The organism is Bacillus cereus group sp. BfR-BA-01349, from assembly GCF_022663795.1.
Classification (GTDB): Bacteria; Bacillota; Bacilli; order Bacillales; family Bacillaceae_G; genus Bacillus_A; species Bacillus_A cereus.
Genome location: NZ_JAKUGE010000004.1, coordinates 57,672 through 115,342 on the forward strand (window position 1 = coordinate 57,672; position 57,671 = coordinate 115,342).

The following is a 57,671-nucleotide window of genomic DNA, read 5'->3' on the forward strand; positions in this document are numbered from 1 at the left end:
ACCCTGAAGTAAGTTGGAAAGAATATGAAACGACAGCGTATATTACTGACTTTTTAAAAGAAGAAGGAATTTCATATAGAACATTTGATGATTGTCCAGGTGTAATTGCTGAGATTGGAGGCGGGAATCCAGTTATTGCGATTCGTGCTGATATGGATGCACTTTGGCAAGAAGTAAATGGAGAATTTAAAGCGAACCATTCATGTGGCCATGATGCTCATATGACCATTGTAATGGGACTTATTTTACAATTGAAAAATATGAGATGGAAAAGTGGTACGGTTAGATTTATTTTTCAGCCGGCAGAAGAGAAGGGGAATGGTGCTTTAAAGATGGTGGAGAAAGGTGCTGTAGATGATGCTGATTTCTTATTTGGCGTCCATCTAAGACCAATTGAAGAACTATCTTTGAAACAAGCAGCTCCATCTATTCGTCATGGAGCAGCAGGATTTTTAGAGGGTATGATTCATGGGGAGGATGCACACGGGGCAAGACCACACCAAGGTGTGAATGCAATTGATGTCATTTCCATGATTAATATCGGTTTGAAAAATATTTGGCTGCCACCGCAAAGTTCTTATTCAGTAAAAATGACGAGATGCCAAGCTGGTGGTGATAATTTAAATATTATTCCGGGAAATGGTCATTTCAGTTTAGATGTAAGAGCAGAGAGTAATATACTATTAGAAGAATTAAAGAAAAAGATTGAGCATGTAATAGAATCAGCTGCATCGATGGGGTCGAAAACTTCATACGAATGGATGGATCTTGCACCAGGAGCAGAGGTTTCCGAAGAAGCAGAGCGCTTTATGCGTAAAGGTATTCTCGAAGTGTATGGGGAAGAGAGATGCACAGGGCCTCTCTATACGACAGGAAGCGATGATTTCCATTACTATACAGTGAAAAGACCACATTTAAAAGCTGTCATGCTTGGACTAGGAGCAGACCTACAACCTGGATTACACCATCCGTATATGAGGTTTGATCATAGTTGTATTATGGATGGGGTAGAAATATTGAAACAAACTGTATTGAAAGTGTTAGAAGACAGGGGCTAAAGAGCTCCTGTTTTTTTGTCGTGAATTGTCGGTAAATCGATATATTTGAAAAATCGTTGATATATTTGAAGTTACGATAGATATACTAAGAAAATCGTTAATATAATTGCACATATCTATTAATTTGATGAAAAATGAGCCTCCAGTACATGGTGTATAATAATAAGTACCATTTTTTAATAGGAGAAAACGAATGAACGAACAATATTACGATGCAGTTTTACATATAAAAACAGTCGGTGAGCAAAAAGGATTTAACAAATCTATGCATTATCACCGTTATGAACCGACGCCGTATAGCGGATTAGATGAGTTACTGAATCAATATGAAATAAAAAGTAGTGACCGAATTGTAGACTTTGGGTGCGGAAAAGGGCGATTAAACTTTTATATGCATCATAAATGTGGGGCTTCAGCAGTTGGAATTGAAATGAATGAAGAGTTTTATAAAGAAGCGATCGATAATCGAGATCGTTATGCCCGAAAGGCACGAAACAGTAAGGGGAAAATTCAATTCCAATGTTGTTTAGCGCAGGAATATGAGATTGATCCACATGATAATAGGTTTTATTTCTTTAATCCGTTTTCTGTGCAAGTGTTTATGAATGTAGTAAATAACATTTTGTTTTCAGTAGAAAACACGGGGAGAGAAGTGGATATTATTTTATATTATCCTTCTGAGGACTATATTTTCTTCTTAGAAAATCAGACTGCGTTTGAGCTGAAGAAAGAAGTTAGATTGCCAGGTGCTTATGAGAAGAATGGGAATGAGAGGTTTTTAGTTTATACATTAGGGTAATAAAAACAGGTGCCAAGGCACCTGTTTTTATTAGTTACGGATTAAGTAATCAAATGCACCTAAAGCTGCGTTTGCACCTGAACCCATAGAGATGATGATTTGTTTGTACGGATTATTTGTACAGTCACCTGCAGCAAACACTCCTGGTACGTTTGTAGCGCCGTGCTTGTCTGTTACGATTTCACCGCGAACGCGTTCAACTGTTTCGCCTAACCAGTCTGTGTTTGGCACAAGACCGATTTGTACGAATACACCTTGTAATTCAACGTGATGAACTTCTTCAGTTTCACGATCGATGTAAGAAATACCATTTACTTTATCAGTACCAGTGATTTCTTTCGTTTGAACGTTTTTCAGAACAGTTACGTTTGGTAAGCTGTTAAGACGCTCTTGCAATACAGCATCAGCTTTTAATTCTGGCATGAATTCAAGAACAGTTACGTGCTTAACGATACCTGCTAAGTCGATAGCTGCTTCAATACCAGAGTTACCTCCGCCGATAACTGCTACGTCTTTTCCAGTGAATAATGGACCGTCACAGTGTGGGCAATATGCTACACCTTTATTTTTGAACTCAGCTTCACCTGGTACGCCAACATTACGCCAGCGAGCACCTGTAGAAACGATTACGCTCTTACTTTTCAGAATAGCGCCGTTTTCAAGTTCCACTTCAATAAGTTCTTTTTTCTCTAAACGTTTCGCACGTTGTAGATTCATTACATCGATGTCGTATTCTTTTACGTGTTCTTCAAGGCTTGCTACTAGCTTAGGACCTTCAGTCTTTTTTACGCTGATGAAGTTCTCAATGCCCATAGTATCCATTACTTGACCACCGAAGCGCTCAGCAACGATACCAGTGCGGATGCTTTTACGTGCTGCGTAAATTGCTGCACTTGCACCAGCAGGGCCGCCACCAACAACAAGAACATCGTATGGATCTTTATCAGAAAGCTCTGATGCATCTGGACCGTTACCCATTTTAGCTAAAATTTCTTCAAGTGTCATACGACCGCTTCCGAAAGATTCGCCGTTTAGGTAAACAGTTGGTACTGCCATGATGTCTTTGCTTTCTACTTCCTCTTTGAATGCAGCGCCATCAATCATAGTATGTGTAATACCAGGGTTAAGAACGCTCATTACGTTAAGAGCTTGTACAACATCAGGACAGTTATGACAACTTAGGCTGATATAAGATTCAAAATGATATTCGCCTTGAATGTTTTTAATTTGATCGATTAATTTTTGTTCAACTTTTGGAGCGCGTCCACTTACTTGTAGTAAAGCTAACACTAATGATGTAAATTCGTGTCCTAATGGAATACCAGCGAATACGACACCAGTGTCTTCACCAGGGCGGTTTACGCTAAAGCTTGGTGTTCTCTCTAATTCAACTTTTTCTACTGTAATCTTAGATGACATAGTAGCTAATTCGTCTACTAGAGCTAACATATCTTTAGATACGTTATCGTCTCCTGCGCTTACCTTAAGTAAAATATCGTTCTCCATTAATTGAAGGTATTGGGATAGTTGTGTTTTTATATCTGCATCTAGTATCATTTTGATCGAACTCCTTAGATTTTGCCTACAAGGTCAAGGCTTGGTTTAAGTGTTGCAGAACCCTCTTGCCATTTAGCTGGGCAAACTTCACCTGGGTTGTTACGTACGTATTGAGCAGCTTTAATTTTGTTAACAAGAATGCTTGCGTCACGGCCGATACCGTCAGCATTGATTTCCATAGATTGGATAACGCCGTCTGGATCGATGATGAATGTACCACGAGCAGCAAGACCTTCTTCTTCCATTAAAACGTTGAAGTTTGTAGTGATTGTGCGAGTTGGGTCACCAATCATGATGTACTCGATTTTGCCGATAGTTTCTGAGCTATCATGCCATGCTTTGTGAGTGAAGTGAGTGTCTGTAGATACAGAGTATACTTCAACGCCTAAGTCTTTTAGAGTTGCGTATTGGTTTTGTAAGTCTTCAAGTTCAGTTGGGCAAACGAATGTGAAGTCAGCTGGGTAGAAACAAACTACACTCCATTTTCCTTTTAAACTTTCGTCAGTAACTTGGATAAATTCTCCATTATGGTAAGCATTAGCTTTAAACGGTTTTACTTCTGTGCCGATTAATAACATGTTAAAATTCCTCCTAAATGTTGGTTTTGAGCATCAAAAAATAGTGTGCTCATAAAATATATTTTTTAATTAACTATAATAATTCTAATTCGATATTAATTATCATATAGAAGTGGTTATTTTGTCAAGAGAATAAACCAACTTTATACCAATTTAATTAATATTTATTCTCAATTAAGGCTAACAGGGAATGGAAAGGTAACTTTAAGTCTATAAATTTTCAATGATTGTTTGAAAGAGTAGTGTGTATGTTAGAAATATGGTGTAAGTGTAAATTCTTAGGAAGGAAATATTTCTTAGAAGTTATGTATTTGAAAAGGAACTGCTTATTTCTATTTTACAAAGAATTGTGCGATAAATAAAATAAAATGAATCGAAATCTTTTTGAACAATTTTTGTCATCTCAAATATATAATTAGGAAGTATATATTTGAGATGATAGTTAGAAACATTGACTCAAAGTGCTAACAAGATATAATAAAACCTAGATATACCTTTCAAAAAGAAGAATACATATTTATAGGATGAAAAAATTCAACCTATTATTTTTTATAGCTTTTGGAAAACGCTTACAATTGGTGTGGAGGGGAAACCATGTCTAAGTTCACAAAGTATTTTTTAATGGAAGCTAGCGATGTGATTGCATATGTGAAAGAGAAATTATCTAAGTTTGAACATGCAAAGGGGCTAAAGTGTAAAGAAATAGGTGATGGCAATTTAAATTATGTGTTCCGCGTTTGGGATGAAAAAGAGAACATGTCTGTCATCGTAAAGCAAGCTGGGGATACAGCTCGCATTTCAGATGAGTTTAAGTTATCGACGAATCGTATTCGTATAGAATCAGATGTTTTGCAATTAGAGCATGAGTTAGCACCTGGACTTGTTCCTAAGGTGTATTTATTTGATAGTGTGATGAACTGTTGCGTAATGGAAGATTTATCGAATCACACAATATTACGTACAGCACTTATAAATCATCAAATATTTCCGCAGCTTGCTGACGACTTAACTACTTTTATGGTAAATACACTTTTATTAACATCTGATGTTGTAATGAATCATAAAGAGAAGAAGGAACTTGTGCAGAATTATATAAATCCTGAATTATGTGAGATTACAGAGGACCTCGTATATTCAGAACCATTTACAAATCATAATAAGCGTAATGAGTTATTTCCTTTAAATGAGGGATGGATTAGGGAGCATATTTATAGTGATAAAGAGCTTCGTATGGAAGTAGCGAAACGTAAATTTTCTTTTATGACGAATGCACAGGCATTGCTTCATGGTGATTTACATACTGGTTCTGTTTTTGTAAGAGATGATTCTACAAAGGTTATTGATCCTGAGTTTGCTTTTTATGGACCTATGGGATATGACGTCGGGAATGTAATGGCGAATTTAATGTTTGCTTGGGTGAATGCAGATGCAACGATGCTACCTGGAGCTGAGAAAGATACGTATATGGATTGGTTACAAACTACGATGGTAGAGGTAATTGATTTATTTAAGAAGAAGTTTTTAGATGCTTGGGATATTTATGTGACCGAGATTATGGCGAAGGAAGAAGGCTTTAACGAAGCCTATTTACAATCTGTATTAGAGGATACAGCTGCAGTGACAGGTCTTGAATTAATCCGCCGTATTGTTGGATTAGCGAAAGTAAAAGATATTACTTGTATTGAGAATGAGGAAGCACGTGCTAGAGCGGAGCGAATTTGTCTTCAAGTAGCGAAGAGTTTTATTTTACGAGCGAATCAATATAGAACGGGTACAAGTTTTGTAGCAACGTTAAAAGAACAGTCAATGCACTACGCGGAGTAAGGGGAGAATATGATGGAAGAGCAATTAATACCAATTCAGTGGAAAGATGATGCTTTAGTTTTGTTAGATCAAACGTTATTACCGAATGAAATTGTTTATGAATCTTTTAAAACAGCTGAAAGTGTGTGGGATGCCATTCAAGTAATGAAAGTACGAGGTGCACCAGCGATTGGTGTTTCAGCAGCTTATGGAGTGTATTTAGGGATAAAGGAATTTGCTGAAGGTACGGAAGAAGGATTTATGGATGAAGTAAGAAAGGTATGTACATACTTGGCGACATCAAGACCGACTGCCGTAAATTTATTTTGGGCACTTGAAAGAATGGAAAGTGTAGCGACAGATAATATTCATTTATCAATCTCACAGCTGAAAAATAGATTACTAGAAGAGGCAAAAGAGATTCATAGAGAAGATGAAGAAATTAACCGTCAAATTGGAGAACATGCATTAACATTATTCCATGATGGAATGGGAGTATTAACACATTGTAATGCTGGTGCGTTAGCGACGACTAAGTATGGTACTGCGACGGCTCCAATGTACTTAGCGAAAGAAAAAGGATGGGACTTAAAAATCTTTTCGGATGAAACACGTCCAAGATTACAAGGGTCAACGTTAACGGCATTAGAACTACAGCGAGCGGGAATTGATGTTACTGTCATTACGGATAATATGGCGGCTATGGTCATGTCACAAGGGAAGATTGACGCTGTAATTGTTGGATGCGACCGTGTGGCAGCGAACGGTGATATAGCAAATAAAATTGGAACATTAGGCGTATCTATTTTAGCGAAATACTACAACATTCCGTTTTATGTAGCGGCACCAACGCCGACAATTGATTTAAAGACATCGACAGGAAAAGAAATTCCGATTGAAGAAAGAGATGCTTCTGAAGTGATTAATCGTTTCGGACAATATTCAGCTCCGAAAGAAAGTAAAGTATATAATCCAGCATTTGATGTTACTCCACATGAAAATGTAACAGCGATTATTACAGAAAAAGGGATTGTAAAGGCACCGTTTACGGAGAATTTAAAAAAGCTATTTCAATAAGTAGATAAATGTAAAAGTCAGTCATCATAAGCTTCATACTTAGGGGGATGTATATGTTATTACCAAAAGAAAGAGAAGAAATTGTAGCGTATGGAAAGAAAATGATTTCTAGTGGTTTAACAAAGGGAACGGGCGGTAATATTAGTATCTTTAATCGTGAACAAGGTCTTGTTGCGATTAGCCCAAGTGGTTTAGAGTATTATGAAACAAAGCCTGAAGATGTAGTTATATTAAACCTAGATGGTGAAGTAATAGAAGGAGAGAAAAAACCATCAAGTGAATTAGATATGCACCTTATTTACTATAGGAAGCGTGAAGATATAAATGCGCTTGTGCATACACATTCTCCTTACGCGAAGACGATTGCATCATTAGGATGGGAGCTTCCGGCTGTGTCATATTTAATTGCTTTTGCAGGTCCGAATGTCCGCTGTGCGCCGTATGAAACATTTGGTACGAAGCAATTAGCGGATGCTGCTTTTGAAGGCATGATTGATCGTCGTGCTGTGCTACTTGCAAATCACGGTTTAATTGCTGGTGCAAATAATATAAAAATGGCATTTACTGTTGCAGAAGAGATTGAGTTTTGTGCTCAAATTTATTATCAAACGAAAAGCATTGGGGAACCAAAGCTATTGCCAGAAGATGAGATGGAGAATTTGGCGAAGAAGTTTGAAGGGTATGGTCAGCAGTAGAATGAAACAAAAACACCCTCAAGAAATCTTGAGGGTGTTTTTTACGCTTTTTTAAGCAACAAATACATAAAGTAAGGAGCCCCAATTAAAGCAACGACAATACCTGCTGGAATGCCATTAGGATCAACGATATTTCTTTCCAATTGTATCTGCTAATAATAATAGCCATCCGCCGATTAAAACGGCGATAGGCATGAAAATTTGATGTCTCGGACCTACTAAAGATTTTGCGATATGAGGAGCCATTAGTCCGATAAAGCTAATTCCTCCTGTTACAGAAACAGCTGCAGCAGCAAGCGCAACGGCTGCAACTAATAAGTATCTGCGTTCTTTTTCAATTTCAATTCCAATGCCGATTGCGACGGGCTCGTTTAATGCTAAAATGTTTAATCGATTTGCTTTATAGAAAACGAACGGAATAAATACGATTAACCATGGGAGCATTGCTAAAACGAATATCCAGTCATCTCCCCAAATATTTCCGGCAATCCATTTTGAAATAAAGTCTACTTTCATACGATCCGCGGATGAAATAAGGACAATCATCGTTCCAGATAGTGCAAATGCAAAACCGATACCGGTTAATGTTAATCGCACCGGCTGAAGTCCAGTTGATTTACTATATGAAAATACGTAAATTAGAACAGCTGTCAGAAATGCTCCGATAAATCCAACGACAGGTAGTAAGTAAAGAAATGAACCTACATCTATTGGAAAGTATAAAAAGAAAATAGCGACAGCAACACCGGCCCCAGAGTTGATTCCAAGAATACCAGGTTCAGCTAAATCATTTCGGGTAATCCCTTGCAGAATAGCACCTGATAAAGCGAGAGCCATACCAGCTAATAATGTAATGACAATTCTAGGTAGTCTTAAAGAGTATAAAACGAACTCCTCTTTAAACGTCCCTTGTCCCATTAATGTTGGGAGTAGTCGATCATAAGATAAAGATGCTGAACCAAGTCCCATTCCAACTACAATGGTTGTGATGATTACTATAAGTAAAGCGAGTATAATGAGACGCTGTTTTCTTAGAATAGATTGCATCATGAGAATGTTTTTCCTCCTTTACGTACAATGAATAGGAAGAATGGTAACCCTACAATCGCGACAATTGCCGCAACTGGTGTTTCGTATGGAGCGTTAATAGTACGTCCGATTGTATCTGCAAGTAGCATAAAGGAAGCTCCAGCAATTGCTGACATCGGTATAACAAATCGGTAATCTGGACCGACAATTGGGCGTACCATGTGAGGTACCATTAAGCCGATAAATGCCATATTTCCGACAAGCGCTACAGATGCACCTGCAAGTAAGATAATAATGATAAATAAAATAGTTTTAATAACAATAATTTTTTGACCTAGTCCAATAGCCACTTCCTCACTGAAACTAAGAACTGTCAATTTTTTTGCTAGTAAGATAGCGATAAAGATACTAATTGAAATGACTGGAATAATAATTTTTAATTGGTTCCAAGTTGTTCCAATTACGCCACCAGCAGTCCAAAGTGATACATCTTGTGAAATTTTAAAGTAAATGCCGATTCCTTCTGAAATTGCGAGTAGAAATGCTGAAACTGCAGCACCCGCTAATACAATTCGAAGAGGAGAAAGGCCGCCTTTTTTCACCATACCAATTCCAAATACCATAATTGCGCCAATTGCAGCACCGATAAAGCAAGCTAATGTTAAGTAAAGATAGCTGATGGAAGGGTTGAAAGCAAGTGTCAGTGCAAGCGCAGCATTTGCTCCACCAGATAGCCCTAATAATCCAGGATCCGCAAGTGGATTTCGTGTTAATCCTTGCATAATTGCTCCAGAAACGGCTAATCCAGCTCCTACAAAAATAGCAGCAACTTCACGTGGTAAACGTATTTCTCGAATAATAGATATTTTGTCTCCTTTAGCGGAGGAAGTGAGTGCTGACCATACATCTTTTATCGAAGTATCTGCAGCACCTAATACCATTGCAACCATAAAAATAAGAAAGAATGCAATTAAGCTTAAAATTAGTTTGTATGTAAAAGCTATAGAACGTGGATTGTCATGATCTTTTGTCATTCGTTTCACATCTTTTCTGTTCATAGAATAAAGGAAGAGGAATTCTTAAATTAAGAATTCCTCATGTTTGTATTATTTACCAAGAAAGCTCTTCTTGAAGAAGTCTAGTTGGAAGTCTAATGTAAGTGGATCATTGAAATAGAATTCCATCATGTTTGCTTCATATACGCGATTATTTTTTACTGCTGGGATGTTTTTATATGATTCTGTCTCTTGGAATGAGTTATCAGTATCTTTGTTTTTACTTACGATTAAGTAATCACCAGCAAACTCAGGTAATACCTCAGTAGATAATGCGTAGTAACCTTCTTTTAACGCTTTTTCTTTTACTTTTTCAGGCATTTTTAATTTCATTTCTTGGTACAGAATTTCTGTTCCACGGCCCCAGTTTTCGCCGTATACATAAAGCTGTTTGTTGAAGTTTTCTACAACAGAAACTGTTGCATCTTCACCGATTTTTGCTTTAATTTCTTTACCAGCGTCTTGTGCACGTTTCTTGAAGTCATCAACCCAAGTTTTTGCTTCTTTTTCTTTGTTTAATAACTTACCGATTTCTAAATGCTGTGTTAAGTAATCAACTTTTCCGTAAGTGTATGTTACAGTAGGAGCGATTTTCTTTAACTTATCAACATTTTTAATATTTGATAAACCAATGATTAAATCTGGGTTTAGTTCAGCGATTTTTTCAACATTTTCATCTGATACTTCAGCAACATCTTTCAATTTGCTATCAAAACGTGGGTTTTGTTTAGACCATGAATCTACCCCAACAAGATTTACTCCTAATGACATTACGTTACCAGCGAATGATGATAAAACTACAACGCGTTTTGGATTTGCAGGCACTTCTACTTTACCATTTTCAGATTGGTATGTAATTGTTTCTGATTTACTACCTTTTGTATCGTTCTTTTTGTCTGTAGAGCCATTGCTACAAGCACTCATAACAAGAACGAAAAGAACTGTTAGTGAAATAAATAACTTTTTCATCGTCTTTCTCCTTTAACATAGATGATATGTGTATACAATAATTTGTTTAACTGTAATCTTTTTGAAAGAGTAGTGGTAATGCAAAATGTTTATTAAAAATCTTGAATGTGAGATTCTACAATATAGTATTAACCATATTAATAAAAGAAGATGTAATCTCAAATTTGCTAATTATTAACAAATTGATAATGATTAGCACTATTGATTCATTAAATAATATAATTTTATCTAGTTGTATTGTCAATAGTAATTTTAATTGTAAATTTTGCAGAAACAGGTTATATTTTATTGAGAATGATAATCAATGATTAGTAGCTGAGGAGTGAAGGTTAATGAATAGAGAAGAATTGTTTGATGTAACCGTGATAGGCGGGGGACCTGCAGGGCTTTATTCAGCTTTTTATAGTGGACTCAGAGAGATGAAAACAAAAATAATAGAATTTCAACCACAGTTAGGTGGAAAAATACATGTGTATCCGGAAAAAATGATTTGGGATGTAGGAGGACTATTGCCAGTTACAGGTGATAAGTTAATTGAACAACTTGTACAGCAAGGGTTAACATTTAAGCCAGAAGTTGTATTAGATACAAAAGTGGAATCAATTATTCGTAATCAAGATGGTACTTTTACATTAAAAACAAGTACTGGGGAAGAACACTTTTCAAAAACAGTTATCGTCGCAACAGGAAGTGGTATATTGAAACCGCAAAAGTTATCTATTGAAGGTGCTGAGCGATTTGAAGTATCGAATTTAAATTATACAGTTAAATCTTTAAAGCGTTTCAAAGGTAAAACAGTTATTATTTCCGGTGGAGGCAATTCTGCTGTTGATTGGGCAAATGAATTGGAACCAATTGCGAAAAAAGTGTATGTAACGTATAGAAAAGAAGAATTATCTGGTCATGAAGCACAAGTAAAACAACTTATGAACAGCTCAGCGGAGTGTTTCTTTAATACATCGATTACAAAATTAATTGCTGGTGATAATCATGAAGCAATCGAATATGTAGAATTAACAAATCATGAAACAGGTGAGGTTTCTCATTTACCTATTGATGAAGTTATTATTAATCATGGATATGAACGCGACATTACATTATTAGAAAATAGTGAGTTAGACGTTGCAATTATAGATAATTATTATATTGCAGGTAATGCAAATAGTGAGTCTTCAGTAGATGGATTATATGCTGCTGGAGATATTTTAAAGCACGAAGGGAAACTACACTTAATTGCAGGTGCATTCCAAGATGCGGGAAATGCTGTGAATAAAGCAAAACAATTTATCCAACCAGATGCAAGTGAGTACGGAATGGTTTCTTCTCATAATGAAGTATTTAAGAAGAGAAATCGCGAACTGATTAAGCAGATGATGAAATAATAAGGAACAAGTACACCCCCACGTATTTCTCTATTCAAATGGATGAGAGATGTACGTGGGGGTTTTCCTGTTTACTATATTTTCTATCATTATAATGACACCGGTTTCATCAGTTCATATGATATGAACATTTTATTGGTAAAGCATCCTAGAAAACAATTTAGCTATGTTTTGCTTACGCAGAACATGGCTAAATTACGCTGTCCCTTTAGCGCGTTCATTAGGAAATGGCATATTTAGTATAGAAGCAATATACTGTTTTCCATGCATTCGAGCTAATGATTCTAATATTTGGCGAACACGTTTTGTAAGATGACCTTGTTTTTTGATGGCTTCACAATATGCGTCATAGAAGGCATATTTAGCCCAAAGGAAATCATCTTGTTGGAATAAGAAATGATTTTTGTACCATTCACCAATTGTATGATAACAATTGTTTTCATGTATTGCTGTGCTTTGAGAAAGAAAACGATCAGATAAAGATACATTCAAATGAGAAATTGTGTTTTCTGTTTCAACTTGTAGTGTTTTTTCTAACATTGTAATGATGTGACGAGTAGCCATATGTTAACTCTCCTTTGTGTAAATGGGTAATACCATTCTATATTTAAAAAATTCTTACTATATAATACTATACAATATATGGAATGCATCTACCTGCTTTTTGAACTGCATTTACAAAATCTTTTTTATTTGTTTACAAAAATAAAGTAAGATACAGTATAGATGAAAAAATAATAAAGGAATGAACGCATTGTATATAACAGTAGAAGAGACTGCGGAGTATTTGAATTTACCAAAATCGTATATTGAAGAGTTAATTCAGCAAAAGAAAATTCGTGCGCTATTCGATGGAGAGCAATATTTAGTAAATAAAGAACAATTTAATACACATTTAGAGCAAATGGAGAAATATAAGCAATTAGTGGAAGAAATATTGAACGAACCAATTCCAGAAGATATGGATGTTAAAGACGAAGATTAAACTATGGAAAATCCCTTATGAAGATATGCAGAAATGTATATTCATAAGGGATTTTTTGTTTGAAGATATCAAAAACATAAGGAGTTCTTAGCCTTTCCTCAAATTTTGATAGGTAGTAGTCTACCATGTTAAAAGCATATTTTTTTCTAGCTAGGACAAACATAGAGAACGTAACCTGTACAGATACATATACTATCAGTGCAAAAGCTTATAAATTAATGGAAGGGGTTTTCTCGTGAGTTTATTTCATTGTGATTTTCTGAAAGACTTAATTGGATCTTTTGTGAGAGTAAACAGGGGTGGTCCAGAATCTCAAAAAGGGACAATAGTCGCTGTATGTTCGGATTACTTTGTATTAAAGAATGAAAAAGGAGAGCTCTATTACTATCAGATTCGTCATCTGAAAAGTATTACAAAAAATGCGAAAGATTGTAAAGCAGATGATTGCAGATGGTTGGAATGTGAATGTGAAGATGACTTTGAAAAGTTACTTCAAAGCTTCAAATATTGCTGGGTGAAAATTAATCGTGGTGGCCCAGAGAAAGTTGAAGGTATTTTACAAGATGTTTCTTGTGAATTTGTGACAATAATTGTAAAAGAAGAAGTTATATTAGTTGCAGTATCTCATATTAAGAGTGTAACAGTACCTTGTAGAGAGAGCGAAGAAAGCGAAAGTGAAAGCGAAAGTGAAAGTAATAATTCAGGTCGAGCTCGCGCACAAAGACAGTCAAGAAGAGGAAGATAATAAGAAAGGAGGATATAAATTTGGAAAGTATATTATGCTGTGAACAAATTAAAGGCTTAGTCGGTGAGACTGTAAAAGTAAATCTTCGTGGACCAGAGAGTCGAGTGGGGGTACTTGTATCGTTAGGAAGAGATTACCTTACATTACAACTTCCTCTTGGTGAATTAGTATATTACCAATTGAAACATGTGAAAAGTCTAGTTAAGAAAGTGAAAGAAAGTAAATGTGGCGACGGCTATGTTTCATGTTTCTGCTCTGATGATGATACTTTTGTCGATGTATTATGTGACTTGAAGTATAAGTGGGTAAAGATTAATCGTGGCGGCCCAGAGTGTGTAGAAGGCTTATTAAGTGAAGTGCATGAAGAATGTATTACGCTAGTAAACGGTGATGAAGTTATTTATATCATTAATTATCATATTAAGAGTGTGAGTCAAGTAGTGAAATGTAAAAAGAATGAAGATGAATAATGTTTAATAAATAAGAGGGGCATTATGAGGGAAAGAGAAGAACAATTTCTTATTTCGATAGTATGAAAAGGAATTACTTACTATTAAGACAGAACATTGCCCTGATTATTTTTTTGAAACGAAAGATAGGAAAGCTGAAATTCATAGGAAGGAGGATATAGATGAATGAGTTAAACAAAAGTATTGGGGAAAATATATATGTTAAATTAATCGGTGAAAAAAGGTTTAAAGGTATATTAATAGACGTAGGAAATGACATTATTGTTCTTTACAATGGACAAGACTATGTATATATATCTTTATATCATGTACAATACTATAAATTTTTAAGACCACATGACGAAGACATACTAAAACCAGATGTTGATTCTGTAATTAAGAGGGAATCCCCTTCAATTTCTTTGAGAAAAGTATTAAGTACTTCTAAAGGGATTTTTACAGAAGTTTATGTAGCAGGAAATGCTCCAATACATGGTTATGTTACAAGTGTGATGAACGACTATATTGTTTTTTATAGTCCGGTTTATAAAACGGTATATATATCTTTAAAGCATTTAAAATGGTTAATTCCGTATAAAGAAAACCAAGTACCGTATGCCCTCAATAAAAATGAACTCCCCGTAAATCCGTTAAATATTACATTAGCTAGAACATTTGAAGAGCAGCTTATTAAAATGACTGGGAAAATTATGGTGTTTGATTTAGGTGAGGAGTCCAATAAAATTGGAAAAATGGCGAAAATTGATGAAGGGCATATTGAAATATCAAAAGCACGTGATGCAAAAATGTATGTGAATATTCAACATGTAAAATCCGTCCATTGTCCGTAGATTAGTTGGAAGGGCTGACTTTTTCTTTTATATGCAGAAGAAAAGGTCGAGCCTATTTGTTTTAGTTTAATTTGAAGATGAGGGGAAAAATGAATTGAATATAAACATAGTATAGTGTGATTTTTTAAAAGGTAACTTTGCACTAACTTATAAAAATTGTGTACGAGCTATCTTTTTATGTATTCAATTTATTTTTTGAGGAGGAGTTGCTCAACTAATTTATTAAAGGGGTTTTGTTTGTGGAGCAGTTTCCGAATTCGTTATCAATTACATTGCTTGGTAGTGCTGGTGGAGCAGCAAAAGCAGTTTTAGCAATTTTAAATCAAGCGATAGCAAATGAAAAAGATCCAATTTATGAAGTATTAAAGAATGCCAAATTTCATTTAGTGGATATAAAACAAAAAGATAGGACTTATTATGATGAGTTGTTTTCGAATTTGAAAGGTCAATTATATTTATATGAGATAAACCTTCAAAATGTAGTGGAATTTAAACAACATTTAAAAGAAAAAAGTACGAGTGTTGTGATTGATGTTTCAGGGGCAGATACAATTAGAGTATTAAGCTGCTGTAATGAATTAGGAATTTGTTATATTAATTCAGCCTTGGAAAATGAAGCAGTAGATCAGGACGACAGCTTAATCGGCTTTCAGCTTACGGAAAGATATACAAGGTTTGAGAAGGAGAAAGAGAAATTTACAAATACAAAAGCGATTATAGGTTCAGGTATGAATCCAGGTGTTGTTCAATGGATGGTTGTTGAGCTTATGAAGGAACGACCAAATGAAAGGCCAAGAGCATGTTATATTGTAGAACATGACACGTCGTTTTTGCATGATACAGCACTTATAAAGCCACATACACTTTATGCTTCATGGGCAGTAGAGCGATTTTTAGATGAAGCAATCTGGAGTTATCCGATGTATATGAGTCATCATCGTCCTCTTTACTTTTATGAAGATGTATATGCTTCAGAGTATAAAGTGAAGTTAGGAGAAAAAGAATTCTATGGTTGTTTAATGCCACATGAGGAAGTATTAATTTTAGGGAAAAACTTCAATATGGAAGTTGGTTTTCTTTACCGAATTAATGAGTATACAACAAATATAATTAGACAGAACTTAGATCAAGTAGAAGATTTATGGAACTGGAATCGTAAAGTGTTTAATCCAGCGGAAGAAGAGGTTGCTGGAGAGGACTTGGTCGGTGTGTTACTCGTTTATGAAAATAGTGAGACATATATGTATAATGTAATGAATAGTAGCCAAGTTTTTCGTAAATATAAAACGAATGCAACGTATTTTCAGGTAGGGTGCGGGATTTATGCGGGCTTGTCTAGTTTACTTTTAGATCAATTTGAACAAGGCGCTTATTACGTCGAGGAGTTGTTATTAAATACAGAAAGTAAGTACGGTGAGTATTTAAATTTATATATGAAGGATTTTGTAATAGGGCATAATAATTTTACTGATGGATTGTTACATGATAGGGTAAGTTGGATATAAGTTGTTACTAAAAGGAAGGAGAGATCTCCTTCCTTTTAGTATTATAAGGTTAAATATTGCCCTGAAAGCAATTTCATACTTATACTTTAAGGAGATAACAATGAAAGTTTTTTGTATCGATCAAGGGGAGTTTTTATATGAACAAATACAAGAGCTTGATTTATGAAGAAAGAAGAGCCTTAAAGGTATTTATATTATTATTTTATATTATATTCTTTTTATATGACGCTATATATTATTTTGTATATCCTGCTATGAATATTAGTGGAACAGCGGTAGGGTGGCCAGAAGGTAGTCTTGGGATAGGTGTGCCTATATTTGTAATAGCATTATTTCCTATTTCTATATATCTTCAAAAAAGAGGGTATGTATATTCTGTAAAATATTTATTTTTATTTGGATACATGTTTATCAATCTTGTTAATAATTTAATGATTTATTTGCGAACGGATAGACCTTTTGAACATGGTAGTATGGTAGAAATGTTGTTAATTTTATTTGCCCCAGTTTTCGTGAATAGAAAATACTTTTATTTAGTTTCCTTTAGTGTAATTGGAAAGTACGTATTTTTCACATTGCTATTACAAGATTTAAAAGTGATAATTCCACTTGTTTTATGTGTATTTTATTTCATTATTTCACATTCTTTATTAAAACGATTTCAATCTTATGTAAGAACAGTGGTTGAAATGATGAACAATATGAAAGAGACGGAAAATTCAGCTGTGATTGGGACTATGTCTACAACAATTGCCCATGAAATTCGAAATCCACTAACAGCGTTAAAAGGGTTTACGCAAATGCAAAAAGAAAGAAATCCAACTGATACGATGAGCTACGACATTATGCTACAAGAAATTGAAAGGGTTAATGGATTTGTTAGTGAATTGATGTTGTTAGGGAAACCAAAGCCAACAAATTATGAAAGGTGTAATATACGAGACACCCTTCTATATGTTGTGCATCTAATGGAAAGTTATGCAACGCAATATAGAGTTAAATGTAATTTACAAGTAGATGGAAATTTACCGGCTATAAACGGTGATGATAAGCAATTAAAACAAGTGTTATTAAATATCATTAAAAATGGAATAGAATCAATGCCAGAGGGTGGAGAAATTCATATCCGTGCATATCAAAAAACGCAAGGACATTTGTGTATTTCTGTTGAAGACCAAGGATGCGGTATAGAGAATGAGAAGTTAGAAAAAATCGGCAAGGCGTTTTACACAACAAAGGAGAATGGTACAGGACTTGGATTAATGATTACATATAAAATTATTAAGGAACATCAAGGGAGTATCACGATCCAAAGTAGTCTAGGAGTAGGAACGAAAGTAGAAATTTTTCTGCCGACCGTTTAATGTATTTGAGAAAAGATTTTTCAGAAAAGTGTTCTTGTTGTGTAAATATAAACATTTTATAAAATGTTTCAAGAAGGGTTTTTTTTATAAAATACTTCGTTTATAATGGAGGAAAATATCGACATGAGATTGATTGCTCATGTAACGGTTCAGTAGTGTTATGAAAAGATAAGAAGGGGTGCACGCGCATCCTTTTTTCTATGCAGATATTATGAAAGAGGTGGTATGATGGAATTAACATTAAATTCGACTGTATGTTTACACACGATTCAATTTCGAAAAGAGCAAAAGAATTATACTGTAAAAGACACAATTACAGGAGAAAAATATGAAATGCCGCCACTTTGGATTGATGCATTGGCAATGATGCGTGACGGTTTTTTATTGGGGGAAATTGAGGAGAAATTAAAAGAAGAGTATCCATCCGAAGAAGTGAATATGTTAGCATTCACGAAGCAACTGTTAGAACTAGAACTTGTTGAAATGGTAGATGGGGAAGAAATAGCTTGTACAAAGAAGAAAGAGAAGGATTATTTAGCTTGGTTACGTCCTCATGTTGAGCAATTCTTTCTTAATTTAAATAAAAAAAATAGAAGCAAAGGTCAATGATGATCTTTGCTTTTTTGTATAGTTTGTTTAAAAAATTACAGCAAATGCCCTTGCAAAAGCACCGTCGCTATCTTTAATTTTTAAAGGTGCTGCTGAGAAGAAGAAACGTTTCGTGTGAATGGCATCTAAGTTTGTTAAGTTTTCGATTAAATAAATATTATTCCCAAGTAGTATGTGATGAATTGGTGATGTTTCTGTCGTTACCTCATCAGGAGAAATAAAATCTAAACCGACAGATTTTACTTTTAATTGTACTAGTTCCTCGGCTAATTCTTCAGAAAGATAAAAAGCTTCTTTCTCATACGCCTCCGTGTTCCATTTAGTAGATAGATTGGAATGGAAAATAACAATATCTCCTTCTTTTATATCAGCATCGTGCAGTACTTCTTTAGGTAGTTTTCGTTCTTGTACGTGAGTTACATCAATAATAACAGCTTCACCTACAAATTGATCCAGCGGTAATTGATCGATGGTCGTTGCGCCTGAAATAAAATGCGCAGGAGCATCACAATGCGTGCCAACATGAACGACAGAATGAAAATCTGTAACTTGATAGCCTGATTCTTCAACACTTGTAACAGCTTCTAGTTGTATTTTAGGTGTTCCAGGAAATTGAGACATATTATTTTCAAATGTTTGTGATAAATCAATTACTTTCATTTTACATACCTCCAATATATGTTTTTCAAATAATAAAAAGCTCATCCTTCAGTATCAAGAAAGATGAGCTTTACATGCTAGTTGAGTTTTATCTTCCAAAATGCAATGCATTTTGCAGGAATTAGCACCTATTCAGTTCGTATAAACTGAGGTTGCTGGGCTTCAAAGGGCCGGTCCCTCTGCCTCTCTTGATAAAGAAGTATTCAGTTTTAAAATCTTAATTTTCTGATAGTTAAATTGTAATTCATTTCCTTTTTGTGTGCAATAGAAAATAGGTATTCACCCAAATAAAGCCGCTCGCATATTGTAGCTTATGTAAATAGAATGCTGCGAAGGAGTGAGTGCAGTGACAGGAAATGTATTGAATTATTATGCTGGTGGTAATACAGCTAGGGGATTTCACAATTTATACGAAGAGAATTTAAAAGGATTAGACAGGTTATTTATCTTAAAGGGTGGCCCGGGAACGGGAAAATCTTCTTTAATAAAGGCAATAGGTCGTGAATGGGTTGGAAAAGGATATGATATTGAATTTTTACATTGTTCTTCTGACAATAAATCGGTTGATGGTGTAATTATCCCACAATTAAAAGTAGGAATTGTTGATGGGACATCACCGCATGTTATTGAGCCAAAAATGCCAGGAGTTGTTGAAGAGTATATAAATTTAGGAATTGCTTGGGACTCAGATAAACTAAGAAAGCAGAAGTTAGAAATTGAAAGATTTGTTTCAGAAGCAAGCAAAGCTTTTCAGTCTGCTTACGCACGTTTTAAAGAGGCATTGGTTATACATGATGAGTGGGAGAAGATATATATTGATAATATAGATTTTAATAAAGCAAATGAACTAACCGATCAGCTAATCCAGAAATTATTTGCAGATAAAAGCGGGAGACAATCGCTTGTAAAACATCGTTTTTTAGGAGCTGCAACACCGAAAGGAGCAGTTGACTTTGTTCCTAATTTAACAGAAGGGTTACCACATCGTTATTTTATAAAAGGGCGCCCAGGCTCTGGAAAATCAACGATGCTCAAAAAGTTAGCTAAGGCAGCTGAAGAAAAAGGATTTGAAGTTGAAGTATATCATTGCGGATTTGACCCGCATAGTCTTGATATGGTTATCGTAAGAGAATTAGGCTTTGCAATTTTTGATAGCACCGCACCGCATGAATATTTTCCAAGTCGTGAGGGTGATGAAATTATTGATATGTATGCCCTTATTGTTACGCCAGGGACTGATGAGAAATATGCGAAGGAAATTCGTGATGTTTCCATTCAGTATAAAGCAAAAATGAATGAGGCAATGTCTTTCTTAGCGAAAGCAAAATCGGTTCGTGATAAATTAGAACGAATTTATATTGCTGCTATGGATTTTTCAATAGTAGATGCATATAAAGAGGAGATTCAAAAAGAGTTTGAACGAATTGCTGCTACTGTAATTGAAAAGCAACAATAGAAGTTTTATTAGGCTGTCAGTAATTTCTGACAGTTTTTTTAGTATGTAGTAAAATTAATAGTGTATTGTCGAATTTCCAAGGAAATAATCAAAAAATGGAGATGTTATGAAATGAGAGAGAAAATCGAGTTGGAGTTAGAAAGAATTGAAAAAGAGAATGATGTGAAAATTTTATTTGCGGTGGAATCAGGGAGTCGTGCTTGGGGGTTTCCATCGAAAGATAGCGATTATGATGTTAGGTTTGTTTATATACATCCGGTAGAATGGTATTTATCAATTCATGACAAACGAGATGTAATTGAATATCCAATTAGTGATGATTTAGATATAAGTGGTTGGGATATTAAAAAGGCGTTGCAACTATTCGCGAAGTCGAACCCAGCTTTACTTGAGTGGATTCGATCACCAATTTTTTATTCGAAAAACTCTAATTTTCCAGAACTACTTCAACAGATGAGTGAGAAGAATTTTGATCCAAAAGCAACGATATATCATTATTTACATATGGCGTCGAAAAATTATCGTGAATTTTTGCAAGGTGAGAATGTAAAGCTGAAAAAGTACTTTTATGTATTACGTCCTATTTTAGCTTGTAAGTGGCTAGAAGAGAAAGCAACTTTACCACCTGTAGAATTTGATCGATTGATTACAGAATTACCATTAGAACGTAGTGTATTAGATGAGATTGAAAAGTTGTTAATAAAGAAAAAAGCAGGTACTGAATTAGATGTTGGATTGAAAATTAAGGTGCTAAATCAATTTTTAGAAGAACAAATTCATTACTATGGGCAATATGTAAAAGGAATTGAAAAGGGATCAGGGATCGATATTGAAATTTTAAATACACTATTTCGAGACATGCTGTTTGGAGCATATGAAAAAGAGCACAAGTAAGTTTGTGCTCTTTTTATTTTGTAGGAATGAAGAAAACAGATATAGCTGCGATAAGACCTGCAAAGGAGAATAAGTAAAAATTCCATGCTAAGTCATATTGCATTGTCATAATAATACCGATGAGAATAGGGCCAGCAATTGCACCAACTCGGCCAAGTCCCAGTCCCCAGCCTAAGGAGGTAGCTCGGATATGTGATGGGAAGTATTGTGTTACATATGCATTTAATATTTGAGTAATACCGACCGATCCAATACCAGCAAGGCCAATTAAAAGATAAATGATTGTAACAGATGGCTTGATTGTTAATAGTCCGATACATATGGCTGCCATAAGATAAGAGATGCTAATAACAATTTTTGCGCCTATACGATCAGCAATTGCTCCAGCGAATACCGCACCAACAGCTGCGGTAATATTTAGCATAAGTAGAAAAGACAGACTAGATCCAAGAGGATATCCCGCCTGGCGCATCATCTGTGGTAACCAAGTATTTAAACCGTATATTAAAAACATTCCCATTATATAAGTGATCCAAAAAAGTAGCGTTGCTTTTATGTATTCTTTTGAGAATAAAGTAAAAAATCCAGTTTTCTTTCGTATAGTAGATGGAGCTTGATGAGTTTTATTTTTTACATGAAATTCAATTTGAAAACGATTAAGAATTTGGTTCACTTCTTCTTGGCGATTACGTGATAATAAAAATTGAATGGACTCAGGTAAATAGCGAATAATGAAAGGAATGAGGAGTAGTGGAATCATTCCGATACCAAACATAATTCTCCATCCGAAATCTTCTAACATAAACATAGACAAAATAGCACCTAATACGATACCTAAAGGATAGCCAGTAAACATAAGAGCATAAATAAAAGATTGCCTTTTTTTTGGTGAATATTCAACAGTAAGTGCTGAAGCCGTTGGGATAACACCGCCTAATCCGATTCCTCCTATAAATCGAGATAATCCAAATAACTCAGGAGAAGAAGCGATAGCCGCTAAACCCATTGTGATAGAAAAAAGTGCTAAACAGCATATAAGCGTCCATTTACGCCCAATTAGATCTGTAATCGCTCCAACTAGAATAGCCCCAATAAACATCCCAAATAAAGCATAGCTTGCAATTGTACCAGCGTGCGCTGGTGATAGCGCCCAGCTTTTGTCTTCTAGGAGCTTTGGTAGAACGGCACCGTAAATACCTAAATCATATCCATCAGCTAAAATGGCTAGCCAACAAATAAAAACAACAAGTTTTGTAATAGAGCTTGAAAAGATAGTTTCTGTAGATTCTAGATGAGGTGGAGCTGAAGGTTGCATAATATTCACCCCTTTTAATTTGTAGATGAATATATTATTTTATTTAATGTTAATATTTCCCTCCCTGTGTCGAAAATTATCTGAAAAGATTTTATAACAAATAAAGAAGTTCAACAGTAATTCTGTTGAACTTCTTTATTTGTTTACTCATTATCAACTCGTTTTAACGGTTGATCTGCTGGGCCTTCAAGAACGTCTCCCTCAATTGAAAAACGAGAACCATGGCAAGGGCAATCCCAAGTACAATCACCATTATTCCATTCAACTTCACAGCCGAGATGTGTACAAGTTGTATCGACGATATGTAATTTTCCTTCTTTGTCCTTATAAGCACCTGCTCGTTTACCGTTAACATGTACGACAGATCCTTCACCAACTTCGAGATCTTCTGGCTTACGTAATGCGGTTTCAATCTTTCCTTCAATTAAATGTTTCGCAACATCAATGTTTTGGGAGAGGAACGTTTTTATATCTGGATTTGCATGGAAGCGTGATGGTGCATACAGTTCTTTATAGGGACTGTGGACTTTTAGGATGGAGTTCTTCAGTAGGTGAGCGGCAGCAGTTCCAGTTGTCATGCCCCATTTGCGATATCCAGTTGCAACAAATATATTTGGATTTCTTTCGTTAATATGTCCGATATAAGGAAGCTTATCTAGAGTGATTAAATCTTGTGCTGACCATCTATAAGGAACTTCGTCTATTCCAAAAGTTGCTTCAGCAAAAGAATAAAGTGCTTCATAATGAAGCATCGTATTTATTCCTTGTCCTGTTTTATGACTCTCTCCGCCAATCAAAATTAATTTTTCTCCATTGTTTGTTATATAGCGTAAGGAGCGCTTTGGATCATCAATACTTAAATACATGCCACCTGGATAATCCGTTTTTGCTTTTATTGCAAGAGCGTAGGAGCGTTCTGCGTACATTCGCGTAAAGAAAAAGCTATTCGCATCATAAAAAGGAAAATGTGAACAAGAGACGACATATTCACAAGTGATATGATGGCCCTCTTTTGTAATTATTTGTGGATGATCTCCCTTTTCCACATCCATAGCTGTTGTTTGTTCGTAGAGCTTTCCGCCCATCTCCACAAACTTTTCTAAAAGTGTTTTTAAATAAAGAAGGGGATGGAATTGTGCTTGATTTTTCATTATAAGCGCAGATTGTACTGGAATAGGAATCGATAGAGATTGAACATAGTCACAAGGTATATTTAATTTTTGATAAGCTTCATATTCTTTCGATAAATTTCTTAATCCGTTATCGGTAGTTGTATATAAATATGAATCTTCATTTGAGAAATTACAGTCGATTTTATATGTTTGAACAGTTTCATTTATGAATTGTAGAGCCTGATTATTTGATTCATAGTAAAGCCCGGCCTTTTCTACACCGAAATGGTTTATTAATTCATCATAAATAAGATCATGTTGTGCTGTTACTTTCGCTGTTGTATGCCCAGTCGTTCCGTTTAAAATACGACCAGAATCAATTAAAACAACATCGATGCCTTCTTTTGCAAGTAAATAGGCAGTAGTAATACCTGTAATACCAGCACCGATAATAGCAACTTTCGTCTTTATATTTTCGGATAAACGAGGGAAAGTAGGAAGCTGAGTAGATTCAATCCAATAAGATAGCGGCAGTTGTGGAAATGTATCACTTGTCATTGCGGAAACCTCCTGATTTTAGAACAATTTTCCTTTTAATATTTCCATATTATATGAAATTTATGTGTGTTGTTTTAGAAGTAGTCTATTTTTATTAAAAGAGGTTATAAATTATTTTAATATAATTAATTAGGTGGGGCATTATGAAGTAGTAGGATTTATATAAAACTAAATTCAAGTGATTCTGTTTGTTGATTACATAGGGAGTTATTGAATGAGATAGAGTCTATGGCGTTTAAGAAAATGTCTATATAGAGTGGGTAAATCCTTATGGAATATATACATTTTCTTTAGTGAAATAAAGTATGATTATAAAAATATAACCACCTTTTATTACTAGGTCATAAAAGGTGTTGACAATATAGAAATTCTATTGTTATGATTCATCATGTGGAAAGGTTGATAGAGAGTAAAAAGAGAAATGTTTTTCATTGATAATAAAAGCGAAAAATAAGTGACGATAGAGTGAGTATATTTTCCTTATAATAGATGCTTTTTGGATCATCTAGTAAAATCAATCTGGAAGCAAGAATTGATATATGTAAGTTGCGCAAGGCGCGGCATAAGAAAGGAGCAAAAGGATGAAGGAGCTTCATACGTTTGGGTGGTATGCAGCACGTGTATCACCACATTTGCCGAAAAAAGCATTTAAACCAGTGCCTACTCGTTTATTTGGTGGACTGGCTTATTTGCTTGTGGCATTGGCGGGGTTAATATCGATTGGTGTATTTGAATTGAATGTGTGGGCGAATCTAGGAATTGCGATTGTTCTTGGATTATGTTTTGCTTCACTTGGATTTTTAGGGCATGAAATTTTACATGGAACTGTTGTAAGAAAGGCATGGCTTCGTGATTTCTTAGGCGCGATTGCATTTATGCCATTATCAACAGGGCCAAAGCTTTGGAGAAAGTGGCATAATGCAACGCATCATGTTCATACACAGCATGAAGAGAATGATCCGGATGCATGGCCGACACTTGAGAAACTTAAGAAGAGTAAGTTTTTGAGTTGGGTATATCGTATGCCTTTACATGTACGTTCATTCTTTAGTTTTCTGTCACTAACAATTCAATTTACATTGCATTCGACTCGAATGTTCTTTCATTTTATAAAAGAGTTCAAGTCATCCAATCAAAAATCTGTATGGCTTCAACTTCTTTTGCCTTGGACAGTTTGGATTAGTTTATTGTTTATTATGGGACCTGGAAAATGGTTATTTGCATATGTCATTCCGTTGTTAATTGCTAACTTTATTGTAATGGCATATATCGCAACAAATCACCGCTTAAATCCAATTGTTCCAGTAAATGATCCGTTAGCAAACTGTTTGTCAGTAACAGTGCCGCGCTGGGTAGACGTTTTACATTTCAATTTCTCATATCATACAGAACATCATCTGTTTCCTGCTATGAGTTCTAAATACTATCCGTTAGTAAAAGAGAAGATTAAAGAAATGTGGCCGGAACGCTATCATGAGATGCCGATGACAAAAGCTTTGGCAGCGCTATGGAATACACCACGTGTGTATTATCAAGGAAGTGAATTAGTGGATCCGCATAGAGAGCATTTCTATGGTTCTTTAGGAAATGGACTAGATCCTCATAATATTTCATATCGTGAGGAACATATAGAGGAAGAACAGAGTATTAAAAAAGTAAATCAGTAAAAATTAATATATTTTTGCAATGAAAAAGCAAGCCATCTCAGGCTTGCTTTTTCTTATAAAGAAACTTCTTTTTTGTTCTTTTTATGGAATTGGACGGAGTTAGTTTCTTTTCGTTGTAGTCGTTTTTCTAAAAGATTAACAAAATAAGTAAATAGAAGAACAAGTACGAGATAGTATACACCAACGATTATGTAAGTATCTAATTGTTGGAAGTTACCTGCTGCAATTGATAAACCTGATCCCCATAATTCGGACAGTCCTACGTAAGCGACAAGTGAAGAGTCTTTTAATCCGATAATAAATTGGTTTCCTAGAGGAGGAAGAGACAGACGAAATGCTTGTGGTAATATAATCCGGCGCATAGCTAAAGAATAAGGCATACCTAAGGAGCGAGCGGCTTCCAATTGTCCCCGGTCGACGGATTGAATGGATCCCCGGAAAATTTCCGTAATATATGCACCGTTATGAATTGCTAAAGCGATTGCTCCTGCCCAAAAAGGGGAGAAAACAATGACAGATGTAATGCCAAAATAGAGAATTGCGATTTGAACGATTAAAGGTGTACCACGAATAATAGCAATATAGATATGAGCAATGCTATTTAAAACTTTGTTATTCGAGATTCGAAAGAAAGCAAATAATAATCCAATTAATGAACCGAGTACTAGGGAGGTTAATGTTAATTGTAATGTGACAATAGTAGCCTTTAAGAGTGTGGGATAGGTAGAGATAAAAATTTCAAACATGCGTTTCACCTCATATTGTATAGATTTTAGTAGAGAATGAAATGCCCCACATGAAATGAACAATTAATCAGTGGGGCACTGTTTATGAATCTTTTGAATGGCTAACTTACTTCGTTTTTTCCTCTTCACCGAGAATATTACGCCCGAACCATTTTTTACTGATCTTTTCATACGTACCATCTTTAATGATTTCATCTAACGCTTTATTTACTTTCTCAACCATTTCTTTATCATCTTTGCGAATAGCAATTCCCATTTCATCAAGATTTAATGGTTTTCCGGCTTCTTTTATATTTGATTTTCCTTCTTTTATCATACGTAGACCAACCATTTGATCCGTAATTACTGCGTCAACACGCCCAGGCTCTAAATCCATAAGAGCAGTAATATCGCTGTCATATTCTGTGATTTGATCTGTATATTTTGCAACAAGATTTTTAAAGGTACTAGCTTTTACAACACCAATTTTCTTACCTTTTAAATCTTCTGGAGAAGAGATAGCGTTATTCTTTTTAGCTACAAAAATTTGGGCGCCGGAGCGATAGTACGGATTTGAGAAACTAACAGCTTTTAAGCGCTCCTCTGTAATTGCCATACTACCCAGTATTACATCATATTTCTTCGCTTGAAGACCTTGAATCAGCGTTTCCCATGGGTTTGTAACTGGCGTAGCCTTCATGTTCATCTTTTTAGCAAGAGCTTCACCGATTTCTACATCAAAACCGACAAGTTTGCCGTCATTTTCTTTATAGTTAAAAGGTTTGTATAATCCACTCATCGCATAGCGAAATTCTTTTTCACCATTTGTTGAAGTAGTAGAGCTTTCTTTGCTACAAGCTCCTAGTATGAAAGATGTACATAGTGTAATGCTAGCAACAATGGTTAATAGTTTTCTTTTCATAAAATCCCTCCTATATATTGATCATACGGATGGTTTTTTAGTATGTTATTGAAATATTTTATTTGGATGATTAGTTGTGCACCGTATGAATGTATTCTTTTTCGTTCGAAACAAAAGTTACATTATAAAACGTTGCGTAAAAATTGTTTTGCCCGTTCATGTGATGGAGCTGAAAAGAATTGTGCTGGCGGAGCATCTTCTACAATCTTTCCATCATCCATAAAGATGACGCGATCAGCTACATCTCTTGCGAAATTCATTTCATGAGTAACAATAACCATTGTCATCCCTTCTTCAGCAAGTTCTTTCATGACTTGCAATACTTCTCCAACAAGTTCAGGGTCTAAAGCTGAGGTAGGCTCATCAAATAGCATAATCTTAGGGCTCATTGCAAGAGCTCGTGCAATGGCAATGCGCTGTTTTTGACCACCTGAAAGAAGATGAGGAGTTACATCTGCTTTATCTTGAAGGCCGACTTTTTGGAGAAGTTGAGTTCCAATATCCTTTGCATTTGCTTTCTCTAATTTTTTTACGTGAATAGGTGCTTCTATGATGTTTTCTAGTGAGGTCATATGAGGAAAGAGGTTAAAGTGCTGAAAAACCATACCGACATTTTCACGGACTTTATTTAAATTTGAATGCTTTGGCTCAATTCGCTCACCTTGTAAGTGAATTGAGCCTTCATCGTACATTTCTAAAAAGTTAAGACAGCGAAGTAATGTACTTTTACCAGAACCACTGGCACCAATTAAAACAACAACTTCTTTTTCTTTTACTTCTAAATCAATTCCTTTTAACACATCAAGTGAACCGAATGATTTTACTAGATTTCGAACTTGAATCATACAAAACCCCCAGTTAAAAATATATTTTACAAATGTTGCCCCTTATTTCTGTTATTAGTCATAAATTGTCAGAATCCTTTATTTTTTCGTTCAATTTGATATTCAAAGAAATAATATTTTTTTAAATCTCTATATCCTTCTATGATGAAAATATGGATAATAATATATAGGTAGTATTTATATTGCTTATAAAAAGGGGGAAAGGGAAGATGGAAAAAGAAAGGAAAACATTTTCTTTTGGATTACGTACACAACTTATGCTATTCACTACAGTTTTAGCTTTTATTACATATTCAACAAGTATCTTTTTTATTTACGTGATATACGATTATTTTCAAAGTTATGTAAGTCAAACTGTATATAATATTATCGTTATGTTATTAGGGGTAGTATGGTCTGGAATTTTAGCATATGGAGCAGCCGTATTTTTAATTAAACCGCTTCGCAAGTTAGAGGAAGCGGCAAGAAAAGCAGCTGAGGGTGATATTCGTGAAGATGTTCCATTACCGAAGACAGATGATGAAATTAAATCTTTAAGTGTTGCATTTAATATGATGTTAGGAAACTTAAGGGGCATGGTAAAAAATATTGATACAACATTTTCGTATACAAATAATCAAGTACAGCAGATTAGAAAACAAACAGGCGAAGCAACGAGACAAGCGCAAGGTGTATCAGAGACACTTGCAGAAATTTCTTCAGGCGCTGAGCAATCAGCGGCATCAATTCAAGCAATTGTTTCTGCTGTTGATACAACGACTTCTATTGCAAGTGAAGTAGAAGAAAAAGCGAAGCAGTCTGATACATTGTCTTCAGAAATGGTTGAAGCTTTAGGGCATAGTACTCGTGTCTTTACGTCTTTAATTCAAGGTATTCAAACATTGGCAAAAGAAAATGAAGATTCAATGCAAAATGTACAGAAGTTAGAAGAACGAATGAAACAAGTAGAACATATTGTGTCTGTTGTGAGTGCGATTGCTAGCCAAACGAATTTATTAGCACTAAATGCTTCTATTGAGGCAGCTCGCGCAGGAGAGCATGGAAGAGGCTTTGCGGTTGTTGCGGAAGAAGTACGTAAACTTGCTGATGAAAGTGATCATTCTGCAAGAAACATATCGCAGTTATTACGGAATATGCAAGATGAAGTACAACAAGTTGCAATGAAAATGACAGAACAAGTGAAAATAGCTAAAGAAGAGGCGAAACGTGGGGAAGCTACGGAATTAATTTTAAAAGAAATGTCATCAAGTGTTATGGAAGTAGCCGATGCAACTCAGCAAATTAGTAGTTATATGAATGAACAAGTGAGCCACATTCATCAAACAGGAGCACAAACAAAAGCTGTAGCAGCAATTGCTGAAGAAACGTCAGCTGGTTCGCAAGAAGTGGCGCGTGTGACGCTACAACAGTCTAAAAATATGATAGTAATCGATCAATTATTAAAGGATTTAGAGAAGCAAGCAACTGATTTGAAACAAACAATTGAACGATTTTCAATGTAAAAGGAAGAACAGAATGCTGTTCTACTCTTTTTTATTTAGCTTGATTTAATATTTACAGTTAAACTATGAACGTTTCCGCAACATTCTTTTCTGTCCCTTTCGGATGAAAATTATAGCGAGCTATAATATTAAAAGGGGTGTCTTTTATGAAAAAAGAAAAAAGACAACGGTTAATTAAACAATTTGTAAAGGAGTATGAAATAGATAAGCAAGAAAGATTAGTAGAATTGTTAGCAAAAAAAGATGTATTAGTAACACAAGCTACGGTTTCTCGCGATATTCGTGAGTTAAACTTAACGAAGGTACCTTCTCAAGAAGGATTAATGATATATAAAGTTTTCTCAGAAGAGCATGTACAAACTGATATAAAGTTAAAGAAAAAATTACGAGAAGTTGTTGTAAAAATTGATTGTGTAGATCAATTAATGGTTATTAAAACATTACCTGGTAATGCACATGTTATTGGTGTTTTATTTGATGAGTTAGATTGGAAAGAAAAAATAGGATGTATATGCGGAAATGATACATGCCTTATAATTTCACAGTCGAAATCAGATAGGGAGATTATAGAAGAAAGATTAAATTTAATTATTTAGATGCAAAAATCCTGTTTTTAATAAAATTAAAAACAGGATTTTTGTTTAAATACGGAAGTTAAATATTCAACATATATGCGTAATATATGTATTTTTTATTGAGAAAGCGAGATAGTTTGTTATAAAAATACATATTCGTATGATTTTAAAAAAATAACTTGTTTAATATTTCACAATGATAATGTGGATACTTTCACAAAGATGAAAGTGCAGAGCATTTATTATGTACTTGTAAGACATCAAACATATTTAAAAGGAGGTACAACAAATGAAACATCCGATACATGTTACTTCAGAAATTGGAGAATTACAAACGGTTTTATTAAAACGACCGGGTAAAGAAGTGGAAAACTTGACGCCAGATTATTTGCAGCAATTATTATTTGACGATATTCCATACTTACCAATTATTCAAAAAGAGCATGATTATTTTGCACAAACGTTACGCAATCGGGGTGTTGAAGTTCTTTATTTAGAAAAACTAGCCGCTGAGGCGTTAGTAGATAAAAAACTTCGAGAAGAATTTGTTGATCGTATTTTAAAAGAAGGACAGGCCGACGTAAATGTTGCACATCAAACTTTAAAAGAATATTTACTTTCCTTTTCAAATGAAGAATTAATTCAAAAAATTATGGGCGGTGTACGGAAAAACGAAATTGAAACAAGTAAGAAGACACATTTATATGAATTAATGGAAGATCACTATCCGTTTTACTTAGATCCAATGCCTAATTTATATTTTACTCGTGATCCAGCAGCTAGCGTGGGCGATGGCTTAACGATAAATAAGATGAGAGAACCAGCGCGTAGACGTGAATCATTATTCATGGAGTACATCATTAAATATCATCCAAGATTTGCAAAACATAATGTACCAATCTGGTTAGATCGTGATTATAAATTTCCAATTGAAGGTGGCGACGAGCTAATTTTAAATGAAGAAACAATTGCGATTGGAGTATCTGCTCGTACTTCAGCTAAAGCAATTGAACGTTTAGCTAAAAATCTCTTTAGCCGACAAAATAAAATTAAGAAAGTGTTAGCAATAGAAATTCCAAAATGCCGAGCATTTATGCATTTAGATACAGTATTTACAATGGTTGATTATGACAAGTTTACAATTCATCCAGCCATTCAAGGGCCAAAAGGGAATATGAATATTTATATTTTAGAAAAAGGATCAGATGAGGAAACTCTTAAAATTACACATCGTACTTCTTTAATGGAAGCATTAAAAGAGGTATTAGGCTTAAGTGAATTAGTTCTAATTCCATGTGGAGGAGGAGATGTAATTGCTTCTGCTCGTGAACAATGGAATGATGGCTCGAACACATTAGCAATCGCGCCAGGTGTAGTTGTTACATATGATCGCAACTATGTATCTAATACGTTATTACGGGAACACGGTATAGAAGTGATTGAGGTTCTAAGTTCGGAATTATCTCGTGGTCGTGGGGGTCCACGTTGCATGAGTATGCCAATTGTTCGTAAAGATATTTAGTATAAATAACGGAGAAAGTAGGGATGAATTATGTTAATGACTAGACCAAATTTAAAAGGAAGAAGCTTTCTAGCAGAAAAAGATTTTACACAAGAAGAATTGTTATATTTTCTAGATTTGGCAGCAGAATTAAAAGAGAAAAAGAAAAATGGTATTCCGCATCATTATTTAGAAGGTAAAAATGTAGCGCTCTTATTTGAAAAAACTTCTACTCGTACGCGTTGTGCATTTACAGTAGCATGTACAGATTTAGGGGCAAATCCTGAATATTTAGGGAAAGGTGATATTCAACTTGGGAAAAAAGAATCTGTAGAGGATACAGCAAAAGTGTTAGGGCGTATGTTTGACGGAATTGAGTTTCGTGGATTTAATCATGAAACTGTAGAATCTTTAGCACAAAATTCTGGTGTGCCGGTTTGGAATGGATTAACAGATATGTGGCATCCAACACAAACACTAGCAGATTTATTAACAATTAGAGAACATATAGGGAAATTGAAAAATGTGAAGCTCGTTTACGTTGGCGATGGACGAAATAATGTTGCTAATAGCTTACTAGTTGGTGGAGCAATCGTTGGAATGGATGTATGTATTTGTACACCGGAATCTTTATGGCCTGCACAAGAAGTAATTGATTTAGCAAAAAAATATAATGAACAGGTAATGATAACAAGTAATGTGGAAGAAGCTGTTGCGAATGCAGATGTAATTTATACAGATGTATGGGTGTCTATGGGGGAAGAAGAAAAATTTGCTGAACGTGTCGAGTTATTGAAACCTTATCAAGTAAATATGAAAATGATTAAAGCAACAGGGAATGAAAACGTGATTTTCTTACATTGTTTACCTGCATTTCATGATGTTGAAACGATGTATGGCGAAGAAGTTTATGAGAAATATGGGTTGAAAGAAATGGAGGTAACTGACGAAGTATTCCGCAGTAAACATTCAAAAGTATTTGATCAAGCTGAAAATAGAATGCATACAATTAAAGCGGTTATGGCAGCTACTTTAGGAAACATGGAGTAAAGAAGAAAGGGAGTCTTCCTTTCTTCTTTCTCCTCCTTTAGACACGATCATTCACTATTGCTTTTGTATTGTTATTGCAATTTAAGAGAGGTGAGTGGAATGGGTGAAGATAAGAAATTAGGGTTGTTTACACTAACGGCTCTTGTAGTTGGGTCTATGATTGGCGGTGGAGCCTTTAATTTAGCGAGTGATATGGCAAAAGGTGCTGGTGCTGGAGCCATTATTATTGGCTGGGTTATAACAGGAATTGGGATGATTGCACTTGGATTATCTTTTCAAAATCTAACTGTAAAACGGCCAGATTTAGATGGTGGTATTTTTAGCTATGCAAAAGCAGGATTTGGTAATTTTATGGGATTTAATAGTGCGTGGGGATACTGGCTATCTGCTTGGCTTGGGAATGTAGCTTACGGTACATTATTGTTTTCTTCATTAGGATATTTCTTCCCAATCTTTGAAGGCGGGCAAAATGTAGCGTCCATTATTGGTGCAAGCGTATTATTATGGTGTGTTCACATGTTAATTTTACGTGGAGTTCAATCAGCAGCACTTGTGAATTTAGTAACTACAATCGCAAAATTAGTACCTGTATTTGTATTTATTGTCATAGGAATCTTTGCGTTTCATATTGATACGTTCTTAGATGGATTTTGGGGGCAAACTGGTTCTTTTTCATGGGGAGCAGTTGGCAGCCAAGTTAAAAGTACAATGCTTGTAACTTTATGGGTATTTATTGGGGTAGAAGGGGCTGTTGTTTTATCCAGTCGAGCAAAAAATAGAAGTGATGTAGGGAAAGCAACCGTTATTGGCTTAATTGGTACACTCATCATTTATATTTTAATCACATTATTGTCTCTTGGACTTATGCAGCAAGCAGATATTGCGGGTTTGAAAAATCCGGCTATGGCTTATTTATTTGAAAGTGTTGTTGGAAAATGGGGTGCTATCTTTATTAATTTAGGTTTGGTCATCTCTGTATTAGGTGCTTGGTTAGGTTGGACTTTGCTCGCTTCTGAAATTCCATATTTAGCGGCTAAAGATGGAGTATTTCCAAAATGGTTCGCAAAAGAAAATAAAAATAAGGCTCCAGTAAATTCATTGTGGATAACAAATGGTTTAATACAAATGTTCTTGTTAACATTTGTTGTTTCTGATCAGGCGTATAACTTTGCATTCTCTTTAGCATCTTCAGCTATTTTAATTCCATATGCTTTTTCAGCATTTTATCAACTGAAGCATAGCTTAAATTCTGAAGAAGTAGATCGAAATAAAAATATAGTAATTGATTTGATAGCCAGTATTTATGGCGTGTGGTTAGTTTATGCAGCTGGTTTAGAGTATTTATTATTAACAATGACTTTATATGCGCCAGGTATTTTTATTTTCTACAATGTTCAAAAGCAAAAGAGTTCGAAGCAAATATTTACTCGAGTGGAATTAGCATCATCCGTAGCAATTGGTGCTTTAGCATTCTTTGCGATTTATGGATTAATTACAGGCAGTATTACTTTATAAAGCGCTGTGAAAGCGAAATCAACTGGAGGGCTGGAATATGGCACGAAGAAAAATTGTAGTTGCACTAGGGGGAAATGCGATACAGTCTGGAGAAGCTACTGCGGGAGCGCAGCAAGAAGCGTTGGAAAAAACGGCAGAACAACTTGTGAAAATAATGGAAAATGATGTGGATATAGTAATTGCGCATGGAAATGGCCCACAAGTGGGGAATATTTTATTACAGCAAAAAGCTGCAGAAACGGAAAAGACACCTGCAATGCCATTAGATACTTGTGGGGCAATGAGTCAAGGGATGATTGGATATTGGATGGAAAATGCGATTGAAAAGGCATTGAAAAAACGGAATATAAAAAAAGACGTAGCAACGGTTATAACACGTGTTGTTGTGGATAAAAAAGATGAGGCATTTAAAAATCCAACTAAACCAATTGGTCCTTTTTATACAGAAGAAGAGGCCAGAAGATTAATGGATGAAACAAAAGCAGTGTTTAAAGAAGATGCTGGTAGAGGGTGGAGACGTGTTGTTCCATCACCGAAGCCTGTAAGTATTCATGAACATAAAGTGATTAATTCTTTGGTCGAAGATGGAAATATAGTGATAGCTGTTGGCGGAGGTGGATTTCCAGTAATTGATTCCGAAGAAGGGTTAAAAGGAACTGAAGCGGTTATCGATAAAGATTTCGCTGCGCAGAAATTAGCAGAATTAGTAGATGCCGATACGCTCGTTATTTTAACTGCAGTTGATCATGTGTATGTAAATTATAATCAACCGAATCAAAAAAAATTAGAGCATGTCACAGTGAATCAATTAGAAGAATATATTGAAGAACAACAATTTGCTGCGGGAAGCATGCTTCCAAAAATTGAAGCTGCTATTAATTTTGTTAATACAAATCCAAAAAGAAAAACAATTATTACGTCTTTAGAAAAAGTATATGAAGCACTAGAAGAAAAAGCCGGTACTATTATTTCAAAACAGAATGTATGCATATATGTTTAAATTATTATGTACGCTACTTATTAGTAAAAAAGAATGAAGTTAGTAACTTCATTCTTTTTATTTATTAATATTTTTTGTACTTATTGTTCATAAAGTTTTCATGATGAAATCTGAATATGTAAGTTAATTATGATAAAATTCAAATTGAATACGCTTTCTTGATTTTTCGCTCCAACATACAGCAAGAGAGAGGGAATTTTATGAATAGACGGAACGTAGTTAAGGACTTAAAGCAGTTCGAATTATTTGCTCATTTAACAGAAAAAAATTGAAAGGCTTAACAGAGTTTGTTTATTGGCGAACTTATAAAAAAGGTCAATTTTTATTTTTAGAAGGAGATTCAAGGGAAAGAATCTACTTCATGTTAGATGGTTTTGTAAAGTTAGAGCGGGTTAATCAAAATGGGAACTTATTATACGATGACTATGTAAAGCGATATTCTATTTTTCCTTATGGTGGTATGTTTACAGACAGAGGATATAACTATACAGCAGAAGCAATGACGGATGTGGAGGTATATTATATTCCAACGGTAATCTTTGAAGATATGGTAAAATCCAGCAGAACGCAATTGATGTACGTTGTTCAGCAATTATCATCTATATTAAAATTGAACGAAAATCGAGTGCAAAATATTACAATTCCTAATGCACAAGATCGTGTTATCCAAACGTTAAATTATTTAATGCAGGATTTAGGAGAACAGAGTGGGGAAAAGATTGTAATTTCATGTCCACTTACAACAATTGAAATATCCAAAATATCTGGAACATCTCGAGAGACAGTTAGCAGCGTATTAAAACAATTAAAAAATGATAGCATTGTTACAATTTTAGATAAAAAAATTACAATACATGATCCAACATATTTTGAAGAAATTTCAATGTGAAAATTGTATATTGATTTTTTAATTCATAGTGTATATTAATAAGGTTCTTTATATATTTATAAGGAACTTTTTTACGTTATCCTCTATAAAAAGATTGTATAGTATGGTAATAATAGCTAAAATCGATAATAAAATACAAAGTGAAGGGGAGAAAGAATGATTCGTATTGAGTATGATCGATTAGTAGCTATTTGTTACAGTATAGGGGTTTTGTTATTATTAAAAATTCCAAATGATAATGAATTAATTGGGGAAAAACTATTCAATGTCTATAAGGTTCCGATACATACGTATGTCTATATGGATTATAAAGTCTCAAATATATTGATTGTTTCTTTCATACTACATGTAATTGCATTTATATTATTTTTAAAATGGCTAGGAAAAAAGGAGTCTAGTACATTTAGAAAAACGAATAAGATAAAAGTAGTAGGCATTAGTATTTTAATTTTAATGATGCCGTTTATTTTAAATAACATCCTCCAGACATTGAATAAAACATGGTACTATGCAGGAAAAACAGGCGTAGAAGCAATAGAATATAAAAAAGATGATAGCCATTGTAGAATGGAGAAAAATGGAGAGAATATCCAACCGAAGTGCATTGTTACTTTAAAAAATTATCGTAATCATTCACAAGCATTAAAAGTTGTTTTATATGATAATGCAAACGAGAATTCAAAAAGCTATCCAGTACCGAAACCAGTCTATTTACAAAAACATGAGACAAAGCAATTCGAATTTCAAGTTCCTGTTTCTTATAATAGAGGTATTGAAAAAGATAAAGTACCAAATATTAAATTACATTCATTGCATGAAAATGATACGAAATACAATTAATCTATAAGTAAAAGTTTATGAGTAGGAGCAAGAATTTGAAACGATATAGAAAATCAACTTGAATCATCCAACATACTGCGAGGTAACGGTATATTGGGTGATTTTTTTATGTTATCCCCTTTTTTCAAGTATGAAAAGGAGGAATACTTTGTTGGAAATGAAAAACATCACAAGGATCATAAATGATTTTTACTTTACGTAATCTGTGAAAGTTAGAGCCATAATAACTAGTTTGCCAATTTTTAATGTCGATATCGGGCCAGTTCACATAGTCACCTAATGTATAAGGATCTAAGTTTTCTCGTAAACCTTTAACCCAGCGTATATTTCGATTTTCTTCATCATCGCATTTCCAAGAGGTAATGTATTCTTGAGCAATAATTGCTTTACGATGAAAATAAGCCGTTTTATTCGGCGAAATATTTTCAACAGCACCTATGGGCGATTGATGCCAAATACTAGCATCTTTATTTGGTGCATGAGAAAGAAAGTATTGCATGATTTGAATGCCTTTAAGGGGAATAGGCTTATAGACACAGGAACCAGAGCGCTTGAAATTTTCAGGGATGTTACCGCCATTAAAAAATTCAACAGCCTTTATATAAGGAACTTCTTCTATAAAGAGAGAGGGGCTACCAGTTTCAAGAAGAGGGGAAGAATGAGATTTACCTTTGTGAGAAATAAATAAAGCATAAGAATAAAGAATCTACATAGAGTTCAATGAAAACAGTTGCAAACTGTTCATATTTTGTTATGATAGTGTTACGAAAACGTTTGCATAAAATTCCGATGGGATGCAAAAGGAGAGAATGACTATGAATAAGACATGGTGGAAAGAAGCGGTTGCTTATCAAATTTATCCACGAAGCTTTATGGATTCAAATGGTGATGGTATTGGAGATTTACAAGGTATTATTGCAAAACTGGATTATTTAAAAGATTTAGGTATAGATGTAATTTGGATTTGTCCAATGTATAAATCGCCTAATGATGATAATGGTTATGATATTAGTGATTATCAAGATATTATGGATGAGTTTGGTACAATGGCAGACTTTGATGCTTTACTAGATGAAGTTCATAAGCGTGATATGAAGCTTATTATTGATTTAGTTATTAATCATACGAGTGATGAACATCCATGGTTTATTGAATCACGTTCATCTAAAGATAATCCGAAGCGTGATTGGTATATTTGGCATGATGGTAAAGATGGTGCGGAGCCAAACAACTGGGAAAGTATTTTTAATGGTTCGGCATGGGAATATGATGAAGAAACAGAACAATATTATTTACATCTATTCTCACGTAAACAACCAGATTTGAACTGGGAGAATAAAGAAGTTCGCGAAGTATTATACGATACAGTTAATTGGTGGCTTGATAAAGGTATTGATGGTTTCCGCGTTGATGCGATCAGTCATATTAAAAAAGAAGAAGGCCTTAAGGATATGCCAAATCCAAAAGAGTTAAAATATGTGCCATCTTTTGATAAACATATGAATGTGAAAGGTATTCAACCTTTATTAGAAGAGCTAAAAGAAAATACATTCTCTAAGTACGATATTATGACTGTTGGTGAAGCAAATGGCGTTAAGATTGAAGATGCTGAGCTTTGGGTTGGAGAAGAGCAAGGTAAGTTCAATATGGTATTCCAGTTTGAACATTTAAGTTTATGGGATGCAGAGAAGAAGAAAGACCTTGATGTTGTAGGATTGAAAAAAGTATTAACGAAATGGCAAAAAGGATTAGAAAATAAAGGATGGAACGCTTTATATATTGAGAATCACGATAAACCACGTATCGTTTCAACATGGGGAGATGACAAACAATATTGGCGTGAAAGTGCAACAGCTCTAGGAGCGATGTATTTCTTTATGCACGGTACACCGTTTATTTATCAAGGACAAGAAATTGGTATGACAAATGTTCAGTTACCAAATATTGAAGATTACGATGATGTAGCAATTAAAAATTTATATCGCGAGAAAATTGCAGAGGGCGTACCACATCAAGATATGATGGAGATTATATGGGCTTCTTGCCGCGATAATTCACGTACACCTATGCAGTGGAATGATGGGATTAATGCTGGTTTCACAACAAGTACACCTTGGTTTAGCATGAATCCAAATTACAAAGAAATTAATGTTGAGAAGCAAAAAAATGAAGAAAAGTCTATTTTCAATTTCTATAAGAAAATGATTGCCCTGAAAAAAGAGCACGATGTACTGAACTATGGTACGTACGATTTACTTTTAGAAGACGATCCACAAATTTATGCATATACACGTACGTTACAGGATGAAAAAGTCATTGTAATTAGTAATATCTCAAAAGAGGAAGCTGTGTATAATGAGGGTTCATTTGCACTAGAACGCAAACGTTTGCTTTTAAATAACTATGAAGTTGCGGAACATGAAGAAGTAACAACAATTGCTTTAAAACCTTATGAAACAAGGGTTTATCGCATTTCATAATAAAAAAGGATGCTCTTTGAGCATCTTTTTTATGAAAAAAAATAAATTTCTATTGCAAAGTGAAAACGCTTTTATTAAAATAGATTTATGAAAACGGTTGCGTAAAGGGGGGGATAAAAATAAAGTAATATAAGGAATCGTTTTCATAAAGGGAACAGAAATTATAATTTAAATCATTATGTTGTTATAAATAAAGGGGAGGAAGAACAGATGAAAATTACGTCTTTTGATTTTTGGCAAAAGTTCGGGAAAGCTTTATTAGTTGTTGTAGCCGTAATGCCAGCAGCTGGTTTAATGATTTCCATCGGTAAGTTAATTGGTATGTCTGCTGGGGATGTTAACGCAGTTCATACAATCGCTCGCGTAATGGAAGACATCGGTTGGGCAATCATTACAAATCTACACATCTTATTCGCAGTAGCAATTGGGGGATCTTGGGCGAAAGATCGCGCGGGTGGTGCATTTGCAGCGCTATTAGCATTCGTCTTAACAAACCGAATTACAGGAGCTATATTTGGCGTAAACGCTGAAATGTTAGCGGATTCAAAAGCGAAAGTTTCTTCAGTAATAGCGGGAGATTTAATTGTAAAAGATTACTTTACTTCTGTACTTGGTGCACCTGCATTAAACATGGGAGTGTTCGTAGGGATCATCACAGGTTTCTTAGGAGCTACTTTATATAACAAATATTATAACTATAATAAACTGCCACAGGCATTAGCATTCTTTAATGGAAAACGATTTGTACCATTCGTTGTAATTCTTTGGTCTACAGTTACTGCGATTGTATTATCACTTCTATGGCCATTCATCCAAAGTGGGTTAAATGAATTTGGTCGCTGGATTGCAGCTTCAAAAGATAGCGCACCAGTTGTTGCACCGTTTGTATATGGAACGTTAGAGCGTTTATTATTACCATTTGGTTTACACCATATGTTAACGATTCCGATGAACTATACAGAGCTAGGCGGAACATATACGATGTTAACTGGTTCAAAAGTTGGACAAGTTGTAGCAGGACAAGATCCATTATGGCTTGCATGGATTACAGATTTAAATAATTTACTAGCAAATGGAGATACGAAGGCATATAACGATTTATTAAATAACGTTGTACCAGCTCGTTTCAAAGCTGGACAAGTTATCGGCTCAACAGCAGCGTTAATGGGGATTGCATTTGCGATGTTCCGTAACGTGGATAAAGAAAAGCGTGCAAAATATAAACCAATGTTTTTATCAGCAGCATTAGCAGTATTCTTAACAGGTGTAACAGAACCAATTGAATTCATGTTCATGTTTATTGCTCCAGTATTATATGTTGTATATGCTATTACAACAGGACTTGCATTCGCGCTAGCTGATTTAATTAACTTACGTGTTCATGCATTTGGATTTATTGAGTTAATTACTCGTACACCAATGATGGTTAACGCAGGTTTAACAAGAGACTTAATCAACTTTGTTATTGTTTCATTAGTGTTCTTCGGTCTTAATTACACTATTCAATTTCTTAATTAAAAAATTCAATTTACCAACACCAGGGCGTGCAGGTAACTATATTGATAATGAAGATGAGGCATCAGAAGGAACAGGAAATGTACAAGACGGTTCATTAGCAACAAAAGTTATCGATTTATTAGGTGGAAAAGAAAATATTGCTGACGTAGATGCTTGTATGACACGCTTACGTGTAACAGTAAAAGATTTAGATGTTGTTGCACCAGAAGCACAGTGGAAACAAAATGGTGCTTTAGGGCTTATTGTAAAAGATAAAGGTGTACAAGCGGTATATGGTCCGAAAGCTGACGTATTAAAGTCAGACATTCAAGATATGTTAGGTGCGTAATAATATGAAATTGCTAACTTTAAACTGTCATTCTTGGCAAGAAGAGAATCAAATAGAAAAGATACAATACCTTGCTAAAGTAATTCAAGAAGAAGAGTACGATGTCATCGCATTGCAAGAAGTAAGTCAGTCCATACAAGCTGAAAATGTATGCGGTAACAAGAAAGAAGATAATTTTGGACTTTTACTATTAGAAGAGTTAAAAGCGCTACATGTAAAAGATTACAATATTACTTGGGATTTCTCTCATATTGGTTATGACGTGTATGAAGAAGGATTAGCAATTATAACGAAGCATAATATTATAAAAGAAGATACGTTCTTCATTTCAGAAAACGAGGATACAACGTATTGGAAAACGCGTAAAATTGTAAGTGCAACAATTGCTTATAATGGTAAGGATATAACGTTTTACTCTTGCCATCTCGGTTGGTGGAATGATGAAGAAGAGTCATTCGAAGGTCAAGTCGATCGTTTGATGGAGCGTGTAGATAGCAATAAGCTCGCCTTCTTAATGGGGGATTTTAATAACAATGCTCGGTTGGAAGGCGAAGGTTATGAGTATATGATGCAAAAAGGGTTGTATGACACATATGAATTAGCAATAGAGAAGGATGAAGGAACGACTGTCCAAGGTGAGATTGCTGGTTGGGATGAAAATAAACATAATTTGCGAATCGATCTAATATTGTGTAACCAAAGTAAAAAAGTTCATTCTTCAAAAGTTATTTTTAATGGTACAAACAGAAATGTAATTTCAGATCATTTCGGTGTAGAGGTTCAATTGGATATATAATAGAAGAAATCCTCACAGAGAATAAAAGCTGTGAGGATTTTTTTTAGGAATACAAGTATTTCCAAGAGAAAATACTTGTATTTTTTATGACATTTCATATATATTTGTTATTATTGGATGTAAAACCGATTTGGTCATTTTGTATTCATACTTTGACTCACTTCGTTATATAATGAAGTAAGTGAAAGTTAATGGGAAAAAATAGTACGTTTTTGGTTAATACACGATGTAGAAAGTGATATAATTGCAAAATGCATGTATCATTTTCTAAAGAAGGAAAAATATATAATTAGGTGATAACTTCTATGAAACAAATTTGGCGTATTTATAAGACTGATTTACGGAATGTAGCCAAACATTGGGCTGCAATTGTTATTGTTTTAGGATTAATGATTTTACCATCGTTATATGCATGGTTTAACATTAAAGCTTCTTGGGATCCATATGGAAATACAAAAGAGGTTCCCATTGCAGTTTCTAACCAAGATGCAGGTTCTAATTTAAGAGGGAAAGATATTAATATCGGGAAAGAGATTGTAGACTCCCTTAAGAAAAACAAAAATCTTGGCTGGAAATTTGTAGATGAAAAACAAGCAATTTACGGAGTTGAGCGTGGGGATTATTATGCAAGTATTACGATTCCAAAAGACTTCTCTGAAAAAATCGCAACTGTTCTGGATGAAAATCCGAAAAAACCAGAACTGGATTACTATGTGAATGAAAAAGTAAACGCGATTGCACCGAAGATTACAGCAAAAGGTGCATCAGGTATTACAGAAGAAATTAGTAAAAACTTTGTAAAAACAGCAAACGGTGAGATTTTTAAAATTTTCAATGACCTTGGAATCGATTTAGAAACAAACTTACCAAGTATCGAAAAAGTAAAAGATCTTGTCTTTAAGCTAGAAGCGCAGTTCCCGGAAATGAATACACTTATGGATAAGGCGTTAGATGATGCAACTCGAGCAGAAGATGTTGTGAAAGTAGCGCAGAAAGATTTACCTGTTGTAGAGAGTGTAATAAATGATGGGCAGGAAGCGTTGGCGAATTTAGATAAGTTCTTTGCAAGACAAGATCAAACATTAAAAAATGCTCCAGGGACGATAAGAAATGATTTAGTGGCAGCAAAAGGCGTTATGGATAGTGCAGCTGCATTTACTGACTTTTTAATGAATCCAGGTGTAGAATTAAATATTCCTGATTTGTCTGGAATGAATGGATTACCTGAATTCCCAGCGAGACCAGATCTTTCTAAGTTGAATAGCGATGGGTATAAAGGGATAGCACAAAATATTAATCAAACAGTAAATAATGTTTTAAGCTCATCACGTGCAGGAACAGCTTATGCACAAAGTGTTATGGATGGATTGCAAAATGGAAGCGTTGATCCAGAGATAGCTAAGAAAAATATTTCGACTATATCTAATAATCTTCAAACGCATATTGACAATCTTTCTTATGTAATTGATGTTATGGCTCGTTTAGAGCAAGGGGCTCAAACTGAGTTTGGGCAAAATTTCTTTAAAACAAGAAAAGAGCATTTAACGGATATTAAGAATGGACAACAAGATTTAAATAATCGTTTTAAACGTTTAAACGATTTAATTAGCACAGGTCAGGAAGTTAAACAAGATGTGCGTGATGGAATTAATCAGAAATTAAATGAAACAAATGCTTTAATCGATCGAGCTGAAAAAGATTACAATGAAACGTTTGTAGCTGATTATAAAAAGGCAGTTAGCGCGGTAGATCAAGCTAAAGCTGATGCAAATCAAATATATGATAATGCAAAAGCAGATTATGATAAAGCAAAAAATAGCCTTGAAGGTGCAAAAGCAGATTTACAGAAAGCAAAAGAAGATGTACAAAATAGAGGTATTAACGGTTTAGATTCAACGAAAGTAGCTTTAAATAGCTTAAATGGTCAATTCCAATCTGGAATCGGTTTAATTGATGATATGATTCCAGTTCTAGAAAGTACAAATAAGGTTTTAGCGGATGTAAATAGTGATAAAAACCTTAATAATGGAATCGCAAAATTAAACAAAGCGAAAAGCAGCTTACAAAAAGGTGTAGAGGCAACGAATAAGGGAATTACACTTCTTAACAATGGCCAGAAACCTACAAAAGATGTAATTGAAAGTATTAACAACGCTGCGAAGGGCGGATCAGCTCAATTAACAGATGTATTATCGACGTATGATTCAGAAATTGTACCTAATTTCAATACAGCAATTGCTCGTACAAAAGAGATGTCGAAAAATACAACTCAAATTTTAAATGATGCAGACAAAAAGCTTCCAGATGTTAAAAAATTACTAGAAGATTCATCAAAAGGCTTAGTAGACGGGAAAAAGAAATTAGCAGATATTAAAGCTGAAATGCCGGAGACTGAGAAAAAGATTAAAGAATTAGCAGATAAAATTCGTGATTTTGAATCTGAAGAGGATTTAAAAGACATCATACGCTTATTGAAAAACGATGTTGAAAAGCAAAGTGATTACTTTGCGAATCCAGTAAATTTAAAAGAGAATAAATTATTTGCGATGCCGAACTACGGTTCAGCGATGTCACCATTCTATACAGTGCTTGCATTATGGGTAGGCGCATTATTAATGGTTTCATTATTAACGGTAGAAGTACACGAAGAGGGCGCGAATTATAAGAGCCATGAAATTTACTTCGGACGTTTATTAACATTCTTAACGATAGGTCTTTCACAAGCGTTTATCGTATCGATGGGAGATATATTCTTACTTGGTACGTACGTAGTCGATAAGTTCTGGTTTGTGTTATTTAGTTTATTTATTGGTGGAGTCTTCGTTTGTATCGTATACTCACTCGTTTCTATTTTCGGAAACGTTGGGAAATCGATGGCAATCATTTTACTTGTACTACAAGTAGCAGGATCGGGCGGAACATTCCCAATCCAAATGACACCAGCGTTCTTCCAAGCGATTTATCCGTTCTTACCATTCACATACGCAATTAGCGCAATTCGTGAAACAGTTGGCGGAATGCTTTGGGATATCGTAACGCGAGATTTACTTGTGTTAAGTGCTTTCGTAGTAGTTATGATCGTTGCTGCGTTATTACTGAAAACACCAATTAACAAATCAAGTGAAAAATTTGTTGAGAATGCAAAAGGAAGTAAAATCATTCACTAAAATAAAAGGTTCCTACCGATAGAGGTAGGAACCTTTTTGTTTAATCAAATTTTAATTTTTTTAATGCTTCTGCGAATGGGGTATTTAATGGTTCTTCTTCTTTTTTCTGTTGTTTCATATATTTTTGAACGTCGCGTTTATCGGCTTTGTTTCCAGATTCTTTTTTACGTCGCTCTTGGAATGTTGATAATTTCTCGCGATAGCCACATTTACATGCGAAAATTTGGCCTGCACCCTCACCACGTAATTCTAGTTTCTTTTTACATTGCGGACAGCGAGCGTTTGTTGTACGAGATACATTTTTACGATGACCACATTCACGATCTTGGCATACGAGCATTTTTCCCTTTTTGCCGTTTACTTCTAGCATTGGTTTACCGCAATCTGGACAAGACTTCGTTGAAATGTTGTCATGTTTATATTTTTTATCACTCGATTTAATTTCAGAAACAATTTCTTTCGTATAGTTCTTCATTTCCGAAATGAATACTTCTTTCTTTAATTTTCCTTTTGCAATTGCTTCAAGTTTTTGTTCCCACTCACCAGTTAGTGTAGGTGATTTTAATTCTTCTGGTACTAAATCAAGTAATTGACGACCTTTTGATGTAATGTGAATATCTTTACCACGTTTTTCAATTAAGAAAGAATTGAAAAGTTTGTCGATAATATCTGCACGTGTCGCTACAGTACCTAATCCACCAGTCGATTTTAACGTATCAGCAAGTTGTTTATTTTGCGTATCCATATATTTTGTAGGATTCTCCATTGCTGAAAGTAAAGTTGCTTCATTAAAGCGTGCAGGTGCTTTCGTTTGACCTGATGTTTGCATAAGTAACTTTACAGTTAATGTATCGCCCTTTTCAATGTGAGGTAGAATCTGCTCTTTTACGTCATCAGTTACATCATCGTCTTCAAATCGATTTTCGTATACTTCCTTCCAACCAGCATGTAAAATCGTTTTTCCGCGTGCAATGAATGTTTCATTACCGACCTTTGTGCGTAACGTTAGTTGTTCGTATTCGAATGCTGGGAATAAAACAGCTAAGAAACGTTTTACAACTAAATCATAAATTTTGCGTTCTTTATCTGTGAATGCTGAGAAATTAACGTATCCTTCTGTTGGAATAATCGCATGATGATCGCTTACTTTACTATCATCAACAAATGATTTGTTAGGTTTGATAGGCTTTTGTAATACTTTATGTGCGAAGGGACGGTATTCTCCAACACCACATGCTTTTAGACGTTCTGGAAGTGTTCCAACGATATCAGATGAAATGTAGCGTGAATCTGTACGAGGGTACGTTAGTACTTTATGCTGTTCATACAATTTTTGCATAATATTTAATGTTTCTTTAGCAGAGTAACCGAACTTTTTATTTGCATCACGTTGCAATTCAGTTAAATCGTAAAGACCAGGAGAGAATGACTTCTTCTGTTTCTTATCAATTTCCACAACAGTAGCATTATGTTTATCTAAACTTTTTACAATACCATCAATTTTTTCTTTATTAAAACTGCGGCTATTGCCATTTGCATCTTGCCAAGTAAGTTTGAGCTTCTCCATTGTTTGAGCTTCGATGCCATAGTAAGTTTGTGCTTTGAAGTTTTTTATTTCATCTTCACGACTAGCAATCATAGCGACAGTAGGCGTTTGTACACGGCCACAATTTAACTGAGCATTAAAGCGAGTTGTTAAAGCGCGAGTTGCGTTAAGACCGATATACCAGTCAGCTTCTGAACGTGCAACTGCTGAAGCGTATAAATTGTCATAGGCTTTACCTGGTTTTAAATTTGCAAAACCATCTTTAATTGCTTTATCGGTTACAGAAGAAATCCATAAACGTTTGATTGGTTTATTTAGCTTAACTTTATCGATAATCCAGCGTGCGACTAATTCCCCTTCACGTCCAGCGTCTGTTGCTACAATAATTTCATTTACATCTTTTCTAAGTAGCTGACTTTTTACAGCATTAAATTGTTTACCAGTTTGTTTAATAACCGTTAATTTCAAACGCTCAGGTAGCATCGGTAAATCTTCTAAATTCCACTTTTTATATTTCACATCATAGCTTTCTGGATCAGCTAATGTAACGAGATGGCCTAAAGCCCAAGTTACAATATATTTACTACCTTCAAGGTAGCCGTTTCCTTTTTTATCACACTTAAGTACACGAGCAATATCTCGTGCAACGGAAGGTTTTTCAGCGATTACAACGCTTTTTGCCATATTAAAAACATCCTTTCAAATTTCCATAAGTTAAATATAGCATACATCTTCTTGAGATTCAGTTTCGCTCCATATTTGAGCTGTTTTTAATGGAGTGAACAAAATCCCAACTAATTAAAGTTTCACTTTATCCCGCATTAACGGGCAGTAAGATCCCCACCTCAAAATTCAACGAAAGCAAATAAGTTAGGTGGGGGAACAACTGCCCGTAAAAGCCCGATTGGTGAGGGCCGATAATCAGTGGGGGATGAAAAAAACACTGATTAAAGTTTCACTTTATCAGTTGCTCCTATATTAAATAGAAAAGTAAAGAACTTGTTATTTTACTAGAATAAGAGTAGACTTTGAAGTAGATGAATAAGAAACACATGGGAGTTTGTGGATACAAACTGAGAGTATGACTACTAGTCCGTCATTGACCATTTGAACCTGTTGGATAATGCCAGCGTAGGGAGAGTGTAAAAGCACATGTTCAGGCACTTTGCGTACGCGCAAAGTGTCTTTTTGTGTATCTCCCATCATTATAGTTAGGAGATGAAAAGGATGAATATGAAAGAAATTAGTAAAGTAGTGGATTTGGTGAGAGAATCTAATCCGCTCGTTCATAATATTACAAATGTTGTTGTAACAAATTTTACTGCTAACGGTTTGTTGGCACTTGGAGCATCGCCTGTAATGGCGTATGCAAAAGAAGAAGTAGCAGAAATGGCTAGCATTGCTGGAGCGTTAGTATTAAATATGGGGACACTTCGTCCTGAAGAAGTAGAAGCGATGTTACTCGCGGGTAAATCAGCAAATGCGAACAATGTGCCAGTACTATTTGACCCAGTTGGTGCAGGAGCAACTTCGTATCGAACAGAAGTTGCGAGACATATTCCAGCCGAAATAGATTTAGCAATTATCCGCGGAAATGCGGCTGAAATAGCAAATGTTATTAATGAGAAATGGGAAATTAAAGGGGTAGACGCTGGTACTGGAAATGGCAATGTTGTAAGTATTGCAAGGCAGGCAGCAGATGAACTAAATACAGTTGCGGTCATTACTGGAAAAGAAGATGTTGTTACAGATGGAGAGAGAACTATTGTTATTCGAAATGGTCACCCTATTTTAACGAAAGTTACGGGAACAGGTTGTTTACTAACTTCTGTAATAGGAGCATTTGTAGCAGTGGAAAAAGATTATGTAAAAGCAGCAGTAGCCGCATTAACGTTTTATGGTGTAGCTTCGGAACTGGCAGCTGCTAAGGCGGTAGAAAAAGGGCCTGGTAGTTTCCAAATTGAATTTTTAAATCAATTAGCTAATACAACTTCAGGTGATATTGAGAAGTATGGGAAGATTGTGGAGTTAGAGTAAGAGGGAGTGAAAGAAATGGCACGCATTGAAATAGATAAAATGTCTACGCTATTGCAAGTGTATTTTATTATGGGAAGTAATAACTGCACGAGGGATCCTTTAGCTGTATTGAAAGAAGCGTTAGATGGTGGAGTGACACTTTTTCAGTTTCGCGAGAAGGGGGAAGGTTCTTTAATCGGAGAAGATAGAGTGCGCTTTGCAAAAGAATTGCAGACGCTTTGTAAGGAATATAGTGTTCCTTTCATTGTAAATGATGATGTAGAATTAGCCATTGAATTAGATGCAGATGGTGTTCATGTTGGACAAGATGATGAAGGAATTACATCTGTTCGTGAAAAAATGGGAGATAAAATTATCGGCGTATCTGCTCATACAATTGAAGAAGCACGCTTTGCAATCGAAAATGGAGCAGATTATTTAGGCGTTGGACCTATTTTCCCAACGAGTACGAAAAAAGATACGAAAGCGGTTCAAGGAACGAAAGGATTAGCTTATTTTAGAGAACAAGGAATTACAGTGCCAATCGTTGGTATTGGTGGGATTACAATTGAAAATACAGCGGCAGTTATAGAAGCGGGTGCGGACGGTGTTTCAGTTATTTCAGCAATTAGTTTAGCTGAATCTGCGTATGAAAGTACGAGAAAATTAGCTGAAGAAGTAAAGAGAAGTTTGTAGGGAAGGAAGTGTAGTATTTTAAGTGCTACATGGAGAAATAGACTGCCCAAAAATTTAAACAAACATTTGATTAAAAAAGCACAAACCTTTTTAAATAAAGGTTTGTGCTTTTTCTTTAAAACATAATTGAAATTAAGAGCATTCCAATTCCGATAGAAGTAAATGTTGCAATTAGACCCGGAATCATAAAACTATGATTTAATACGTATTTACCGATACCTGTTGTACCAGTGCGGTCAAAGTTAATGGCAGCAACGATTGTCCCATAGTTTGGAATGAAGAAGTATCCATTTACTGCAGGGAACATCGCAATCAGTAGCGCTGGTGGAATGCCAAGGGATAGTCCAAGTGGCATTAAGGCACGAACTGTTGCTGCTTGGCTGTACAGTAAAATAGATAGAATGAATAGTGCGATGGCAAATAGCCAAGGTGCACTTGTTACTAAATGCTGAATGGATCCTTGAATCATATTTAAGTTTCCATTAAAGAAAGTATCTCCCATCCAAGCGATACCGAAAATAGCAACAACTGCTGTTGCTCCTGCTTTAAAGACGTTACCAGACACAATGCTTTCTACATTTGGTTTACAGAAAATAATAATAAGAGCCGCGATAGTTAACATAACCATCTCAATTGTGTTCGGCATGGAAAGACGAGCTAACTTCCCATCAACTGTCCATCCTGGACGAAGTGCTTCAAATGAACCGAGAAGTACAACAAGGAAGGTTCCTACAAGGAAAAGGATAACTGATAATTTTGCACCCTTTACACCTACAAATTCTTTTTTCTCTTCAAGCTTAGGAATCATTCCTTCTTTTAATCGTTTTAAGTATTCAGGGTCTTCACTTAATTCTTTTCCCATCTTACTAGCAACAAATGCAGCTATCATACAAGCGATGAAAGTAGAAGGGATACTTACTTTTAAAATATCTAATAAGGTGATTTTATAGTCAGCTAACATTGCTAAAAGTGCAACTGTTGCAGCTGATATAGGACTAGCTGTAATTGCTTGTTGGGAAGCAATTACGGCAATTGACATTGGTCGTTCTGGTCTAATTCCCGATTCGCGAGAGACTTCAGCGATAACAGGAAGTACAGAATAAGCAACGTGACCAGTTCCTGCACAAAGTGTAAATAAATAAGTAACAATTGGAGCAAAGAATGTAATGCGTTTTGGATTTTTTCGTAATGCCTTTTCAGCTAGATGAACAAGGTAGTCCATTCCTCCAGCGGCTTGGAGTGCACCAGCAGCTGTAATTACTGCCAAAATCATAAGCATTACATCGATAGGAGGCGCCGTTGGTTGTAAGTGGAAGACAAAAACGAGTATTGCCATACCAACTCCACCCATTACTCCTAAACCAACTCCGCCTAGGCGTGCACCAATAAAAATACAGAGTAACAAGGTAAGAAATTGTAGCCAAAACATGATAAACTACCTCCGAAATTCATTAGTTAAGATATATTCGAATAGTTTAATTTGAATGAAAATTAAATAAATACCCGAAGAAATCCTTTTTATTTATATATTTTTTATTATATAACACAAAAAAAGTAACATTCACGTACTTTTTGAAATTATTTTGAAAAAGCAATGCATTAAAAATTTGTATTTATATATCTAAATAAGTAGACATTTTGATTTATATGTTGTAATCTTTGAAAGAGAATAAATTAATTCTCATAGAACTCCCATATCGTTCAACTCGTTCAGCGAGAAAGGCAAACTGATGGAAACATGAGGACGCAAAACTACAGGAGCTAAGGTCGAAAGGCTACGCTAGCCAGTTACCGGACGGATAGGGTTGGTCTTGGCCAATGCTTTTACATTGGCTTTTTTTTATTCTCGAACATATTGAGAAACATTTTCAAACAAAATATTCATATATTTTGTTTTTTGTTTATGTTGATTAAGGAAGGTGGATATTAATGAAAAAATATTGGCATAAGTTATCGTTCCTTCAAAAGAACGTCTTATTAACCGTATTAGTTATTTTGACACTTGTTGGAAGTATGGGTGCATTAAGTTTCAACATGTTTCAAAATAGTATGATGTCTTTATTTGAAAGGCAGTCTATTGAAACAGGAGAAATAGTATTGAAAAAATTGGATGTAGAATTAGTTAGAGACATGGCGAAAGATCCTACAGCCGAAAAAGTGAAAAAAGAAAAGTTAACAGAGAAATTAGATGAAGTGTCAAAAGAATTGAAAAGTGTTGGACAAACGTATGTTACAGGAGCAAAGCCGAATGAAAAGCGAGAATTACAACTCGTTGGTTTGACTACAGAGTTAACAAATGCGTTTCCTATAAAGCCGGGAGATTATTATGAACAACCCGCTCATTGGATGAAGGCATACGATAAAGTGATTGATACGAAAAAGGCCCAAATAACAGAAGTATATGAAGATGAAATAGGTTCGTGGGTGACAATATTAGAACCAATTACAGATGGAGAAAACAATATTGTTGCAATTATTGCGGCTGACTTAGATGCTTCCATTGTTCCTATTACAAAAGAGAAGTTTATGATACAGGGCTTACTCTTTATCATTATTTCATTAGCAATTGCGACTATTACTCAATTCTTTATCGTGCGTCACTCGTTAGCTCCATTAAAAGATTTACGAGAAGGGTTACGTAAAATTGGTGAAGGTGACTTAAGTGTTAAATTAAAAGAAAGACCAGATGATATTGGAATTATTAATGTTTATTTCAATAACACGATTGAAAAATTTAAAGGGATTATAGATAAAGTAAGGCAAACTGCTGAGCAAGTTTCTTCTTCTTCACAAGAATTGTCGGCGAGTACAGAGGAAAACAGCATGGCAGTTCAAGAGATTGCAAGTTCTATTGAAGGTTTAAGAGTAGGGGCACAGTCTCAAAAAACTTCAGTACAACAATGTTTAGGAATTGTACATGGAATGGAAGATAAGGTAGAAGAAATAACTGGGGCTGCAAAACAAGTTGCGGTTGCTTCTGAAGGTATGGAACAACATTCAATTGAAGGTAATGAAGTGATTGGACAAATTATTAATCAAATGAGTTTAATCCAAAATGCAGTACAAGATTTATCTTCCATCATTTATTCGTTAGAAACAAGGTCAAAAGAAATTAGTGATATCGTAACTGTAATTACAGGTATTTCAAATCAAACAAATTTATTAGCTTTAAATGCTTCTATTGAGGCTTCACGTGCTGGAGCAGCTGGAAGAGGGTTTGCAGTTGTTGCTGATGAAGTACGAAAATTAGCAGAACAAACGGAAGCGTCTGCAAAAGATATAGCGAAATTAATTGGTGAAACACAAGCTGAGACAGAAGATGCTGTAGTTTCCATGCAAAAAGGTTCAAGAGAAGTAGAAACTGGAATTTCGCTTGTTCAAAGTAGTGGAGATTTCTTTGAAAAAATCTCAAAATCAGCGCAATCTGTTACAGATCAAGTAAAAGCTGTTTCTGGTAATTCGAGTGACATTTTACAAAATAGCCAGAATATTGTTCAAGTCGTAAATGAATTATCACATATTGCAAATACTTATGCCAACAGCAGTAGTAATGTTGAAGAAAGCATGAAAGAGCAAGAAATATCAGTACAAGATATTGCAGAATTAGCGACTTCTTTAAGTTGGCTTTCTCAGGAATTACAAGAGCTTATTGGTGAGTTTAAAAGCGAATAAGGAGAAAGTTCAATTCTAATCAAGGGAATCCTCCCTTGATTATGAATTGAACTAATCTGCCCTTTAATAAGGGATGAAAAAGGTGTGAATTTTCACACCTTTATTATATTTAAGAGAGGAATTTACATAAATATGAAATTAGCAATTTCTTATAGTGAGATGGTAAAAGAATTTTTAGGAAAAGTAGAAGGAAGTATTAAAATACCTAAAGATGTGCAAGGAACGGAACTTAGGATAAAAAGGAAAACGGAACTGTTTTCAAATTTGACTCACATTGTGGATTTAATAGGAGCGACTACAACGTGGTTATATCATATTTCTAAAGAAAAACATATTGTCGTGCTTTATCATGTAAGAGGAAGTTTATTTCCGATTACTATTGAAGTTTCTAATTTTCTCTCCTATGAAAGTTTAAATTTACAAATTGAAGAGCAACTGGAGCAAATTAAAGAAATGAATGAGGAAGAAATAGAAGAGTTTCAAAACGGTAATACATTATATGAAATGTCACCTATTATTATTGGTGAAACATATTATGAGCTACAAGACATGAATACATTACAATTTGTATTTAGTAAAAATATGAAAAGTGTAGAAATAATATTTAATAGTGTTAATTGGAAAGAGACAACGATTACTCGTTATGCACAACAAATACAAGGTGTTTTAATTGATATATCACAAAATACTAATAAGTATATAAAACGTTTTAATATTATTACAGAGGCCGAGATGGCACTTTATAGTCAAGTGAATGATACGACAGCAGTATATCCTGAGAAAAGTATCGTCGATATGTTCTATAATACTGTTACTCAATTTCCAAATCGTATAGCTTTATCTTCAAGGGAAGGTACTTTAACTTATGAGGAGCTAAATAAAAAAAGTAATCAAATAGCTCATATGTTAATTAAAAACGGCGTCCAATTAGGAGACTATGTTGGAATATTTATGAAACGTAGCATAGACACAGTAGTAAGTATGGTAGCTATATTAAAAGCTGGTGCAGCGTATGTTCCAATTGATCCAGATTATCCCGAAAGTAGAATACAGTACATTATTCAAGATAGCCAAGCGAAAGTTATATTGATGAAAGAGACGCCTATAACATGTGATGGGGTTCAAACAGTTTCAATGTATGATAGTGAAACTTATGAAGATATAGATGTAAAGTTGTCTATTCATTGTGACGATGTAGCTTATATGATTTATACATCTGGTTCAACAGGGAATCCAAAGGGAACGATGTTAGCACATAGAGGCGTTGTTAATCTGTATACTTGGATGAAAAAGCAATATGAATTGACAGAAGAGGATGTATTTGCCCAATTTCCTTCCTTTAGTTTCGATGCCTCTGTATGGGAGTCATTTGCTTCTTTATTCTGCGGAGGAAACTTGTATGTATTACTAGAGGAAGAGCGATTGTCTGTAGAAGCATTTGCAAATGCAATCTATAAAGTGAAAGCAACTTCAATCTTGGCATTAGCAACAATTTTTGTTCGACAAGTAGCAACTTATTTAGCAGCAGAAGATATATATAAGCTAGCTTCCCTAAAAAGAATTGCGATTGGCGGTGAAATGTTGCCTGTAGAGGTTATTAAATTGTGGAGAGAAAGAATAGGTACAAATGTTGAAATTTATAATGTATACGGACCGACAGAATGTACTGTAGTGACGACAACCTATAAAATACCTAGTCAGTTAAATGAGGATGTTGCGAGTATTCCCATTGGTAAACCATGTGCTAATTATCAAGTTATGATTTTGGATGAGAATATGAATCTTTGTCCAATTGGTGTACCTGGTGAATTATATATAGATTCAGTGGGATTAGCAAAAGGGTATTTTAATAAGCCTAATAAAACAATTGAAGCTTTTATTCCGAACCCTTTCAATCCTATAGTCAATATATATAAAACAGGTGATATCGTTAAGTTGCTAGAGGATGGAAATATAGAGTTTTTACATCGGAAAGATGATCAAGTAAAAATTAGAGGACATCGTATTGAACTAGGAGAAATCCAAAGTAAAATTTCTCATAATCATAATATAAAAGAAAATGCTGTTTTTGCTAAGAAGAGTAAGGAAGGTAGCCAATATTTAATCGCGTTCTATACAACTTTAAATAAAAAAGAAATACCAGAATTAGTTTATCAGTTACAAGAGCAATTACCAGATTATATGGTGCCATCTAAACTAATTTATATTAATGAATTACCACTTACACCTAATAAAAAGATTGATGTTAAGAAGTTAGCTCAGTTAGAAGAAAAGTATGAACCGGTTCGTCTACAAGAATATGTTGCACCTTCTAATAAAGCAGAAAAACAAATAGCGAACGCTTGGGCAGAAGTATTAGGAATTTCAAAAGTTGGAGTACATGATGATTTCTTTACAATTGGTGGACATTCATTAAAAGTATTACGAGTCTTAACATTGTTAAAAGAAGATTTCTCACATTTAACAATTCAAGATTTCTTTAAAGAAAGAACGATATATGGATTAGCTCGAATTGAGCGAGAAGTAAAAGTAGAGAAAGAAGAAGTATTTCGTGAATATAAAGTGATTCACGAACCAGATACTATCACGTATGCAAACGTTTTGGAAGAAACCCAGATTTCAAATGTCTTTTTAACAGGAGCTACTGGTTATTTAGGATCACACATATTATATGAATTGTTGAGAGATACATCTGCTACTATTTATTGTTTAGTAAGACCAACGAAAGATGTGCAGCAAAGAATTATAGATACATTAACAGGCTACTTTAATGATATATGTGAAGAATGGTTACAGCGTATACAGGCCGTAGCTGGTGATCTGGGAGAAGAGTATCTTGGGATGAGCGAAGAAGAATTTATGTTCATCAGTTCTAAGATGGATACGATAATTCATTGCGGTGCAGATGTAAGACATTTTGGAGATGTAAAACAATTTGAAAATATAAATGTCCAAGGAACTAGCCGTATGCTAGCATTAGCGGAGAAAGGTGCTACATTCCATTTTATTTCTACAATTGGTATCCCGTTAGAATTAGCGGTAGATCAATGGGATACATACATGAAAACTGGTGATTTTAATTACAGTGTAGACTTAGAGAATGTATATTCAAATAGTAAACTACAAGCGGAAAACATTGTTCGTGAAGCAATGAAAAATGGTTTGCGCGGAAATATTTATCGTGCAGGTAATTTAGCATGTCATTCAGAAACAGGTTCGTTCCAACAAAATATTGAAGGAAACGCATTTTATCGTCTTATTAAAACAATGCTATTAATTGGGAAAGCACCAAATGTGAAGTGGAAAGTTGATTTCACACCAATTGATTTTGCTAGTAAATCAATTGTATCGTATTTACAAGATGCGCAAATTGTAGGAGAGACGTTACATATTTGTCATCCACATCAAATTGAGTTTGAACAATTTATACAGCTAATTGGAGAGTGTGGATACAATCTTGAAATGGTTCCACTTTCAGAATATGTAAATACCGGACTTGCATTAGCGAAGGGAAATGAAGTAATAGCAGAGTTAATTGCTTCTCAAGTTGCAGGAGATGGAGCGCAGCAATCTGAAATTGTAATGGGTACGCGTAGAACGAATGAATGGATTAAGAAAAAAGAATTGATAGTACCAGCAATTAATAAAAAATTTATTCAGCAGTTATTAGCTCATGGTGAAAAAGTTGGTTATTTTCCAAAAATAATGAAATGATTATGCATGCTTTTGTTTGTTCAATAAAATAAATCATGCTACAATGAAAACGAATTAAGGACCGGGGAGCCAATTGGCTGAGAGGATGTAAGTAAACATCGACCCTCAACCTGATCTGGATAATGCCAGCGTAGGGAGTTACTTAAAGTGATGTAGCATATGTTATTCTGTAATAACTTGCATACAAGGCTTTCCTACGCAG

General features: G+C 34.8%; 42 protein-coding genes, 6 pseudogenes and 4 riboswitches (1 of these 52 only partly in view). Of the genes and pseudogenes, 33 read left to right on the top strand and 15 right to left on the bottom strand.

The window, feature by feature from the left end; all coding sequences use genetic code 11:
* Together MR169_RS03995 and MR169_RS04000 are read left to right on the top strand one after the other, a co-directional pair.
* Positions 1-1,058, top strand: partial view of a M20 peptidase aminoacylase family protein gene (locus MR169_RS03995; RefSeq protein ID WP_000853516.1) — the 3' portion only. The gene continues 58 nt to the left of window position 1, outside the view; 1,058 of the gene's 1,116 nt are visible here — the last part of the coding sequence; its start codon lies beyond the left edge, outside the window; its stop codon occupies positions 1,056-1,058.
* Between the two features lie 193 nt (positions 1,059-1,251).
* Entirely contained in the window at positions 1,252-1,857 is a 606-nt protein-coding gene (locus tag MR169_RS04000; protein ID WP_044584081.1) for an SAM-dependent methyltransferase, read from the top strand.
* 30 nt (positions 1,858-1,887) lie between these two features.
* Here MR169_RS04000 and ahpF read toward each other — a convergent pair whose 3' ends face one another.
* The gene (gene ahpF / locus MR169_RS04005) at positions 1,888-3,414 is read right to left on the bottom strand and encodes an alkyl hydroperoxide reductase subunit F (RefSeq protein WP_242318931.1); all 1,527 of its coding nucleotides are present in this window, start codon (positions 3,412-3,414) and stop codon (positions 1,888-1,890) included.
* Positions 3,415-3,428: 14 nt separating this feature from the next.
* Positions 3,429-3,992, bottom strand: a complete 564-nt coding sequence (gene ahpC, locus MR169_RS04010) for an alkyl hydroperoxide reductase subunit C (RefSeq protein WP_000924420.1) — start codon at positions 3,990-3,992, stop codon at positions 3,429-3,431.
* A 594-nt stretch (positions 3,993-4,586) separates the two neighbouring features.
* Here ahpC and mtnK point away from each other — a divergent pair.
* Genes mtnK through MR169_RS04025 form a run of 3 tightly spaced genes read left to right on the top strand, consistent with a single transcriptional unit; the run spans position 4,587 to position 7,567 of the window.
* Complete coding sequence (gene mtnK / locus MR169_RS04015) at positions 4,587-5,816, top strand: S-methyl-5-thioribose kinase (RefSeq protein ID WP_242318932.1); 1,230 nt, start codon at positions 4,587-4,589, stop codon at positions 5,814-5,816.
* A gap of 9 nt (positions 5,817-5,825) precedes the next feature.
* The gene (gene mtnA, locus MR169_RS04020; protein WP_001998967.1) at positions 5,826-6,872 is read left to right on the top strand and encodes an S-methyl-5-thioribose-1-phosphate isomerase; all 1,047 of its coding nucleotides are present in this window, start codon (positions 5,826-5,828) and stop codon (positions 6,870-6,872) included.
* A 53-nt stretch (positions 6,873-6,925) separates the two neighbouring features.
* A complete protein-coding gene (locus tag MR169_RS04025; protein WP_109140591.1) occupies positions 6,926-7,567 on the top strand; it encodes an L-fuculose-phosphate aldolase in 642 nt (213 codons plus the stop codon).
* A gap of 41 nt (positions 7,568-7,608) precedes the next feature.
* On the opposite strand, the pseudogene MR169_RS04030 reads toward MR169_RS04025, so the two are convergent.
* The 3 genes and pseudogenes from MR169_RS04030 to MR169_RS04040 all read right to left on the bottom strand — a co-directional run bounded on the left by MR169_RS04030 (position 7,609) and on the right by MR169_RS04040 (position 10,620).
* Positions 7,609-8,617: pseudogene (locus MR169_RS04030) on the bottom strand (FecCD family ABC transporter permease).
* The gene (locus tag MR169_RS04035; RefSeq protein ID WP_001998969.1) at positions 8,614-9,654 is read right to left on the bottom strand and encodes a FecCD family ABC transporter permease; all 1,041 of its coding nucleotides are present in this window, start codon (positions 9,652-9,654) and stop codon (positions 8,614-8,616) included. The pseudogene MR169_RS04030 and the gene MR169_RS04035 overlap by 4 nt, the downstream one beginning before the upstream one ends.
* A gap of 48 nt (positions 9,655-9,702) precedes the next feature.
* Positions 9,703-10,620: an iron-hydroxamate ABC transporter substrate-binding protein gene (locus tag MR169_RS04040; RefSeq protein WP_000732587.1), complete on the bottom strand. Its 918-nt coding sequence runs from the start codon at positions 10,618-10,620 to the stop codon at positions 9,703-9,705.
* Positions 10,621-10,952: 332 nt separating this feature from the next.
* On the opposite strand from MR169_RS04040, the gene MR169_RS04045 reads away from it, so the two are divergent.
* A complete protein-coding gene (locus tag MR169_RS04045) occupies positions 10,953-12,002 on the top strand; it encodes an NAD(P)/FAD-dependent oxidoreductase (protein ID WP_001078284.1) in 1,050 nt (349 codons plus the stop codon).
* A 195-nt stretch (positions 12,003-12,197) separates the two neighbouring features.
* Here MR169_RS04045 and MR169_RS04050 read toward each other — a convergent pair whose 3' ends face one another.
* Positions 12,198-12,566 carry a hypothetical protein gene (locus MR169_RS04050; protein ID WP_000235475.1) on the bottom strand — a complete coding sequence of 123 codons (369 nt, stop codon included), beginning with the start codon at positions 12,564-12,566 and terminating at the stop codon, positions 12,198-12,200.
* A 181-nt stretch (positions 12,567-12,747) separates the two neighbouring features.
* Here MR169_RS04050 and MR169_RS04055 point away from each other — a divergent pair, with 181 nt between their 5' ends.
* The 7 genes from MR169_RS04055 (at position 12,748) to MR169_RS04085 (ending at position 18,510) form a co-directional block, all read left to right on the top strand.
* On the top strand, positions 12,748-12,987 hold the full coding sequence (locus MR169_RS04055) for a helix-turn-helix domain-containing protein (RefSeq protein ID WP_001998970.1): 240 nt from the start codon (positions 12,748-12,750) through the stop codon (positions 12,985-12,987).
* A 235-nt stretch (positions 12,988-13,222) separates the two neighbouring features.
* The gene (locus MR169_RS04060; protein WP_242318933.1) at positions 13,223-13,732 is read left to right on the top strand and encodes a spore coat protein; all 510 of its coding nucleotides are present in this window, start codon (positions 13,223-13,225) and stop codon (positions 13,730-13,732) included.
* Positions 13,733-13,752: 20 nt separating this feature from the next.
* Positions 13,753-14,202: a hypothetical protein gene (locus MR169_RS04065; RefSeq protein ID WP_000443835.1), complete on the top strand. Its 450-nt coding sequence runs from the start codon at positions 13,753-13,755 to the stop codon at positions 14,200-14,202.
* 161 nt (positions 14,203-14,363) lie between these two features.
* A complete protein-coding gene (locus MR169_RS04070; protein WP_001004268.1) occupies positions 14,364-15,032 on the top strand; it encodes an LSm family protein in 669 nt (222 codons plus the stop codon).
* Between the two features lie 239 nt (positions 15,033-15,271).
* On the top strand, positions 15,272-16,537 hold the full coding sequence (locus MR169_RS04075; RefSeq protein WP_000434721.1) for a hypothetical protein: 1,266 nt from the start codon (positions 15,272-15,274) through the stop codon (positions 16,535-16,537).
* Positions 16,538-16,674: 137 nt separating this feature from the next.
* Positions 16,675-17,901, top strand: a complete 1,227-nt coding sequence (locus tag MR169_RS04080; RefSeq protein WP_242318934.1) for an ATP-binding protein — start codon at positions 16,675-16,677, stop codon at positions 17,899-17,901.
* Positions 17,902-18,129: 228 nt separating this feature from the next.
* Positions 18,130-18,510, top strand: coding sequence for a hypothetical protein (locus tag MR169_RS04085; protein WP_000424119.1), 381 nt, complete (start codon positions 18,130-18,132; stop codon positions 18,508-18,510).
* A gap of 27 nt (positions 18,511-18,537) precedes the next feature.
* Here the strand turns inward: MR169_RS04085 and MR169_RS04090 are convergent, their stop codons facing one another.
* Positions 18,538-19,170, bottom strand: coding sequence for a cyclase family protein (locus tag MR169_RS04090; RefSeq protein WP_000862975.1), 633 nt, complete (start codon positions 19,168-19,170; stop codon positions 18,538-18,540).
* Between the two features lie 85 nt (positions 19,171-19,255).
* Positions 19,256-19,368, bottom strand: a riboswitch (SAM riboswitch).
* 148 nt (positions 19,369-19,516) lie between these two features.
* Here MR169_RS04090 and MR169_RS04095 point away from each other — a divergent pair.
* Positions 19,517-20,626, top strand: a complete 1,110-nt coding sequence (locus MR169_RS04095; RefSeq protein ID WP_000147485.1) for a PRK06851 family protein — start codon at positions 19,517-19,519, stop codon at positions 20,624-20,626.
* 111 nt (positions 20,627-20,737) lie between these two features.
* On the top strand, positions 20,738-21,520 hold the full coding sequence (locus MR169_RS04100) for a nucleotidyltransferase domain-containing protein (protein ID WP_001208233.1): 783 nt from the start codon (positions 20,738-20,740) through the stop codon (positions 21,518-21,520).
* A 13-nt stretch (positions 21,521-21,533) separates the two neighbouring features.
* Here MR169_RS04100 and MR169_RS04105 read toward each other — a convergent pair whose 3' ends face one another.
* Positions 21,534-22,835 (bottom strand): MFS transporter, encoded by a 1,302-nt coding sequence (locus MR169_RS04105; RefSeq protein ID WP_086392081.1) that lies wholly within the window; start codon positions 22,833-22,835, stop codon positions 21,534-21,536.
* Positions 22,836-22,978: 143 nt separating this feature from the next.
* Positions 22,979-24,505, bottom strand: coding sequence for an FAD-dependent oxidoreductase (locus MR169_RS04110; protein WP_242318936.1), 1,527 nt, complete (start codon positions 24,503-24,505; stop codon positions 22,979-22,981).
* 581 nt (positions 24,506-25,086) lie between these two features.
* On the opposite strand from MR169_RS04110, the gene desB reads away from it, so the two are divergent.
* Entirely contained in the window at positions 25,087-26,172 is a 1,086-nt protein-coding gene (gene desB, locus MR169_RS04115) for a Delta(10) desaturase DesB (RefSeq protein WP_242318937.1), read from the top strand.
* 53 nt (positions 26,173-26,225) lie between these two features.
* Here desB and MR169_RS04120 read toward each other — a convergent pair whose 3' ends face one another.
* The 3 genes from MR169_RS04120 to MR169_RS04130 all read right to left on the bottom strand — a co-directional run bounded on the left by MR169_RS04120 (position 26,226) and on the right by MR169_RS04130 (position 28,664).
* Positions 26,226-26,981 carry an amino acid ABC transporter permease gene (locus tag MR169_RS04120; RefSeq protein ID WP_242318938.1) on the bottom strand — a complete coding sequence of 252 codons (756 nt, stop codon included), beginning with the start codon at positions 26,979-26,981 and terminating at the stop codon, positions 26,226-26,228.
* Between the two features lie 43 nt (positions 26,982-27,024).
* Complete coding sequence (locus MR169_RS04125) at positions 27,025-27,819, bottom strand: ABC transporter substrate-binding protein (protein ID WP_000823768.1); 795 nt, start codon at positions 27,817-27,819, stop codon at positions 27,025-27,027.
* Positions 27,820-27,941: 122 nt separating this feature from the next.
* Positions 27,942-28,664 carry an amino acid ABC transporter ATP-binding protein gene (locus tag MR169_RS04130; protein ID WP_201144889.1) on the bottom strand — a complete coding sequence of 241 codons (723 nt, stop codon included), beginning with the start codon at positions 28,662-28,664 and terminating at the stop codon, positions 27,942-27,944.
* A 374-nt stretch (positions 28,665-29,038) separates the two neighbouring features.
* Here MR169_RS04130 and MR169_RS28430 point away from each other — a divergent pair.
* The 9 genes and pseudogenes from MR169_RS28430 to MR169_RS04170 form a co-directional block, all read left to right on the top strand.
* A pseudogene (locus tag MR169_RS28430) lies at positions 29,039-29,224 on the top strand (HAMP domain-containing protein); the annotation flags it as partial.
* 369 nt (positions 29,225-29,593) lie between these two features.
* Positions 29,594-30,166 (top strand): annotated as a pseudogene (locus tag MR169_RS28435) (methyl-accepting chemotaxis protein); the annotation flags it as partial.
* 146 nt (positions 30,167-30,312) lie between these two features.
* A complete protein-coding gene (argR, locus tag MR169_RS04140; RefSeq protein ID WP_000711827.1) occupies positions 30,313-30,762 on the top strand; it encodes an arginine repressor in 450 nt (149 codons plus the stop codon).
* 268 nt (positions 30,763-31,030) lie between these two features.
* On the top strand, positions 31,031-32,263 hold the full coding sequence (arcA, locus tag MR169_RS04145; RefSeq protein WP_000682331.1) for an arginine deiminase: 1,233 nt from the start codon (positions 31,031-31,033) through the stop codon (positions 32,261-32,263).
* A gap of 30 nt (positions 32,264-32,293) precedes the next feature.
* Positions 32,294-33,292 (top strand): ornithine carbamoyltransferase, encoded by a 999-nt coding sequence (argF, locus tag MR169_RS04150; RefSeq protein WP_000930288.1) that lies wholly within the window; start codon positions 32,294-32,296, stop codon positions 33,290-33,292.
* Positions 33,293-33,391: 99 nt separating this feature from the next.
* Positions 33,392-34,807 carry an arginine-ornithine antiporter gene (gene arcD, locus MR169_RS04155; RefSeq protein WP_242318939.1) on the top strand — a complete coding sequence of 472 codons (1,416 nt, stop codon included), beginning with the start codon at positions 33,392-33,394 and terminating at the stop codon, positions 34,805-34,807.
* A gap of 37 nt (positions 34,808-34,844) precedes the next feature.
* Complete coding sequence (arcC, locus tag MR169_RS04160; RefSeq protein ID WP_242318940.1) at positions 34,845-35,807, top strand: carbamate kinase; 963 nt, start codon at positions 34,845-34,847, stop codon at positions 35,805-35,807.
* Between the two features lie 200 nt (positions 35,808-36,007).
* A pseudogene (locus tag MR169_RS04165) lies at positions 36,008-36,696 on the top strand (Crp/Fnr family transcriptional regulator).
* Positions 36,697-36,852: 156 nt separating this feature from the next.
* Positions 36,853-37,536 (top strand): hypothetical protein, encoded by a 684-nt coding sequence (locus MR169_RS04170; RefSeq protein WP_000619193.1) that lies wholly within the window; start codon positions 36,853-36,855, stop codon positions 37,534-37,536.
* Between the two features lie 124 nt (positions 37,537-37,660).
* Here the strand turns inward: MR169_RS04170 and MR169_RS04175 are convergent.
* A pseudogene (locus MR169_RS04175) lies at positions 37,661-38,197 on the bottom strand (BBE domain-containing protein); the annotation flags it as partial.
* A gap of 154 nt (positions 38,198-38,351) precedes the next feature.
* On the opposite strand from MR169_RS04175, the gene MR169_RS04180 reads away from it, so the two are divergent.
* The 4 genes and pseudogenes from MR169_RS04180 to MR169_RS04195 all read left to right on the top strand — a co-directional run bounded on the left by MR169_RS04180 (position 38,352) and on the right by MR169_RS04195 (position 45,825).
* Entirely contained in the window at positions 38,352-40,016 is a 1,665-nt protein-coding gene (locus MR169_RS04180; RefSeq protein ID WP_001044705.1) for a glycoside hydrolase family 13 protein, read from the top strand.
* A gap of 210 nt (positions 40,017-40,226) precedes the next feature.
* A pseudogene (locus MR169_RS04185) lies at positions 40,227-41,862 on the top strand (PTS transporter subunit IIBC).
* Positions 41,863-41,866: 4 nt separating this feature from the next.
* On the top strand, positions 41,867-42,658 hold the full coding sequence (locus MR169_RS04190; RefSeq protein ID WP_000771985.1) for an endonuclease/exonuclease/phosphatase family protein: 792 nt from the start codon (positions 41,867-41,869) through the stop codon (positions 42,656-42,658).
* A gap of 305 nt (positions 42,659-42,963) precedes the next feature.
* Positions 42,964-45,825 (top strand): YhgE/Pip domain-containing protein, encoded by a 2,862-nt coding sequence (locus tag MR169_RS04195; protein ID WP_000810078.1) that lies wholly within the window; start codon positions 42,964-42,966, stop codon positions 45,823-45,825.
* A 40-nt stretch (positions 45,826-45,865) separates the two neighbouring features.
* Here the strand turns inward: MR169_RS04195 and topB are convergent, their stop codons facing one another.
* Positions 45,866-48,055, bottom strand: coding sequence for a DNA topoisomerase III (gene topB, locus MR169_RS04200; protein ID WP_001140205.1), 2,190 nt, complete (start codon positions 48,053-48,055; stop codon positions 45,866-45,868).
* 358 nt (positions 48,056-48,413) lie between these two features.
* Positions 48,414-48,526: riboswitch (TPP riboswitch) on the top strand.
* Positions 48,527-48,598: 72 nt separating this feature from the next.
* Here topB and thiM point away from each other — a divergent pair.
* Together thiM and thiE are read left to right on the top strand one after the other, a co-directional pair.
* Positions 48,599-49,408: a hydroxyethylthiazole kinase gene (gene thiM / locus MR169_RS04205; protein WP_001056095.1), complete on the top strand. Its 810-nt coding sequence runs from the start codon at positions 48,599-48,601 to the stop codon at positions 49,406-49,408.
* Positions 49,409-49,423: 15 nt separating this feature from the next.
* Complete coding sequence (thiE, locus tag MR169_RS04210) at positions 49,424-50,083, top strand: thiamine phosphate synthase (RefSeq protein WP_000090968.1); 660 nt, start codon at positions 49,424-49,426, stop codon at positions 50,081-50,083.
* Between the two features lie 115 nt (positions 50,084-50,198).
* On the opposite strand, the gene MR169_RS04215 is transcribed toward thiE, so the two are convergent.
* Entirely contained in the window at positions 50,199-51,512 is a 1,314-nt protein-coding gene (locus tag MR169_RS04215) for an anaerobic C4-dicarboxylate transporter family protein (RefSeq protein WP_000498701.1), read from the bottom strand.
* 282 nt (positions 51,513-51,794) lie between these two features.
* A riboswitch (cyclic di-GMP riboswitch) is annotated at positions 51,795-51,879 on the top strand.
* A 133-nt stretch (positions 51,880-52,012) separates the two neighbouring features.
* Between MR169_RS04215 and MR169_RS04220 the strand changes: the two genes are divergently transcribed.
* Both MR169_RS04220 and MR169_RS04225 read left to right on the top strand, forming a co-directional pair.
* On the top strand, positions 52,013-53,755 hold the full coding sequence (locus MR169_RS04220) for a methyl-accepting chemotaxis protein (RefSeq protein WP_000761078.1): 1,743 nt from the start codon (positions 52,013-52,015) through the stop codon (positions 53,753-53,755).
* 132 nt (positions 53,756-53,887) lie between these two features.
* Complete coding sequence (locus MR169_RS04225) at positions 53,888-57,469, top strand: non-ribosomal peptide synthetase family protein (protein WP_242318942.1); 3,582 nt, start codon at positions 53,888-53,890, stop codon at positions 57,467-57,469.
* A gap of 52 nt (positions 57,470-57,521) precedes the next feature.
* Positions 57,522-57,623, top strand: a riboswitch (TPP riboswitch).
* Positions 57,624-57,671: the final 48 nt, after the last annotated feature.

What these genes read in the sequence shown, in the direction of transcription:
- MR169_RS04195 (WP_000810078.1), top strand. Translation starts at nt 42,964, where the DNA reads ATGAAACAAATTTGGCGTATTTATAAGACTGATTTACGGAATGTAGCC.
- MR169_RS04050 (WP_000235475.1), bottom strand. Translation starts at nt 12,566, where the DNA reads ATGGCTACTCGTCACATCATTACAATGTTAGAAAAAACACTACAAGTT.
- MR169_RS04170 (WP_000619193.1), top strand. Translation starts at nt 36,853, where the DNA reads ATGATTCGTATTGAGTATGATCGATTAGTAGCTATTTGTTACAGTATA.
- argF (WP_000930288.1), top strand. Translation starts at nt 32,294, where the DNA reads ATGTTAATGACTAGACCAAATTTAAAAGGAAGAAGCTTTCTAGCAGAA.
- MR169_RS04105 (WP_086392081.1), bottom strand. Translation starts at nt 22,835, where the DNA reads ATGCAACCTTCAGCTCCACCTCATCTAGAATCTACAGAAACTATCTTT.
- argR (WP_000711827.1), top strand. Translation starts at nt 30,313, where the DNA reads ATGAAAAAAGAAAAAAGACAACGGTTAATTAAACAATTTGTAAAGGAG.
- mtnA (WP_001998967.1), top strand. Translation starts at nt 5,826, where the DNA reads ATGATGGAAGAGCAATTAATACCAATTCAGTGGAAAGATGATGCTTTA.
- MR169_RS04040 (WP_000732587.1), bottom strand. Translation starts at nt 10,620, where the DNA reads ATGAAAAAGTTATTTATTTCACTAACAGTTCTTTTCGTTCTTGTTATG.
- MR169_RS04100 (WP_001208233.1), top strand. Translation starts at nt 20,738, where the DNA reads ATGAGAGAGAAAATCGAGTTGGAGTTAGAAAGAATTGAAAAAGAGAAT.
- MR169_RS04190 (WP_000771985.1), top strand. Translation starts at nt 41,867, where the DNA reads ATGAAATTGCTAACTTTAAACTGTCATTCTTGGCAAGAAGAGAATCAA.
- MR169_RS04110 (WP_242318936.1), bottom strand. Translation starts at nt 24,505, where the DNA reads ATGACAAGTGATACATTTCCACAACTGCCGCTATCTTATTGGATTGAA.
- mtnK (WP_242318932.1), top strand. Translation starts at nt 4,587, where the DNA reads ATGTCTAAGTTCACAAAGTATTTTTTAATGGAAGCTAGCGATGTGATT.
- MR169_RS04025 (WP_109140591.1), top strand. Translation starts at nt 6,926, where the DNA reads ATGTTATTACCAAAAGAAAGAGAAGAAATTGTAGCGTATGGAAAGAAA.
- arcC (WP_242318940.1), top strand. Translation starts at nt 34,845, where the DNA reads ATGGCACGAAGAAAAATTGTAGTTGCACTAGGGGGAAATGCGATACAG.
- thiM (WP_001056095.1), top strand. Translation starts at nt 48,599, where the DNA reads ATGAATATGAAAGAAATTAGTAAAGTAGTGGATTTGGTGAGAGAATCT.
- topB (WP_001140205.1), bottom strand. Translation starts at nt 48,055, where the DNA reads ATGGCAAAAAGCGTTGTAATCGCTGAAAAACCTTCCGTTGCACGAGAT.
- MR169_RS04090 (WP_000862975.1), bottom strand. Translation starts at nt 19,170, where the DNA reads ATGAAAGTAATTGATTTATCACAAACATTTGAAAATAATATGTCTCAA.
- MR169_RS04125 (WP_000823768.1), bottom strand. Translation starts at nt 27,819, where the DNA reads ATGAAAAGAAAACTATTAACCATTGTTGCTAGCATTACACTATGTACA.
- desB (WP_242318937.1), top strand. Translation starts at nt 25,087, where the DNA reads ATGAAGGAGCTTCATACGTTTGGGTGGTATGCAGCACGTGTATCACCA.
- arcD (WP_242318939.1), top strand. Translation starts at nt 33,392, where the DNA reads ATGGGTGAAGATAAGAAATTAGGGTTGTTTACACTAACGGCTCTTGTA.
- ahpC (WP_000924420.1), bottom strand. Translation starts at nt 3,992, where the DNA reads ATGTTATTAATCGGCACAGAAGTAAAACCGTTTAAAGCTAATGCTTAC.
- MR169_RS04220 (WP_000761078.1), top strand. Translation starts at nt 52,013, where the DNA reads ATGAAAAAATATTGGCATAAGTTATCGTTCCTTCAAAAGAACGTCTTA.
- arcA (WP_000682331.1), top strand. Translation starts at nt 31,031, where the DNA reads ATGAAACATCCGATACATGTTACTTCAGAAATTGGAGAATTACAAACG.
- MR169_RS04055 (WP_001998970.1), top strand. Translation starts at nt 12,748, where the DNA reads ATGAACGCATTGTATATAACAGTAGAAGAGACTGCGGAGTATTTGAAT.
- thiE (WP_000090968.1), top strand. Translation starts at nt 49,424, where the DNA reads ATGGCACGCATTGAAATAGATAAAATGTCTACGCTATTGCAAGTGTAT.
- MR169_RS04035 (WP_001998969.1), bottom strand. Translation starts at nt 9,654, where the DNA reads ATGAACAGAAAAGATGTGAAACGAATGACAAAAGATCATGACAATCCA.
- MR169_RS04000 (WP_044584081.1), top strand. Translation starts at nt 1,252, where the DNA reads ATGAACGAACAATATTACGATGCAGTTTTACATATAAAAACAGTCGGT.
- MR169_RS04215 (WP_000498701.1), bottom strand. Translation starts at nt 51,512, where the DNA reads ATGTTTTGGCTACAATTTCTTACCTTGTTACTCTGTATTTTTATTGGT.
- MR169_RS04070 (WP_001004268.1), top strand. Translation starts at nt 14,364, where the DNA reads ATGAATGAGTTAAACAAAAGTATTGGGGAAAATATATATGTTAAATTA.
- MR169_RS04045 (WP_001078284.1), top strand. Translation starts at nt 10,953, where the DNA reads ATGAATAGAGAAGAATTGTTTGATGTAACCGTGATAGGCGGGGGACCT.
- MR169_RS04080 (WP_242318934.1), top strand. Translation starts at nt 16,675, where the DNA reads ATGAACAAATACAAGAGCTTGATTTATGAAGAAAGAAGAGCCTTAAAG.
- ahpF (WP_242318931.1), bottom strand. Translation starts at nt 3,414, where the DNA reads ATGATACTAGATGCAGATATAAAAACACAACTATCCCAATACCTTCAA.
- MR169_RS04180 (WP_001044705.1), top strand. Translation starts at nt 38,352, where the DNA reads ATGAATAAGACATGGTGGAAAGAAGCGGTTGCTTATCAAATTTATCCA.
- MR169_RS04225 (WP_242318942.1), top strand. Translation starts at nt 53,888, where the DNA reads ATGAAATTAGCAATTTCTTATAGTGAGATGGTAAAAGAATTTTTAGGA.
- MR169_RS04085 (WP_000424119.1), top strand. Translation starts at nt 18,130, where the DNA reads ATGGAATTAACATTAAATTCGACTGTATGTTTACACACGATTCAATTT.
- MR169_RS04130 (WP_201144889.1), bottom strand. Translation starts at nt 28,664, where the DNA reads ATGATTCAAGTTCGAAATCTAGTAAAATCATTCGGTTCACTTGATGTG.